This is a genomic window from Gluconobacter sp. Dm-62, assembly GCF_018256155.1.
In the GTDB taxonomy this organism is placed as follows: Bacteria; Pseudomonadota; Alphaproteobacteria; order Acetobacterales; family Acetobacteraceae; genus Gluconobacter.
This window is the reverse complement of sequence record NZ_JAERLY010000011.1, coordinates 1-55,362: the sequence shown is the minus strand read 5'-3', so window position 1 is coordinate 55,362 and position 55,362 is coordinate 1. Positions and strand designations below refer to the sequence as shown.

The 55,362-nt window shown below is 59.7% G+C and carries 54 protein-coding genes and 2 riboswitches (1 of these 56 only partly in view); of the genes, 31 read left to right on the top strand and 23 right to left on the bottom strand.

Annotation, left to right across the window (positions count from 1 at the left end; genetic code table 11):
- Positions 1-260 carry the 5' end (the start) of a multidrug transporter subunit MdtN gene (mdtN, locus tag JK202_RS11420; protein ID WP_408872154.1) on the bottom strand. The gene continues 715 nt to the left of window position 1, outside the view, so only the first 260 of its 975 coding nucleotides appear in the window; the start codon lies at positions 258-260; the stop codon falls past the left edge of the window.
- A 77-nt stretch (positions 261-337) separates the two neighbouring features.
- Positions 338-613 carry a YtcA family lipoprotein gene (locus JK202_RS11415; protein WP_211561155.1) on the bottom strand — a complete coding sequence of 92 codons (276 nt, stop codon included), beginning with the start codon at positions 611-613 and terminating at the stop codon, positions 338-340.
- A gap of 166 nt (positions 614-779) precedes the next feature.
- On the opposite strand from JK202_RS11415, the gene JK202_RS11410 reads away from it, so the two are divergent.
- The 3 genes from JK202_RS11410 to JK202_RS11400 all read left to right on the top strand — a co-directional run bounded on the left by JK202_RS11410 (position 780) and on the right by JK202_RS11400 (position 2,619).
- Entirely contained in the window at positions 780-1,334 is a 555-nt protein-coding gene (locus JK202_RS11410; protein ID WP_211561153.1) for a YceI family protein, read from the top strand.
- A gap of 85 nt (positions 1,335-1,419) precedes the next feature.
- Positions 1,420-2,364: a ribokinase gene (locus JK202_RS11405; protein ID WP_211561151.1), complete on the top strand. Its 945-nt coding sequence runs from the start codon at positions 1,420-1,422 to the stop codon at positions 2,362-2,364.
- Positions 2,365-2,436: 72 nt separating this feature from the next.
- Positions 2,437-2,619: a hypothetical protein gene (locus JK202_RS11400; RefSeq protein ID WP_211561150.1), complete on the top strand. Its 183-nt coding sequence runs from the start codon at positions 2,437-2,439 to the stop codon at positions 2,617-2,619.
- A 78-nt stretch (positions 2,620-2,697) separates the two neighbouring features.
- Here JK202_RS11400 and JK202_RS11395 read toward each other — a convergent pair whose 3' ends face one another.
- Positions 2,698-3,141, bottom strand: a complete 444-nt coding sequence (locus tag JK202_RS11395) for an RcnB family protein (RefSeq protein WP_211561149.1) — start codon at positions 3,139-3,141, stop codon at positions 2,698-2,700.
- A 245-nt stretch (positions 3,142-3,386) separates the two neighbouring features.
- On the opposite strand from JK202_RS11395, the gene JK202_RS11390 reads away from it, so the two are divergent.
- From JK202_RS11390 to glpK, 4 genes are all read left to right on the top strand, one after another.
- On the top strand, positions 3,387-4,172 hold the full coding sequence (locus JK202_RS11390) for a DeoR/GlpR family DNA-binding transcription regulator (protein ID WP_211561148.1): 786 nt from the start codon (positions 3,387-3,389) through the stop codon (positions 4,170-4,172).
- A 118-nt stretch (positions 4,173-4,290) separates the two neighbouring features.
- The gene (gene glpD, locus JK202_RS11385; protein ID WP_211561147.1) at positions 4,291-5,871 is read left to right on the top strand and encodes a glycerol-3-phosphate dehydrogenase; all 1,581 of its coding nucleotides are present in this window, start codon (positions 4,291-4,293) and stop codon (positions 5,869-5,871) included.
- 35 nt (positions 5,872-5,906) lie between these two features.
- Complete coding sequence (locus JK202_RS11380) at positions 5,907-6,803, top strand: MIP/aquaporin family protein (protein ID WP_211561146.1); 897 nt, start codon at positions 5,907-5,909, stop codon at positions 6,801-6,803.
- 52 nt (positions 6,804-6,855) lie between these two features.
- A complete protein-coding gene (gene glpK, locus JK202_RS11375) occupies positions 6,856-8,397 on the top strand; it encodes a glycerol kinase GlpK (RefSeq protein ID WP_211561145.1) in 1,542 nt (513 codons plus the stop codon).
- A 65-nt stretch (positions 8,398-8,462) separates the two neighbouring features.
- On the opposite strand, the gene JK202_RS11370 is transcribed toward glpK, so the two are convergent.
- Positions 8,463-9,500: an aromatic ring-hydroxylating dioxygenase subunit alpha gene (locus JK202_RS11370; RefSeq protein ID WP_211561143.1), complete on the bottom strand. Its 1,038-nt coding sequence runs from the start codon at positions 9,498-9,500 to the stop codon at positions 8,463-8,465.
- Between the two features lie 237 nt (positions 9,501-9,737).
- On the opposite strand from JK202_RS11370, the gene JK202_RS11365 reads away from it, so the two are divergent.
- The gene (locus JK202_RS11365; RefSeq protein ID WP_211561141.1) at positions 9,738-9,992 is read left to right on the top strand and encodes a hypothetical protein; all 255 of its coding nucleotides are present in this window, start codon (positions 9,738-9,740) and stop codon (positions 9,990-9,992) included.
- Between the two features lie 80 nt (positions 9,993-10,072).
- On the opposite strand, the gene JK202_RS11360 is transcribed toward JK202_RS11365, so the two are convergent.
- The 4 genes from JK202_RS11360 to JK202_RS11345 all read right to left on the bottom strand — a co-directional run bounded on the left by JK202_RS11360 (position 10,073) and on the right by JK202_RS11345 (position 15,727).
- Positions 10,073-11,389 (bottom strand): cytochrome c, encoded by a 1,317-nt coding sequence (locus tag JK202_RS11360; protein ID WP_211561139.1) that lies wholly within the window; start codon positions 11,387-11,389, stop codon positions 10,073-10,075.
- Positions 11,382-13,019, bottom strand: a complete 1,638-nt coding sequence (locus tag JK202_RS11355; RefSeq protein ID WP_211561137.1) for a GMC family oxidoreductase — start codon at positions 13,017-13,019, stop codon at positions 11,382-11,384. The genes JK202_RS11360 and JK202_RS11355 overlap by 8 nt, the downstream gene beginning before the upstream one ends.
- 20 nt (positions 13,020-13,039) lie before the next feature.
- Complete coding sequence (locus tag JK202_RS11350; RefSeq protein ID WP_211561135.1) at positions 13,040-13,657, bottom strand: sorbitol dehydrogenase family protein; 618 nt, start codon at positions 13,655-13,657, stop codon at positions 13,040-13,042.
- A gap of 423 nt (positions 13,658-14,080) precedes the next feature.
- Positions 14,081-15,727, bottom strand: coding sequence for a lactate permease LctP family transporter (locus JK202_RS11345; RefSeq protein WP_211561133.1), 1,647 nt, complete (start codon positions 15,725-15,727; stop codon positions 14,081-14,083).
- 540 nt (positions 15,728-16,267) lie between these two features.
- On the opposite strand from JK202_RS11345, the gene JK202_RS11340 reads away from it, so the two are divergent.
- Entirely contained in the window at positions 16,268-17,170 is a 903-nt protein-coding gene (locus JK202_RS11340) for a S1/P1 nuclease (RefSeq protein ID WP_211561129.1), read from the top strand.
- A 24-nt stretch (positions 17,171-17,194) separates the two neighbouring features.
- Here the strand turns inward: JK202_RS11340 and JK202_RS11335 are convergent, their stop codons facing one another.
- The 3 genes from JK202_RS11335 to JK202_RS11325 are packed head-to-tail and all read right to left on the bottom strand — an operon-like array spanning position 17,195 to position 21,472.
- Complete coding sequence (locus tag JK202_RS11335; RefSeq protein ID WP_249199985.1) at positions 17,195-18,694, bottom strand: efflux transporter outer membrane subunit; 1,500 nt, start codon at positions 18,692-18,694, stop codon at positions 17,195-17,197.
- 8 nt (positions 18,695-18,702) lie between these two features.
- The gene (locus tag JK202_RS11330) at positions 18,703-19,779 is read right to left on the bottom strand and encodes an HlyD family secretion protein (protein ID WP_211561127.1); all 1,077 of its coding nucleotides are present in this window, start codon (positions 19,777-19,779) and stop codon (positions 18,703-18,705) included.
- A 16-nt stretch (positions 19,780-19,795) separates the two neighbouring features.
- The gene (locus JK202_RS11325) at positions 19,796-21,472 is read right to left on the bottom strand and encodes an MFS transporter (protein WP_211561126.1); all 1,677 of its coding nucleotides are present in this window, start codon (positions 21,470-21,472) and stop codon (positions 19,796-19,798) included.
- 167 nt (positions 21,473-21,639) lie between these two features.
- Here JK202_RS11325 and JK202_RS11320 point away from each other — a divergent pair, with 167 nt between their 5' ends.
- A complete protein-coding gene (locus tag JK202_RS11320) occupies positions 21,640-22,602 on the top strand; it encodes a LysR family transcriptional regulator (protein WP_211561125.1) in 963 nt (320 codons plus the stop codon).
- A gap of 17 nt (positions 22,603-22,619) precedes the next feature.
- Here JK202_RS11320 and JK202_RS11315 read toward each other — a convergent pair whose 3' ends face one another.
- Positions 22,620-23,537: a LysR family transcriptional regulator gene (locus tag JK202_RS11315; protein WP_211561199.1), complete on the bottom strand. Its 918-nt coding sequence runs from the start codon at positions 23,535-23,537 to the stop codon at positions 22,620-22,622.
- Positions 23,538-23,670: 133 nt separating this feature from the next.
- On the opposite strand from JK202_RS11315, the gene JK202_RS11310 reads away from it, so the two are divergent.
- Positions 23,671-24,261, top strand: coding sequence for an NAD(P)H-dependent oxidoreductase (locus JK202_RS11310; protein ID WP_211561124.1), 591 nt, complete (start codon positions 23,671-23,673; stop codon positions 24,259-24,261).
- Between the two features lie 35 nt (positions 24,262-24,296).
- Here the strand turns inward: JK202_RS11310 and JK202_RS11305 are convergent, their stop codons facing one another.
- The gene (locus tag JK202_RS11305; RefSeq protein WP_211561122.1) at positions 24,297-25,454 is read right to left on the bottom strand and encodes an iron-containing alcohol dehydrogenase; all 1,158 of its coding nucleotides are present in this window, start codon (positions 25,452-25,454) and stop codon (positions 24,297-24,299) included.
- A gap of 284 nt (positions 25,455-25,738) precedes the next feature.
- On the opposite strand from JK202_RS11305, the gene JK202_RS11300 reads away from it, so the two are divergent.
- Together JK202_RS11300 and JK202_RS11295 are read left to right on the top strand one after the other, a co-directional pair.
- Positions 25,739-26,053: an antibiotic biosynthesis monooxygenase gene (locus JK202_RS11300; RefSeq protein ID WP_211561120.1), complete on the top strand. Its 315-nt coding sequence runs from the start codon at positions 25,739-25,741 to the stop codon at positions 26,051-26,053.
- A 73-nt stretch (positions 26,054-26,126) separates the two neighbouring features.
- Positions 26,127-26,753, top strand: a complete 627-nt coding sequence (locus JK202_RS11295; RefSeq protein ID WP_349291862.1) for a histidine phosphatase family protein — start codon at positions 26,127-26,129, stop codon at positions 26,751-26,753.
- Here the strand turns inward: JK202_RS11295 and bluB are convergent.
- The 5 genes from bluB to cobT form a co-directional block, all read right to left on the bottom strand.
- A complete protein-coding gene (gene bluB, locus JK202_RS11290) occupies positions 26,743-27,384 on the bottom strand; it encodes a 5,6-dimethylbenzimidazole synthase (protein WP_211561112.1) in 642 nt (213 codons plus the stop codon). The two genes, JK202_RS11295 and bluB, sit on opposite strands and share 11 nt — an antisense overlap.
- Positions 27,384-28,121, bottom strand: a complete 738-nt coding sequence (locus JK202_RS11285) for a CbtA family protein (RefSeq protein ID WP_211561111.1) — start codon at positions 28,119-28,121, stop codon at positions 27,384-27,386. Before JK202_RS11285 ends, bluB begins: the two co-directional genes overlap by 1 nt.
- A 15-nt stretch (positions 28,122-28,136) precedes the next feature.
- Positions 28,137-28,352, bottom strand: coding sequence for a CbtB domain-containing protein (locus JK202_RS11280; protein WP_211561110.1), 216 nt, complete (start codon positions 28,350-28,352; stop codon positions 28,137-28,139).
- A gap of 30 nt (positions 28,353-28,382) precedes the next feature.
- Positions 28,383-28,520, bottom strand: a riboswitch (cobalamin riboswitch).
- Positions 28,521-28,541: 21 nt separating this feature from the next.
- Positions 28,542-29,309, bottom strand: a complete 768-nt coding sequence (cobS, locus tag JK202_RS11275; RefSeq protein ID WP_211561109.1) for an adenosylcobinamide-GDP ribazoletransferase — start codon at positions 29,307-29,309, stop codon at positions 28,542-28,544.
- Positions 29,306-30,349 (bottom strand): nicotinate-nucleotide--dimethylbenzimidazole phosphoribosyltransferase, encoded by a 1,044-nt coding sequence (gene cobT / locus JK202_RS11270; RefSeq protein WP_349291861.1) that lies wholly within the window; start codon positions 30,347-30,349, stop codon positions 29,306-29,308. Before cobT ends, cobS begins: the two co-directional genes overlap by 4 nt.
- A gap of 125 nt (positions 30,350-30,474) precedes the next feature.
- Between cobT and cobU the strand changes: the two genes are divergently transcribed.
- From cobU to cobJ, 8 genes are all read left to right on the top strand, one after another.
- Positions 30,475-31,005, top strand: coding sequence for a bifunctional adenosylcobinamide kinase/adenosylcobinamide-phosphate guanylyltransferase (gene cobU / locus JK202_RS11265; RefSeq protein ID WP_249199989.1), 531 nt, complete (start codon positions 30,475-30,477; stop codon positions 31,003-31,005).
- A 16-nt stretch (positions 31,006-31,021) separates the two neighbouring features.
- A riboswitch (cobalamin riboswitch) is annotated at positions 31,022-31,244 on the top strand.
- Positions 31,245-31,356: 112 nt separating this feature from the next.
- Entirely contained in the window at positions 31,357-31,776 is a 420-nt protein-coding gene (locus JK202_RS11260) for a DUF1636 domain-containing protein (RefSeq protein WP_249199987.1), read from the top strand.
- Complete coding sequence (cobW, locus tag JK202_RS11255) at positions 31,773-32,825, top strand: cobalamin biosynthesis protein CobW (protein WP_249199983.1); 1,053 nt, start codon at positions 31,773-31,775, stop codon at positions 32,823-32,825. Before JK202_RS11260 ends, cobW begins: the two co-directional genes overlap by 4 nt.
- Positions 32,826-32,833: 8 nt before the next feature.
- Positions 32,834-36,190 (top strand): cobaltochelatase subunit CobN, encoded by a 3,357-nt coding sequence (gene cobN / locus JK202_RS11250; RefSeq protein ID WP_211561107.1) that lies wholly within the window; start codon positions 32,834-32,836, stop codon positions 36,188-36,190.
- Positions 36,187-37,398 carry a precorrin-3B synthase gene (cobG, locus tag JK202_RS11245; protein ID WP_211561106.1) on the top strand — a complete coding sequence of 404 codons (1,212 nt, stop codon included), beginning with the start codon at positions 36,187-36,189 and terminating at the stop codon, positions 37,396-37,398. Before cobN ends, cobG begins: the two co-directional genes overlap by 4 nt.
- Positions 37,395-38,036, top strand: a complete 642-nt coding sequence (locus tag JK202_RS11240; RefSeq protein WP_211561104.1) for a precorrin-8X methylmutase — start codon at positions 37,395-37,397, stop codon at positions 38,034-38,036. Before cobG ends, JK202_RS11240 begins: the two co-directional genes overlap by 4 nt.
- Positions 38,033-38,758 carry a precorrin-2 C(20)-methyltransferase gene (locus JK202_RS11235; protein WP_211561102.1) on the top strand — a complete coding sequence of 242 codons (726 nt, stop codon included), beginning with the start codon at positions 38,033-38,035 and terminating at the stop codon, positions 38,756-38,758. Before JK202_RS11240 ends, JK202_RS11235 begins: the two co-directional genes overlap by 4 nt.
- Positions 38,755-39,507, top strand: coding sequence for a precorrin-3B C(17)-methyltransferase (cobJ, locus tag JK202_RS11230; RefSeq protein WP_211561100.1), 753 nt, complete (start codon positions 38,755-38,757; stop codon positions 39,505-39,507). Before JK202_RS11235 ends, cobJ begins: the two co-directional genes overlap by 4 nt.
- Here the strand turns inward: cobJ and JK202_RS11225 are convergent.
- Positions 39,501-40,241: a cobalt-precorrin-6A reductase gene (locus JK202_RS11225; RefSeq protein ID WP_211561098.1), complete on the bottom strand. Its 741-nt coding sequence runs from the start codon at positions 40,239-40,241 to the stop codon at positions 39,501-39,503. The two genes, cobJ and JK202_RS11225, sit on opposite strands and share 7 nt — an antisense overlap.
- Positions 40,242-40,267: 26 nt before the next feature.
- Between JK202_RS11225 and cbiE the strand changes: the two genes are divergently transcribed.
- From cbiE to cobM, 3 genes are read left to right on the top strand one after another with little or no spacing between them, the layout of a single operon-like run.
- Positions 40,268-41,500, top strand: a complete 1,233-nt coding sequence (cbiE, locus tag JK202_RS11220) for a precorrin-6y C5,15-methyltransferase (decarboxylating) subunit CbiE (protein ID WP_249199981.1) — start codon at positions 40,268-40,270, stop codon at positions 41,498-41,500.
- A complete protein-coding gene (locus JK202_RS11215) occupies positions 41,497-41,880 on the top strand; it encodes a cobalamin biosynthesis protein (protein WP_211561096.1) in 384 nt (127 codons plus the stop codon). The genes cbiE and JK202_RS11215 overlap by 4 nt, the downstream gene beginning before the upstream one ends.
- The gene (cobM, locus tag JK202_RS11210) at positions 41,877-42,629 is read left to right on the top strand and encodes a precorrin-4 C(11)-methyltransferase (protein ID WP_211561094.1); all 753 of its coding nucleotides are present in this window, start codon (positions 41,877-41,879) and stop codon (positions 42,627-42,629) included. The genes JK202_RS11215 and cobM overlap by 4 nt, the downstream gene beginning before the upstream one ends.
- On the opposite strand, the gene JK202_RS11205 is transcribed toward cobM, so the two are convergent.
- The gene (locus JK202_RS11205) at positions 42,608-43,708 is read right to left on the bottom strand and encodes a cobalt-precorrin-5B (C(1))-methyltransferase (protein WP_211561092.1); all 1,101 of its coding nucleotides are present in this window, start codon (positions 43,706-43,708) and stop codon (positions 42,608-42,610) included. The genes cobM and JK202_RS11205 overlap by 22 nt on opposite strands.
- A gap of 65 nt (positions 43,709-43,773) precedes the next feature.
- On the opposite strand from JK202_RS11205, the gene JK202_RS11200 reads away from it, so the two are divergent.
- From JK202_RS11200 to JK202_RS11190, 3 genes are read left to right on the top strand one after another with little or no spacing between them, the layout of a single operon-like run.
- Positions 43,774-45,087, top strand: coding sequence for a cobyrinate a,c-diamide synthase (locus tag JK202_RS11200; RefSeq protein WP_249199979.1), 1,314 nt, complete (start codon positions 43,774-43,776; stop codon positions 45,085-45,087).
- 10 nt (positions 45,088-45,097) lie between these two features.
- On the top strand, positions 45,098-45,697 hold the full coding sequence (gene cobO / locus JK202_RS11195; RefSeq protein ID WP_211561091.1) for a cob(I)yrinic acid a,c-diamide adenosyltransferase: 600 nt from the start codon (positions 45,098-45,100) through the stop codon (positions 45,695-45,697).
- A gap of 29 nt (positions 45,698-45,726) precedes the next feature.
- Positions 45,727-47,193, top strand: coding sequence for a cobyric acid synthase (locus tag JK202_RS11190; protein WP_211561183.1), 1,467 nt, complete (start codon positions 45,727-45,729; stop codon positions 47,191-47,193).
- 5 nt (positions 47,194-47,198) lie between these two features.
- On the opposite strand, the gene cbiB is transcribed toward JK202_RS11190, so the two are convergent.
- Positions 47,199-48,197 (bottom strand): adenosylcobinamide-phosphate synthase CbiB, encoded by a 999-nt coding sequence (cbiB, locus tag JK202_RS11185; RefSeq protein WP_211561089.1) that lies wholly within the window; start codon positions 48,195-48,197, stop codon positions 47,199-47,201.
- Here cbiB and cobD point away from each other — a divergent pair.
- Positions 48,196-49,293, top strand: a complete 1,098-nt coding sequence (gene cobD, locus JK202_RS11180; protein ID WP_249199978.1) for a threonine-phosphate decarboxylase CobD — start codon at positions 48,196-48,198, stop codon at positions 49,291-49,293. The two genes, cbiB and cobD, sit on opposite strands and share 2 nt — an antisense overlap.
- Positions 49,293-49,823 (top strand): histidine phosphatase family protein, encoded by a 531-nt coding sequence (locus JK202_RS11175; protein WP_211561088.1) that lies wholly within the window; start codon positions 49,293-49,295, stop codon positions 49,821-49,823. The genes cobD and JK202_RS11175 overlap by 1 nt, the downstream gene beginning before the upstream one ends.
- A gap of 155 nt (positions 49,824-49,978) precedes the next feature.
- Here the strand turns inward: JK202_RS11175 and JK202_RS11170 are convergent, their stop codons facing one another.
- Positions 49,979-50,923, bottom strand: coding sequence for a LysR substrate-binding domain-containing protein (locus JK202_RS11170; RefSeq protein WP_211561087.1), 945 nt, complete (start codon positions 50,921-50,923; stop codon positions 49,979-49,981).
- Positions 50,924-51,089: 166 nt separating this feature from the next.
- Between JK202_RS11170 and JK202_RS11165 the strand changes: the two genes are divergently transcribed.
- Both JK202_RS11165 and JK202_RS11160 read left to right on the top strand, forming a co-directional pair.
- Positions 51,090-52,466, top strand: a complete 1,377-nt coding sequence (locus JK202_RS11165; protein ID WP_211561086.1) for a VOC family protein — start codon at positions 51,090-51,092, stop codon at positions 52,464-52,466.
- A gap of 105 nt (positions 52,467-52,571) precedes the next feature.
- Entirely contained in the window at positions 52,572-54,110 is a 1,539-nt protein-coding gene (locus JK202_RS11160; protein WP_211561085.1) for an aldehyde dehydrogenase family protein, read from the top strand.
- Here JK202_RS11160 and JK202_RS11155 read toward each other — a convergent pair whose 3' ends face one another.
- The gene (locus JK202_RS11155) at positions 54,111-55,181 is read right to left on the bottom strand and encodes a retroviral-like aspartic protease family protein (protein WP_211561084.1); all 1,071 of its coding nucleotides are present in this window, start codon (positions 55,179-55,181) and stop codon (positions 54,111-54,113) included.
- Between the last annotated feature and the right edge of the window lie 181 nt (positions 55,182-55,362).

Here is a 55,362-nt window from a genome sequence, read left to right as displayed (position 1 = left end):
CTCAGCAGGCGGGTCTGGTTTTCGACTTCCGCGCTGGCCAGATCCAGATTGGCCTGCGCCTGCCGGACGGTCAGTTCGTAGGGCTCGGGGTCCAGTCGGTACAGTACGTCGCCTTTGTGGACATGCTGGTTGACCGAAACATCCAGTTCCTTAAGGCGTCCGCCCACGGTCGAGGCGACATGCACGACTTCTGCATCGATGCTCCCGCTGTCGGAGGAGGGGTGGGCGCTGTCCTCATGGGAGACGTGAAGGCCGAACATGACGGCCACTCCCACACAGAGAACCGCGATAACAATGCCGACCGGCTTTTTGGCGGAGACGGGGATGCGCTGCACGATCAGGGTCCGAATACCAGTGTCCACACGCTCAGTGCGGCGATGACGCCCAGGGCGACATAGGTGAAAAGACGGAAGCTGAGCAGGGCATCAATCCCCGTCAGCAGGAAAAGGACCCGCAGCCCGACGGCCGTGGCTACACCCACAAGCCCGCAGACCATCCAGTCCGGGAAATAGGCGCCTGCAACAGGAAAGGAGGGCGCACCCCGCAAGGAGCAGCCGCCCGTCGCCAAAAAAGCCAGACCGGACAGGGGAAGACGGAGACGGGCAGGTCGCATGAGGGGAAGGGGAGCTTTCGCGCGGCCATCAGAAAGTGCGGAGCCTATCACATCCTTTTGCGAAAGCCACAGTTCCAGCCGGGGCAAAATGAAGTCAAAAAGGAGAACCCGGTCCTGTTCGGGTAGTTTCAGAAAGCAGGATTGTTTCCGAAGGTGGTGCTGGACAATGACGGACAGGCTTTTCCCCACGATATTTCTTCTGTGTCTGCTAACCGGCGGTCAGGCTTATGCTGCCAGACAGGATCTTGTCCTGTCACCAGTGAATACTCAGGCCCTTCTGCACGCACGCTCGTCTCTGACGGATATTGACGGAAGCTTCGGAAAAGTGTCCGGAACGCTGACTTACGATCTGGATCGGCAGACGTGCCATGTGGACATGACCATGAATGTCAGCTCCCTGAAGGTTGGAAGCGCTGTCATGAAACAGATCATGCTTTCGGGCATCATGCTCGACAGCGATGACCACCCGGTAATGAAATATGTGGGGGACTGTCGGCCCCGGATTGTCAAAGGTCAGCTTCAGACGGAACTGGCTGGACAACTGACAATGCGCGGGCAGACGCATCCGCTCGTTCTTACTACTGAGCTTCAGTTTCAGGGCAATACTCTGATGCGCATCGCAAGCCATGGCAGTTTTGACCAGCGACAATGGGGCATGAGTACGCTTCTGCATTCGGTGGACCCCATGGTTCGTGTCGAAACCCGGATCCTGATGAAGTAGCGGCCCGGCATGCTTGAAGGCCGCTGGGCCATCCGATAAGCAGGCTCGAAAAATCCCTGTTTCTCCAGCTTCCGGACTTGCGGACATGACCCTGCATACGCCCCTGATCCTTTCCTTCGGCAGCATCAATATCGATCTGACGGCCCGCAGCCAGCGGCTCCCCCGTCCTGGCGAGACCGTTCATGCCGAAAGTTATGCGATTGGTCTGGGCGGGAAGGGGAGCAATCAGGCCGCCGCTGCCGCAAGGCTGGCGCGGACGTTCGATGTGGATGTTGCACTTGCGGGACGCGTGGGCTGCGATGCTTTCGGCGCGCAGGCCCGGGCCAGCCTTGCCGGGTTTGGCGTGGATCTGTCGCCGCTGCGGGACGATACAGACAACCCCACCGGGATTGCCCTGATTGGAATTGATGCTGCGGCGGAGAACTGCATCACCGTCGCAGGGGGGGCGAACATGGCCGTTGATGAGACGGATATCACGGCGGCAGCGTCTTGGCTGAAGCGGGCAAAGGTCCTGCTGCTTCAGCTGGAAATCCCCCAGGCTGCCGTTCTTGCTGCGGCACGTCAGACGCGTAGCGCAGGTGGTCTCGTCGTGCTCGACCCGGCCCCCGCGCCCGAACATGGTTTGTCGGAATCTCTATGGTCCGAGATCGATATTCTCACACCTAACGAGAGTGAAACCTTCAGCCTCACCGGTATCCGTCCCGCAACGGTGGAACTGGCTCGAACTGCGGCAGAGGCCCTGCTGGCAAAGGGCGTTCGTGCTGTTCTGGTCAAGATGGGCGCGCAGGGCGTCTTCTGGCATGACGGCACTTCGTCAGGTCATCTGGCACCCTTTCGGGTGGTCCCGATTGATACGGTGGCGGCGGGAGACTGTTTCAATGCGGGGCTGGCGGTGGCGCTCGCCCTTGGAAAAACGCTCCCCGCAGCGGCACGGATCGCCTCTGCCTGCGGGGCTCTGGCTACGACCCGTCATGGCGCCGCGGATGCCGCCCCGGAATGGAACGAGGTTGCGGCCTTAATGCAGGACTAGAAACCCTGCTTGCACAGGCAGTTTTTTGGGTTCAGGTTCCGCGCATCGCAATCAGCAACGGATCCGCAGGACATGACCAGAAATCGCATTATTTGGATGGTTCTGTCCGGCGCTCTCATGACGGCGTTTTTTCTTGTGGCCTGCATGACGACCACCATGGATGCTGCGGGCCATATCCATGCCAGTTATTTCTGGATGGCTGGCTTCATCATTTTCGCCATCGTCCATGTCTACTGCACCTGCATGTCGAAATGAGAATGCGCTGCTGGGACGAACGGATCGGCATAAGAAAGGGCGCCCTGTTAAGGCGCCCTTTCTTACGATGAGACTGGCTCAGTAGGGTCCCGGACCATATCCCGGAGGAGGGACAGCACCCGGGGCGACCGGCACACCCGGCTGCATCATGCCAGGGGCGGGGGCAACGCCCATGCCGTTGGCGCTGACGACACCGGCGATGAGGCCGGTTGCCAGAGCTGTCAGCAGGAACTGATTGCCATAACGCGTCCAGTAATAGCCTCGCGGCGGAGCATACAGGCCACGATAGTTGCGCCAGTTGTTGACGGCCCAGCGGCTGCCACGGGGCCCGTCATAACGGTCGCCACGGCGCCAGACACGGTTCTGTCCGCCACCATGACCACCGCCTCCGCGATAGTCACCATGACCACCGCCGCCAGGACCGCCACCCGGACCACCGCCGCCGCGAGGATCGGCAGAAGCAAGTGGTGCTGCGGCGAGGAGGCAACCGGCCATCAGGCCTGCGAATAGTTTTGTCTTCATAACTCACCTTCAAACCCAGTCATGACATCCCGAAAGAACGACCGGGACCATGCTCTGAATTGTTATAGAGCCTCTCAAGCGTGGCCGGAATATGGCTTTTGGGACGCGGTCTGTAACGGCCCGTACGGGCTTCAGGTTTCTTTTGCTGTTATGAATCGGAAGATGCGGGGCGTTCGCTGGCTTTCCGTGTGATGAAATGTGCGCTTATGTTCGTTTTCTCACATCCTGCATCCGGACGACCGATCATGCCCTATGAACAGCTTCTGACCAGCCCGCGACAGGACCAGATCGTACGTCTGGTCCGCAGCCAGGGTTACATGGCCAATGAGGACATGGCGCAGCATTTCAGTGTCGCGGTGCAGACCATTCGCCGGGATGTGACATATCTTGCAGGGCTTGGACTGCTATGCCGCCATCATGGTGGGGCAACGCCGGTCTCCACGGTTGAAAATCTGGATTATGACGCGCGCCAGATCCTCAATTCCTCTGCCAAGGATACGATCGGACGCTATGCCGCCGCTTTGATTCCTGATCGATCTTCCCTGTTCATTAATATCGGTACCACGACGGAGGCCTTTGCACGTTCGCTCACCAGCCACCGGGACCTGAGGATCGTGACCAATAATCTGCATGTGGCGTCCCTTGTTTCGGGAAGAGCGGATTTTCATACAATCATTGCAGGAGGCCAGCTGCGCCCACGGGACGGGGCCATTCTGGGCGCGGCTGCTATCGAAACCCTATCGTCATTTCGCACGGAATTCGGGGTCATCGGGATCAGCGGGATCGAGGAAGACGGCACGTTGCTGGATTTCGATCTGAGCGAGATCCAGTGTGCACGAACAATTATCCGGAACTCCCGTCGCGTCCTGCTGTTGGCGGACCATACGAAGTTTACACGCCACCCCATGGGGCGAGTAGGCGACCTGCACGATATCGATGACCTGATTACCGACAAACCGGTCTCCGAATCCTTCCAGCGGGCGCTGGAAGCCGCAGGCGTCACCCTTCATGTGGCTGAAAATAACGTCTGATTACTCGCATACCAACACTATTGCGTTACGAATCACATAAATCGCTTTCTTTATCGCTAAACATGCTCCAAAACGAACATCGACCGCTCGTTTTGGAGCGTGATGACAGGAGGGTGTGATGTCATCGATTCATGAGGTTTCAACCGCGGCCAGAGCGCCTGCACCCTATGACCTTCTGGTCGTGGGCGGCGGGATCAATGGCTGTGGTATTGCAAGGGATGCCGCGGGCAGGGGAGCGAACGTGCTTCTCGTCGAGCAGGATGACCTTGCAAGCCATACATCTTCCGCAAGCACCAAGCTGATCCATGGCGGTTTGCGCTATCTCGAGTATTACGAGTTCCGGCTGGTCCGTGAGGCCCTGATGGAGCGCGAGCGTCTGCTGAAGATTGCACCGCACATCATCTGGCCCATGCGCTTTGTCCTGCCGCATTCGAAAATGCTGCGCCCGGCCTGGCTGCTGCGGACAGGGCTGTTCCTGTACGATCATCTCTGTCCGAACATGACGCTGCCGCGAACGAAGGCGCTGAACCTTCGGACAGCTCCGGCGGGGAAGCCTCTTCGTTCGGACTATGTGCGCGGCTTCGAATATTCGGATGGCTGGGTGCAGGACAGCCGACTGGTCGTTCTCAACGCCATGGATGCCGTGCGCGTTGGCGCGAATGTCCAGACACGCACCCGTCTCCTCAAAGCCGTTCGTGGCCCGCAGAGCTGGACCGCAACGCTCGAAAACACCGAGACCGGCGAGCAGAGCACGGTTCAGGCCAAGGCTCTCGTCAATGCGGCGGGTCCGTGGGTTGCCGAACTGCTGCATGATCGACTGAACGTGCCGAGCCGCAACCGTGTGCGTCTGGTCAAGGGCAGTCATATTGTGGTGCCGCGCGTCTTCGAGGGTTCGCAGGCCTACATCTTCCAGAACCCGGACAAGCGGATCGTCTTCGCCATTCCCTACGAACAGGATTTCACCCTGATCGGCACCACGGATGTTCCGTGGGAGCAGGACCCGGGCCATGTCGAGATCTCGTCCGACGAAATCACCTATCTGTGCGAGAGCGTGAACCGCTACTTCACAAAGACTGTGCGTCCCGAGGATGTTGTCTGGACCTATGCCGGCGTGCGCCCGCTTTATGACGACAACTCGGGCAATGCTTCGGCCGTCACGCGCGATTACGTTCTGGATGTAGAGGCGACTGCCGCGCCGATCCTGTCGGTTTTTGGTGGTAAGATCACGACCTTCCGCAAGCTGGCCGAACACGCCGTCGAGAAGCTCGCGCCGCATCTTCCTGTCCTGAAAAAGCCGGGCTGGACCGATGGTACCCCGCTTCCGGGCGGGGAGTTTGCGCCGAAGGATTTCGACGCCCAGCTCAGTCGTTTCCGGGCTCATGCGCCGCACCTGTCCGAGCGGACCTCCTGGCGTCTGATGCGCAATTACGGTCTGCGTGCCTACGTCATCGCCACGTCCAACCCCGAAGGTATGGGGCAGATGTTCGGTGACACGCTCAGTGCGCGCGAGGTGGACTATCTCATCGACAACGAATGGGCTCGCAGCGCCGAAGATATCCTGTGGCGTCGCTCGCGGCTTGGCCTGTTTGTCAGTGATGCCGATCGTGCAGCCCTTCAGACTTATGTCGAAGGCCGTCTGCAGGGTGGTGTCGCCTCTGTTTCCCATCCCGATCCGGTCGTGCGGCAGAACGTCGCCTGACTTCCTTTGCTTCATTTTCATGGCGGATATCAGTCATGTCAGAAAACAAGCGTTACCTTGGTGAGCTCCTCTCGGAGTTCTTCGCAGTCGCGATCATCATCCTCTTCGGAGACGGTGTCGCGGCCATGTACTCGCTCTACGATCCCAGTCCGTACAAATCGGCGTACTGGGGCGTGTGCATTGTCTGGGGTCTGGGTGTGACGGTGGCGATTTATGCGACCGGCGCGATCAGCGGCACGCACGCGAACCCGGCCGTCACCCTTTCACTGGCGATGTTTCGGGGCTTTTCCTGGAAAAAAGTGCTTCCTTACATGAGCGCTCAAGTTTTGGGTGGCCTTGCGGGCGCGGCGCTGGTGTACTCGCTCTATGTCCCGGTCATCGATCACTTCAACATGGCGCATAATCTGACGCGTGCTGTGGATGGTGGTTCGGCAGGCGTGTTCTTCACCCATCCCGGTGATTTCGTCACGGTGTCGCACGCATTCTGGGACGAGCTGGTCCTGACGGCAGTGCTGGTTTTTGGCATTTTCGCGATCACCTGCCAGTACAACACCCAGGCTCCGCAGGCGAATTCCAGCGCGCTGATCATCGGCCTTCTGGTGGCAATCATCGGCGCATCCTGCGGCTATCTGGATGCCTGGGCCATCAATCCGGCCCGTGATTTCGGCCCGCGCCTGTTCTGCTTCTTTGCAGGCTGGGGGCAGAGCGCACTGCCGGCACCGGGCAACTATTTCTGGGTTCCCGTCGTGGCCCCGCTGATTGGGGGTCCGATCGGGGCAGCCGTCTACCAGTTCGGCCTGCGCCCGTTCATGCCGCGCTACCTAGAGCAGACCGTCACCGTGGCGCCTGAAGGGATCAACCCCGCCGAGCCGGTTCTGGTCGTCTCCAATCCGGGTGATCCTACCTTTCCGGTCATCAACCGGGTCTCCTGAAATCAGTCTGAAACCTTTCAAACTTTCACGATTTTCCGCTGGAGAGCACATCATGAACAAGAAAGACTGCATCCTCGCCATCGATCAGGGCACGACCTCGACCCGGAGCATCATCTTCGGCAAGGACGCGCAGGCTCTGGCCATCTCCCGTCGCGAGTTCCCACAGCATTATCCGGAGCCCGGCTGGGTCGAGCATGACGTCGAAGACATCTGGCGCGATGTGCTTTCCACAGCCCGTGAGACGATCGACGAGGTCGGCGGGCCGGAGCGCATTGCGGCCCTTGGGATCACCAACCAGCGCGAAACCATTGTAATCTGGGACCGTGAGACAGGCCGTGCCATCCATCGTGCGCTCGTCTGGCAGGATCGCCGGACGGCTCATGAGTGCAGCCTGCTGCGCCAGCAGGGCAAGGAAGCGATGGTCCGTGACAAGACCGGTCTGCTACTGGATCCCTATTTCTCTGCCAGCAAGATCGCCTGGCTGCTCGACCACGTGCCTGATGCCCGTCGTCGTGCGGAAGCCGGGGAACTCGCAGCGGGCACGATCGACTGCTTCCTGCTGTGGCGCCTGACTGGCGGCAAGCGTCATGCAACGGATATCACCAATGCCTGCCGCACGTCGCTGTTCAACATCCATACGCAGCAGTGGGACGAGGAGCTTCTGCAGCTTTTCAATGTGCCACGCTCCCTTCTGCCGGAAGTCTGTGACAACAGCAGCAATTTCGGTGAGACAGAAGCCAAGCTGTTCGGTGAAAAGATTATCATTGGCGGCATGGCAGGCGACCAGCATGCGGCCGTGATCGGACAGGCCTGCTTCCAGGAGGGCATGGCCAAGGCGACTTACGGAACAGGCTGCTTCATGCTGCTTAACACCGGCGAGAAGCCCATCATTTCCAACAACCGTCTGCTGACCACGATTGCCTACCGTATCGGCGGAAAGACCATCTACGCTCTGGAAGGGTCCATCTTCGTTGCTGGCGCCGGTATCAAGTGGCTGCGTGACGGTCTGCACCTGATTACGCATGCCTCCCAGACAGACGATATGGCAACCCGCATCCCGGACAGCCATGGCGTCTATATGGTTCCGGCCTTCGTAGGCCTGGGTGCCCCGCACTGGGACCCGGATGCACGCGGTCTGATCTGCGGTCTGACGCTGGGCTCCACGCAGGCGCATATTGCCCGCGCGATGCTGGAATCCGTAGCATTCCAGACCTATGACCTCATCCGCGCAATGCGTGAGGACGGCGCTATGCGGACGAGCATCCTGCGCATCGATGGCGGTATGGCGGTCAATGACTGGTTCGCCCAGTTCCTGTCCTCAATGCTCAAGGCGGAGGTCGAGCGTCCGGTCAATATCGAGACTACGGCGCTTGGTGCAGCATTCCTTGCCGGATTGCAGGTCGGGCTATGGAAGAGCCTCGACGAAGTTGCAGCGACCTGGAAGCAGGAGCGCGTTTTTGCACCGAAAATGGACCCGGCACAGCGTCGTATCATGATCGATGGATGGCACGATGCGGTTCGCCGGACGCTGACGCCGCCTCCAGCACCCGTCGGACATGCCGCCGCCGTCGAGGTGACCAGTCAGGCTGCTTGAGCGTTAAATGCGATCATGAAAACCGGCGTCGTAACAGGCGCCGGTTTTTTTGACGTTTCAGTGCGTCATGCGCTGAAGAACTGACTAAATCCCATCTCCCGCAGGGCTCTGCGATAGGCGATCGAGCTGCGATCCGCCATGACATGCGCTTCCAGCGTCGGATCAAGCGGCAGATTTTCGGGCTTCTGCGCCTCGACGAGGGCGCGGTCTTCTTCAAAGACCTGCCGGTTGAAGTCATAAACGGCCTGAAGTGGGATATGCCTGTCGAAATTCCGGCAGATCGGCGAGAACATCCTTGTCTTCCGCGCGGAAACCGGCGAGGCGGCATTCATGATGACAAGCCGTCCTTCATCCGGGAAATGGATTTCCAGCGTGGCGACAAATGGCACATGGACACGGAAATGCCGCAGCCATTCAAATCCTGGCTTCTCCCAATCCTCATGTCCGACAGGGAAATTGCTGACCGAGCTGCGATATTTCGCTTCGAACCCGTCCTGCGTCATTCTGGGCATGTAGGAGGGAACGACGGGGTTGTCGGGATCGGCGAAGGTCTCGGTATGAACGAAGGCGAAATGGGCCACGTCGATGAAGCCTTCGACCTGACGTCCCGCAAAACCCGCGATATCGATCCAGGGGCAGTTGATCTGCTGATACTCAGGCTCGTCCCAGTGCGGCATCGGCGGGATCGTCACGGTCCCGTCGGAGTTCAGGCACGTCCAGATCAGCCCGTATCGTTCGACAGTTGGATAGGTGCGCAGGTTGAGTTTGGATGGAATGGCGCTATCAGGATGCGCAGGAACGCGCACGCATCTGCCACCGTTGCCGAAGCGAAATCCGTGATACGCACAGGCAATCGTCTCGCCGTTGCCTGTGCCCATGCTCAGTGGAACACCCCGATGCGGACACAGATCGTCCGCAATCACGATGTCCTCTCCTGCACGATAGATGACGAGGGGCGCATCCAGAAGGGTCACACCCAGCGGTTTGTCTTCCAACTCACGGACCAATGCCACCGGATGCCAGCAGCGTGATAAAAGATCCCAGTCCGCAGCCTCGAACGTGCAGTTACGGGGCAGGGGAGCAACGGCGGATTTTGCGACCATGAGAGGCTCCTGTGCATGTAAGAGCATCATCCACCATGCGACCGTTCGCGGATATATCAAATTACGTGATGATCTGTTCGCAAAAAGAGATCAGACTGATGCGTTCAGGTGCTTTTTGTGGAGTTGTGGCTTTGATCTTGCTGGTCCTGGCAGTATCCTTCCGCCAGTCCGGAAGATGGGAGGCGCGAATGGCGCGTTTTTTCTGTCATTTGTCGGCAAACAGGAAGTATGTCCGCAATGACCGTCCCGCAGCAGTCTAACGCCTTTTTCAATCAGCTGCGTCAGATCAACGGAGAGCGTGGATTTCTGGCCAATCTGGGTGGCTTCTTTTGCGTCAGTTGCATGATGGGACTGGGAAATCTTTTCAGCCAGTCGCTGTTCCATGAAAACATGGCATGGATTCTCGGTCCGCTCATGGTCATGATTGCACTGTATTTCTTCGTGCCATATGTGATTCTGCTGGTAACGAACCAGCGTTCCACCGAAAGCTGATCCTGGACGCTGACAGTAAAAAAGGGAAGATGGGCCTGAGCCGTCTCCCCCTTTTTATTATGGCCTGTGTCTGATGAAGATTAGTGCGGCGTATGATCCTTGCGAACCTGCGCGACCTGATCGGCGGTCACGGTATAGGTGCCGCTGCCGAATGTCTTGCTGACATAATTCACGAGGCTGGCGACTTCCGCATCGTCCAGACGCTGCACATCTGCGGTGCTGCCGAAAGCCGGCATGCTGGCATGGCCATCCGCCGTCTTGCGGTTCACGCCTGTCAGGATCGTCATGATCAGATTGTCCGGACGTCCTGCTCCGACAACGGAGTTTTTGTAAAGCGACGGTGCATACTGATCGACGGTTCCCGCGCCGTTCTGCCCATGACAGGCGGCACAATTGGCATCGAACAGGTTTTCCGGAGCCTTCTGCGACAGGTTGTCGATCCGGGTCAGCTCACCTGAACGCAGATCAGGAATGTCGTTCGCCTTGCCAAAACCATCACGCGGCTGATGGTCGGTGGCATCGTCCATCGGCTTGATCTGCCGGATGAAAGCCGCCAGCGCATGCAGATCCGCATCCGTCAGGTGGCTCGTGCTGTGCTCGACAGCCTCTCCCATCGGACCGGCCGCCTGGCTTCTGCCCTTGACCCGACCGGTGCGCAGATACTGGACGATATCGTCTTCGCTCCAGTCCCCGATACCGCCCGTCTTGCTCGGCGTGATGTTCGGCGCGTACCAGCCTGAAAGCGGGCTTCCGGCCAGGAACTCGTCGGACTTCTCCATCAGCATCACGTTGCGCGGCGTATGGCACGTTCCGCAATGCTCGAGGGCCGTCGCGAGATATTTGCCGCGTCGCAGCGGATCATAGGTCGCAGAATCGCCGGTCTCCTGCTTCTCGCTGCCCGCCAGCATGTTCCATCCCGACAGGGTCAGGCGGATATTGCTGGGAAAGCTGAGCTGGGTTGCGGGCGGTGTTTCCGCAACAGGTTTGACCCCGTTCATGAACCAGACATACAGCGCGTGAATGTCCTGATCCGTCATGCCCGCATAGGAGACATACGGCATCACGGGATACAAGTTTTCGCCATCACGGCGCTTGCCCTTGCGGAGCGCCTGCTCGAAATCATGCTCCGAGTATTTGCCGATCCCGTGATCGGCATCGGGCGTGATGTTTGTGGAAATGATGTCGCCCATGGGTGTGGCGATCTTCAGACCACCGGCGAACGGCGTGCCACCCAGCTTGGTGTGACAGGCGATGCAGTCCGCCGCCGTGGCGAGATAGGCGCCACGGTTCATGACATCCTGATCCACATCCGCCGCCCGCGCAGCAGGGGCAGACAGTCCGCTCAGAACCGTTCCACCAACGAGGAAAGACCAGAAAACGGTTTTGAAATCAGGCATGGAGCAGTTCTTTTTTCAGCGTATCGGCAACACGAAGCGCAAGGGCTGCGACGGTGAGGGTGATGTTCCCGGTTCCGACCGTGGAGAACACGGAGGAACTCGCGATGAACAGGTTCTCGTGGTCATGCGCCCGGCAATGGCCGTCCACCACGGAATCCTTGGGGTCCACACCCATGATGGTGCTGCCCGAGGGGTGATCCTGCGGGAAGTAACCCGGCGTCCACTGCTCGTCCGTACCGTTCATCAGGCCGATAAGGTTCTTGAACAGCCCACGCGTATGTTCACAGCTGCGGACGGTATATTCCGGCAGCTTGTAATAGACATCGGGATGAGGAATCCCGAGCGCATCCTTGTGCGTCGTGCTTAGCGTCAGGCGGTTGTCCGGATCGGGCAGGGCCTCGTTATGGCTGAACAGACGGACCGTGTGGGACGCCAGATAGCGGATCTGGTCTTCCAGATCCTTGCCGACATAACCCTTAGAAATCGCAAGCTGTGTTGCAAAATCGACCTGGTTGTCATCGACCATGTGCACGAGATACGCGCCACGATCGCCACGCCAGTCGCCATCGCGGAAATTGTCGATCACGTTCGTCTCAAGCGGACCGCGTCCGGGCCACAGGGCCTTGTCGCCGCTGATGAACGTCACCTGCACGCCGGTATGGTCCATCATGTTCCGGCCGACATGGCCCGAGCTGTTGGCGACACCGTCGGGGCTCTGTTCGTCTGCCGAAAGCAGCAGCAGTTTGGCCGTCTCGATGCAGTGGGCGGCAACCACAAAGTACTTGCCCGTCACACGATGCGATCCCTTGTCCGGATCGTAATAGTGAACGGCCGTCACCTTCTTATTCGCGCTGTCCCGCTCAATCTTGTAGACGACTGCGTTCGGGATAAACTTCGCGCCAGCCGCCTCGGCGTGATAGACGGAATAGCCACCGTTATACATCGCCCCGATCGGGCAGATCGGCATGCAGTTGTTGTGCCCTTCGCAGGTCGGACGGCCGTCGTAAGGCTTCGTGTTCCGGGCCTGCGGCTCATGCACGACGCGGTAGGGCGTCTTTTCATTGATGAGCTTGCGAAACTGCTGGGCCGCATAGGAAATCGGTAGAGCTTCCATCGGGTAGGGCTGTTTGCGCGGCGAACCCAGATCCTCGACCTTCGGGTCCGGACCGCATACGCCCATCATGACTTCGGCCTGATAGTAAAATGGCTCGAGGTCGTCGTATTTCAGCGCCCAGTCACGGCCCTGACCATAGCGGGTCTTGAGCTCGAAATCGGACGGAAGATAACGCCACGCACAGCCAGCCCAGTGCCAGGTCGTACCACCCATCATCCGCAGATAAACCTGCTGATAGGCTTCCGCGTTCGGGCCGCTCGTATGCAGGTATTTGTTCGGCGTGATCTGGTTGGGCGGATGCTCGGCCCAGGGTGTGGACGGGAAGGGGCCCTGATAGGAGGGCTTGTTTTCCAGATTGCGGAAATTATCGACGAAATGCTGCCGGTCCACACGCGGTCCGGCCTCCAGCACGATGACGGAAATGCCGGCGCGGGCCAGTTCGTTCGCAATGGAACTGCCAGCCACACCGGACCCGACGATCACGACATCGGCGGAAAGATTCTGATCAGAAGACATAGGAGATGCTGTTCCCGCTCTCAGGTAGGTTCCACGTCGAACTTGGACGGCGAAAGCGCAGGGGCGCCGGTCGGCTTGTCGACATCGGGCGGCTGCGTCGTCCAGTAGAACGGGCCGCCTGCGGCATAGGTCTTGGGATAAATCGCGTCCTTGGTGACGTCGAACATCAGGGCGGAGCGATAGACCACGACCTTGCCGTCCGCGACACCGCGATACCAGCCGGTCATGAGGTCATGAATAACGTCCTTGAGCGCGGGGTCGGCCTGTTCGGCAGCCTTGGCGAACGCGGAGGCGTTTTCGTAAGTCCCGCCTTCCAGAAGATCAGCAAGCTTTGAAAGCTGCGCCTTGCGCTCCGGGCCGGACTGGAGAATGCGCTCATACAGCGCCTTGCCGATCCGCGGGTCGAGGGAAGGGCGGTCCGTGAGGCGCGAGGAGAGCTTCATGAAGCGTTCAAGTTCAGGGGCGGCGCCGGTTGAAGGCTCCGCGGCCACGACACTTCCAGCCGCCATAATGCCCATGCCAGCCATGCCCGTCATCAGCGTATCGCGACGCGACATCCGCATCAGCCGGTTCAGACGCATGGCATTGGGGGAGGAAACATGGAGGTCAACAAGAGGGCAGTGACGATCTTTCGTCATGTAGGATCACTCTTCGCATACACTCGAGATTGATGACGGGACCGTGATCCTGACACCTTGAGAGGTCCGCAGCCTACAGAGACAGCCTGATCATGCAACCGTGAACGGCCAATTATCCGGAAATAATCCGGCAAAAAGACAAGCCAGATAAGTTGCGTGAGAAGGATAACTAACAGAAACGTCCGTTATCTTATTGTGGTTCCCAAAGACTGACAGACATTTCCCGGGCCCTTTACTGCCACTCTCCTTTGCAACGTGATCGGATTCGGAAGTTCGTCACTCCTGCGTCCTCTTCAGATATTGCGAATTCTTCGCAACTGGTTTTCTCGAGAGGGAAATAGGGTACTTTTAAGGTCCAGTAAGATGGAACAGGGGCGCGGATGTGTTTCCGCGCCCCTAGGTACTGCCATCAGACGACGACGTTTATGTGCCGACGCCCAGAAAAACCAGTGCGGTGGTGATCAGCCCGACGAGAACCGCCAGCACGATGCTGCATTTCAGTGTGAATTTGAGCAATACGCCTTCCTGTCCGACCAGTCCGACTGCAGCAGAGGCTACGGCAATGGACTGCGGAGAAATCATTTTCCCCACAGCGCCACCAACCGTATTTGCCGCGACCAGAAGTTCACCGCTAACGCCAATCTGACGTCCTGTTGCAGCCTGAAGTCCGCCGAACAAGGCATTTGATGAGGTGTCGGAGCCTGTCAGGAAAACACCGAGCCAGCCGAGCAAAGGCGCGAAGAATGTGAACGCGCCCTTGGTCATGGCCAGCACCAGAGCCAGCGTCGTCGACAGGCCCGAGTAGTTGGCGAGGAATGCAAAGGCCAGCACCATGCCAATGGCATAGATAGGCGTTTTCAGCTCTCGCAACGTATCACGGAAAGTCGCAAAAGCGTCCTTTGGGCGCATTTTCAGAAACAGAACGGACATCACGCCAGCAAGCAGAATGGCTGTGCCCACTGAGGAAATAAAATCCAGCTTGAAGATGGCGGCATAGGGGGTCGGGCTGGAAACAATCGGAGCACTTTTGAGGACGAGGTTATGCAGTCCCGGAAAACGGAGAACGAGCACCGTCCAGTCCAGTGGTCCACCGGCCGAAAAAAGCGCCTTAAAAGGCTTGATGCTCCAGATGGCGACAAACGCCGTGAGAATGATGAAAGGCGACCAGGCACGCAGGATCTGGGGGGCCGTATAAGATGTTTTCTCCACAACGGCATCAGCAGGTGTATCACCCGTATCGAAGCGGAAAATCCGGCTGGGCTTCCAGATGCGCAGAAAAACCGGAATTGCGACCATTGTGACCAGCGGTGCAATGATATCAGGCAGTTCCGGCCCGATCAGTAGCGCAGTCAGGGACTGCGTAAGGGCGAAAGTGGCCCCCGTAACGAGGATGACAGGCCATGTCTCGCGAATGCCTCTCATCCCGTCCACGACGGCGACCAGCCAGAACGGAATGAGGATTCCGATTATGAGCAGTTGCATCACGACCAGTCGGCCAACCGCATAGGGTTCGGCTCCTATCACCTGTGCACCAACGATTACGGGAATGCCCATGGCGCCAAAAGCGCCCGGTGCTGCATTGGCGATCAGGCACAGTCCTGCTGCATAAATCGGCGGAAAACCGAGCCCGACGAGCAACGCTGTTGTGATGGCGACAGGTGCACCAAATCCAGCGGCGCCTTCCAGAAAGGCCCCGAACGCAAATGCGACCAGAAGGAGCTGGATGCGCTGGTCTTCAGAGACCGTGGAAATGGAATGGCGGATGATATCAAACTGTCCCGTCCGGACGGAGACTTTATAGAGAAAGACCGCACCGATGATGATCCACGAGATGGGCCATAATCCGTAAGCAAAACCGTACAGACATGCCGCTAAGGCCATGAAGAACGGCATGCCATAAAACAGGACGGCAAGCGCAAAAGTAATTCCCACAGTAATTGTGCAGGCGATATGTCCCTTCATGTGCAGGTATAGAAGGGCAAAGAAGAAAAACAGGATTGGAATGAGAGCGACCGCGCCGGAAATCCAGATATTCCCTATGGGATCGTAAACCTGTACCCAGGACGACATCCAGAAGCCTCCAAAATAAAAATTAAGTGAAAATAAGAAAACGGTATATTTTTATTTTCTCTACCGCGGATGATATTTTTCGAAATCAATAACCGCAATAAGGGTTGGATGTAATTGACGGTAAAATTTATGACATACGGTTTTTATTAGTTGGATTGGTATCTGGGGCGCTTAATGTGGATATTAATGATATATGCTGTTAATCTGGGTTTCATTATTGTCTACAGGAAGTAGAATTTGATAAATATTAAATATATATAACGCATATATCTGGTATTTAGTATTTTTATATAAATAAAATTTATGTTTTATTTCTCTGTCGAGAAAAAAATTCCGATTTTTGGACTAAATTCCTGATCTGGCAATAAAAAGTTATAAAATGCAGTTTTAGACTTCTTTTATAAGGCTGGTGTACCTGCTTTGGATGGAAAGATATGCTGTGGGGCCGAGCAAATTGGTGCTGTGGAATGCCTTGTGATGCTCTCGAAAGGGTGAGAAACAGGGGTAGCATCATCAGTAGAAATGGACAGTCGAGTTCCTATGCATTTTCGCCTTCTCTGTGCGTCCCTGATCGGGGCCGGTACGATTGCCTTTTCTTCCAGCGCGCTCGCCTGGGGGCCTTATGGCCACGCGATCGTCGCGGATATTGCGCAGGAACGCCTGACGCCTCAGGCCCAGAAGGCTGCGACTGCTCTGCTTGCGCTTGAGAAGCATCAGACTCTTGATCAGGTCGCGTCCTGGCCCGATACGATCGGCCATGTGCCCAAGAAAAAGGGTGGCGCGCCCGAGACGCTGAAATGGCACTACGTCGATATCGATGTGTCACATCCGGCTTACGATCAGGCCCGCGACTGCCCTGACCATGCCTGCGTCGTCGAAAAGCTGCCCGAGGAAATCAAGATCCTTGCGGACACGCATGCCTCCTCGCAGGACCGTCTGGTGGCTCTGAAATGGGTGGTGCATCTGATGGGCGATATCCATCAGCCGCTGCACGCTGCCGAGCGGAATAAGGACATGGGCGGCAATGCGATCCGCTTGACCTATTTCGGCGATAATGCCAATGGCCACATGAATCTTCATTCCCTGTGGGATGAGGGCGTGATCGACCATGAGGCGGACCTGCATGTCGGTCCGTTCTACAGCATTGACGCGTCCCGCGCGAAGCAGGAAGCCGACCGTCTGGGCGCCCTGATTACGCCGGACGAGACGAAATACTGGGTGCAGGATCTGGACGGCGGCGATGTTTACAACGCGACCGTCGACTGGGCCGACGAAAGCCATTCACTGGCCCGCAGCGTGGCCTATGGCGCGCTTCCGGCCAACAAGGGCGCGGATGTCGGCAAGGCCTATACTGAACTGACATGGCCGATCATGGAACTGCGTCTGGAACAGGCCGGCGTGCGTCTGGCCGCCGTCCTCAACACCGCCCTGAATGGCGGCTGAGAACGGCTCCGAGGTGAATGGACGTCAGGATTTCTGCGGCCAGCCGCCTCCCAGCGCCCGGTACAGATGGGCAACGGAGATCGAGACGTTGGCGCTCGACTCAGCCAGTGCGCTCCGGCTCGCCAGAAGAGCGTTCTGGGTCGTCAGGACGTTGAGGAAGTCTCCCGAACCCTGACTGTACTGAAGCTGCGCGATATGGACGGCGGTTTCGTCTTCCGAAACTGTCTCTTCCAGCCGGTTCCGGCGCTCCTGCGCGGCGCTCAGATCCGCCATGGAGTCATCAACTTCTTCCCAGGCTTTCAGAAGCGTGCGCTGCAACGCAATCGCCGCTTCCTTCTGCTGCGCCCGCCGCAGATGAAGCTGCCCGGTCAGACGCCCGCCCTCGAACAACGGCAGTGTCATCGTTGGGCCGAACCCGTACTGCCGGGATGCCCATGATCCCAGCCCGCTGAACTGCAATGCCTGAATATCGAGGCTGCCCGAGAGCGTTACGCGCGGGAAAAAGTCCGCGACGGCCACGCCGATGCTGGCTGTTGCGGCATGAAGATGGTCTTCGGCCGCCCGCACATCCGGGCGACGCTCCGCCAGTTCGGAGGGCAGGCCAACTGGAATATCCGCAGGGACGGGCGGGATTGTCTGCGCCGAGCCAAGCCTGTCCTTCAACGCGCCCGGCTCCCGCGCGATGAGGAAGCTCAGCGCGTTCACGAGATGCACTTCCTGACTTTTCAGGACCGGAAGGCGCGCTTCGAAGCCATGCATCTGTCCGCGGGAATAGGCGACATCGAGCTTCGTTGCCGTGCCCTGTGCGAACCGAAGCTCCGTCAGCTTCACGCTATGCTGTGCAATGGCGATGCTCTGCTGGGTGATGCCAATCTGCGTCTGGATATTGCGCAGGTTCAGATAATCCTGCGCAGTTTCGGCCATGAGCGAAATCAGCACATCGCGGCGCAGTTCGTCCGTTTCGTGCATGGCCGCTGTTGCTGCCTCAACCTGACGGCGCACATGCCCCCAGAAATCGACTTCCCAGGACGCGCTCAGCCCGTATTGCGGCAGATTGAACGACGGGTTGCCCTTTGCGCCGTCTGCGGCAGCCGGTCCGAAACCCTGCTGACCGCTGGCGATTTCGCCGGGGCCAGCCTGCTGCATGGTTCCCAGAAGGCCAAGAATGCCGTTCGTGCTGGCACGTTCGCGGGCATAGGACGCCGCGCCTTCCATATGCGGCATCTGGGCTGCACTGGCGATCCGGCGTTCAGCCTGACTTTCCGTGAAATGCAGGGCAGCCTCGCGCAGATCGAGGTTGTTTTGCGCCACATCCTCCTCCAACGCCGTTAGCGTCGGGTCATGATAGATCCGCCACCACTGTGCATCCATCGCGGAGGTTTCCTGCGGATGGCTGGCCTCTGGTGCCAGACTCTGGTGCCAGTGCGCGGGCGCATGGGGATCGGGATGATGATAGTCCGGACCTACCGTGCAGGCGGAAAGTGCGGTCAGCGCCAGAAGAAGGCAGCGGGAATGCGGGAACATGGAAGGTCTCATTTCCAGAGATACCGCGCATCATGCGAATGGATGCCCTCAAGCGCGGAGGACGTGTCGATCCGCGCTTCCACGGACATGCCAACGCGGACTTTTTCCGCCAGAGGCTGGCCGGGATCGAAGGTCAGCTTGACCGGGACGCGCTGGACGACCTTCGTGAAGTTTCCGGTCGCGTTATCCGGCTGGATGGCCGCGAAAGCCACACCCGTCGCGGGCGCCAGACTGTCCACATGCGCCTTGAGCGGATGGCCCGGGAACGTATCAACCCAGACCGTCGCGCTTTGGCCGGTCTGAACCTTCGTTAGCTGCGTTTCCTGAAAATTCGCCAGCACATAGGCCTTGCGAACCGGCACGACCGCCAGCAGACCCGTGCCCGGATGCACATAGGCACCGACGCGCACGCCACGCTCGCCGACGACACCGTCCACGGGGGCGGGGATGGTGCAGTAGGACAGGTTCAGTTCGGCCTGATGCTCCGCGCTCTGGGCCTTCATAAGCGCACCCTGAGCCTTTTCAAGCTGTGCCTTCAGCACGGCGATCTGCTGTTCAGCCGTGCTGGTTCCCGCTTTGTCACGGGCGAGGGCAGCGAGGGCCTCAAGCTGCCGGGCTTCCGCGCCCTGCTGCTGCTCGATCGTGCTCGCACCACCTGCCGACAGGTTGCGATACCGGGCCGCGTTCTGCCGTGCGAAGACCAATGCGGCCTCGTCGGACTGTACGGTATATTTCGCCGCATCAACAATGGAGCCCTGACGTTCAAGCAAAGCCTGAAGGTTGTCTACGTCACCCCTGGCGGCCGAGACTTCGCCCTGTGCTTCATTCAGAGCCGCACGGTAATCATCGTCTTCGATATGGGCGAGTTCCTCCCCGGCATGAACGTATTCGTTGTCCTCGGCCAGCACGCGGTCGATACGCCCGGAGACTTTCGGCGCCACGGTCGTGAAATCGGCCGTGACGTAGGCGTCGTTGGTTTCCTGCCGGATGCCATCGCCCACGAAGAAACGGTCAGCCGTCCAGGCCAGACCTGTCAGCAGGACGACCGCACATCCGGCCAGAAGAAGGGGTTTTCCGTAAATCATGTTCAAGACAGGTCCGTCAGTGCGCGGTGGCGGGAATGGAGGAGGGAGCGGGTTCGGGATGTGGATCGCGGGCCGCGGCAGGCATGGCCGGAGCAGGCCCCTTGCCGGGCGGATAGACCCGTTTCGGCAGCACGGCGGTCAGCGCGATGTAGAAAATGCAGATGCACATCACGATGAAATAGATATCCACCAGCGCCAGCGTGATCGACTGCTCGTGCAGATAGGTGTGGAAGATCTGAAGCGTATTGCGCGCCACATGAGCGCTGTCGGGGGAGGTATTGCTGATGGCGGCATGGATCGGATCGCCCATGCCCGACAAGGACGTAGCGTTGTTGCTAGCCCGGTCCAGCAGCATGGTGGAATGATACTGCTCCCGGCGGCGCAGCAGGATTTCAAAAATGGCAGCGGCGAACGCATTGGCCATGCCCTTGAGCATGTTGACCATGCCCGAGATGAACGGCCCGTCCGCCGGGCCAAGGGACATGGTGGCCAGCATCAGCACCGGGATCACAACCATCGGCTGGCCAAGGATCTGAAGCCCCTGAAGAACGTAGAAATTATCCCGCACCCAGTCCGGCGTGAGCCAGGTTCCAAGGAATGCGGCCAGCGCCAGACACGACATGCCAAACGCCAGCACATACCGGCAGTCGACCCGTGCGGAGTTGCAGAGCGCGGCCGTCAGTGGAAGCATGACGAGCTGGGGCAGCGCGACCGTCAGCGCAACCGGAGTAGCCTGGATCGGCCGGTATCCGCGCACCGCTTCGAGATATGTCATCGGCACTTCCATCATCAGTCCGCAGATGATGAGCACCGCCACGAGCGTCAGCAGTGACATCGTGATGTTGCGGTTCTTCCAGTACTGAAGCCGGAAGAACGGGCTGTGATGGTGCCATTCATGGAACAGGAATCCCACGAACAGCGCGCCGCCCCAGAATGTCAGATGGGAGATGATCGGCGAGCGGAACCAGTCCAGCCGGTCGCCCTGGTACAGCACCGTCACCACGCACAGGATGGACGGCACGCCGATAAAGAAGCCGCGCCAGTTGAACTTTCTGAACCGTTCGAGATGCACCGGGTCGCGCGGCAGCCCGTAGGCCATCATGGCGATGGCGATGATGCTGAAGGGAATGACCTCCCAGTACAGCCAGCGCCAGCCCACATGCTCGAACCACATCGCTTCAAGCGGCCCCCCTAGATTGGGGCCGAAGGTGGCGCTCATCGCATAGCCGCCAATGCCAAACACCTTGATGGGGGGCGGCAGGTATTTGAGCATAACCGTCATCAGGACGGGCGGCAGACACCCCGCACTTAGTCCCTGAGCGGCCCGTAGGAAACACAGTGAAACCATGTCCGGCATGAAGGGCAGGGGGATCGACAGCATGGCGAGCACGGCCGTCATGAAAATCGAAAACCTGTAGATCGAGAACGTCATGTAGAACCAGGGCGTGAACGCCATGGCCGCGATGTTGAAGGCCTCATAGATCGAGGTGAACCAGGTTCCTTCGTCGTGTCCAATATGCATCGCACCCCGGATATCGGCGAGGCCGATTTCCGTGATGTGTTCGTTGAATCCGGCCACATGCACGGCCAGCAGCATCCCCAGACAGCCGACAATGGTCCGCATGCCGAAAGGCGGGATATAGGAGGGCTGCGCGGGCGGCGCACCTGCCGGGGGCGAAGCTGCTGGTTGCATGGGGTCTCTTTCGTTTCTCCACAGCCACTATCCGGAGTGTGCTGGTCCGAAAACCCACGTTTGTGGCAAGTGACGTTTCCACTTTCCGCAAGGATTGAAGAAATCCTTTCCATTTTCACACGAAGGCGTGAAAATACGCTCGAAAACCGCAGGAAACGGAGAGTGCCATGGCGAAGCGGACCGACAGCCAAAGACGCTACGATCTCGATCTTCTGCGGTACCTTCAGGTTCTCGTGGAGGAAGAGAGCGTCTCAAAAGCCGCCCTGCGCCTGAAGGTGAGTGACGCAGCCATGAGCCGCCATCTCGCAACGCTGCGGACCGTTTTCGGAGATCCGATCCTGGTGCTGTCGGGCCGACGCATGATGGCCACGACCTTCGCCAACCGGATCCGTGACAGAGTTCAGAATATCGTGCGCGACGCCGATGCGCTGGTGAATGATAGTGAAACGCTCAACCTGCGGCATCTCTCACCCCGTTTCACGATCCGCGCCAATGACCTGATCGTCGGTGCCTTCGGGAACGCCATCCTGATGGCTTTGAAACAGGACTGCCCCGGTTGCAGCATCGTATTCTCGCCTGAGACGGAGGAACCGGCCAGCGAGGCCCTGCGTAACAGCCGGATTGACCTCTATGTGGGCGCTACGGACGATCTGCGTCCCGAAATCATGCGCCAGACGCTATTCCTGACGTCATTTCGCGCCATGGTTCGCGAAGGGCATCCTATCTTCGCGCGCGGTATTACGCCGCAGACGCTTGTTGATTACGACCACATCAGCGTCTCCCGTAAAGGCCGCCCTTACGGCCCGATCGACGCCATTCTCAAGGAGCGCTACGGCCTGACCCGCCCGATTGCGATGGTGGTGCCGACCTACCATTCCATGATCGAGACCATGCGCGAGACGGACATGATCCTTCCACTGCCCGATATCGTGATCGATCGCCTTCCCCTGTCGCAGATCCAGCTTGAAGCCTTCGACTTTCCGTTCGAGTTGCCCCCCGTCACCTCATTTCAGGCCTGGCACCCTCGCGTGGACATGGACGGCGTTCATCGCTGGCTGCGCGATACGGTCTTTCAGGTCATCCGCCGCGAACTCGTCCGTTTTCGGGGCGAAGTCGGGATCCCTGAGTAACGATCTGGGAATTGCGTTCATAGGTTCTCCGGGCGAGGCCTGAGAGCACTCTGAAGGCGCGGGACAACGAAATCCAGAAAGACACGGATGCGCTGGGGCACCTGTTTTCCGCCCTGATAGAGCGCGTGGATTTCTTCCTCATCCCGCGTTCCGCTTTCCGCCAGAACTTCCACAAGACGCCCCGCCGCCAGATCTTCGCGCACATGATATTCTGCCAGTCGCGCCAGCCCGGCCCCGCGAATGGCGGCGCGTCGCACGCTCTCCCCGTTATTGGCGAGCAACGGCCCCCGCACGATCCGGTCCACGATCCGGCCCCGTTCCTGCAAGGGCCAGACCGGGGCTGCCCGCCGGAAATTAAACCCCAGACACCGATGATGTTCCAGATCATCAACACTTTCAGGCCGCCCGAACCGCTCCAGATAGCCCGGCGCGCCAACAATCAGCCGGGGCACGCTGCCCAGATGCCGGGCCGTGAGGCTGGAATCCTGAAGTTTCCCAACCCGAAAGGCGATATCCGTCCGGTCCAGATACAGATCTGCCATTTCATCAGACAGCGACAGATCCACCACGATATCCGGATATTCGTTCCAGAACGCCGGCAGCAGCGGCTCCAGCGCCAGCGTCCCAAACGCCACGGAGGCATTGATCCGTACCGTCCCCGTAAGCTGGACGGTTTTCTTGGATAGAAAGCCCTCCATGTCGTCCAGTTCCGCAATCAGGGCCTGCGCGCGGTCATAATAGGCCAGACCTTCAGGCGTGACGGACAGTCTGCGGGTCGAGCGTTCCACGAGCCGCACTCCCAGACGGCTCTCCACCCGTCCGATCAGCTTGCTGACTGTGGACGGGGTGGTCATGGACAGGCGCGCGGCTTCGGAAAAACTGCCGCTCTCCACGACGCGGAGAAAGATTTTCATTTCGCCGAAACGGTTATCCATCATTCTTCCGATCTATGAAACTGGTTCACAGGTTTTGTGGAGATTGCAGGAGTTATCAAGAGGCTTTCACACGTTCATGATGACCCTAAACCCGTCACACCTGCTGATGCGTGACAGAAATGGATAGGCACTAATGACAAAAATTCTTCTTCTGAATGGTGGCAAGGCTTTTGCCCATTCCCACGGACGACTGAACGACACGCTTCAGGCGCTTGCCGTGGACATGCTGTCCAAAAGCGGACACGAGATCCGCCAGACGAAAATTGATGACGGCTATGACGTGGAGCAGGAAGTCGAGAGCTTCATGTGGGCTGATCTGGTCATTTACCAGTGCCCGGGCTGGTGGATGGGTGTGCCCTGGACGGTCAAGAAATACATCGATGAGGTCATGACCGCCGGGCATGGCAAGCTGTATGCCAATGACGGCCGCAGCCGGGCGCATCCTGAGCGCAAGTATGGCTCGGGCGGTCTGGTGCAGGGCAAGCGCTATATGCTCTCGGTCACCTGGAATGCACCGGCAGATGCTTTTACGGACCCTGATCAGTTCTTTGAGGGACGCGGTGTGGACGGGGTCTATTTCCCATTCCACAAGGCCCATGAGTTCCTGGGCATGTCCGCACTTCCGACTTTTCTGGCAACGGACGTCATGAAAGCGCCGAATGTTGAGGCAACGCTCGCAGCTTACAGCCAGCATCTAAAAGACGTGATCGGCACTGCGTCCTGAGGAAGGTGGGGCAGCTTATATCGCTGCCCCGTTTCTTAGAGGCTCATTTCGAGCACGCGCCGGCTGACATCCGGAGTGATGTCAGCATGTTCGCCCAGTGCGGTCATGCCGTGGGCCTCAAGCTGCCCGATCAGGGGTTCGATTCCGTCTTCGCCGATTTTGTAGGCTGACAAACGCGTCGGGATGTCCAGACTTTCAAAAAATTCTTCTGTCCGCACGATGGCGGCTTCGATCCGCTCGTCTTCCGAACCGTCGTTCAGGTTCCAGACGCGGGCCGCATATTGCAGGAGCTTGCCACGCTTGGCGTCCTTTCGGGCCCGCAGCATGGATGGCAGGACGATGGCGAGTGTGCGGGCGTGATCGATATCGTAGCGCGCCGTTAGTTCGTGACCGATACTGTGGGTGGACCAGTCCTGCGGCATCCCGACGCCAATGATCCCGTTGAGTGCCAGTGTTGCGATCCACATGAAATTGGCGCGGAGCGTATAGTTCTCAGGCTCGGCGACAACTTTTGGTCCGATCTCGATCAGGCTGAGCAGAAGGCCTTCGGCAAAACGGTCCTGTGCAAGGCCGTCTGCGGGATAAGTCAGGTACTGCTCCATGATGTGGACGAAGGAATCCACGACACCATTCGCAACCTGCCTCACGGGCAGGGAATAGGTGCGGGTCGGGTCCAGTACTGAAAAGCGCGGGAAGACATGCGGGCTGCCAAACGCCAGCTTCTCGCGTGTGGACTGGCGGGTGATGACGCTGAAGCTGTTCATTTCCGAACCGGTTGCCGGCAGTGTCAGTACCGTTCCCAGCGGCATCGCGGCTTTGACGTTCGCACCATGCGTCGTGAGAATGCTCCACGGATCGCCCTCGAAATCCACGGCCGCCGCCACGAATTTGGTGCCGTCAATGACGGATCCGCCACCGACGGCTAGAAGGAAGTCCAGTTTCTCGTTCCGGATCAGTTCGACCGCCTTCATCAGCGTCTCGTAAGTTGGATTGGCTTCGATGCCTCCGAATTCCCGCGTGAAGCGTCCGTCAAGCGCCTTGCGGACGTCGGGCAGTGTTCCGTTGCGCTCTGCACTCGCCCCGCCGAAGAGGATCAGGACACGGGCGTTGGCGGGAATGTGTTCCGCCAGTTTCGGGATCGTGTTCTCACCGAAAATGATGCGTGTGGGATTGTAGAATTCAAAATTCTGCATGGTTCTGCTTTCAGATGAATCGTCTGTGGGCGTCATCATAGACGCCAGTTCTGCGGCGCGTCAGAAAAGCCCGCATGCTGAGCTCCTGATCAGACTAGCAATTTTCTACGATCTGGCCACAGGCGGCGGGAGAGTGTGATCTTCAGCGTCTTGTACGTGGGATGGAGAACATCCATTTCAATGCGGCGGGGGATCGCTTCCGGCGGGGAAACCGCTTGATGACCCACCCGTTACAAACCCGCGCAGGGGCGTGTCCTGCCAGGTGAAAAGATGGGGATATTGCGATGTATATTGCCATGAACCGCTTCAGGGTTCGCCCCGATAGCGAAGAGGCCTTCCGCAGGAAATGGCTCGAGCGAGATGTTCTTCTCAAGACTGTTCCCGGATTTGTCAGCTTCCAGTTCCTGCGCGGTCCGGCCATGGAAGACTATGTGCTGTATGCCTCCCATACTGTCTGGTCCTCCTATGATGCGTTCATTGGCTGGACCCGGTCAGAGGAATTTCGCGCCGCGCATGCGGGTGCGGGTCAGGGGCCGGTCCTCACGCTGGGGCCCCCCGTTTTTGAAGGTTTTCAGGTTCTGCAGGATGTTGAAGCCTGAGTTTTTCCATTATTCATGTTGCTCAGGCTGACTGTTCCCTGACGCGCAACAGGACGCAGGAGTTACCATCGGGATGCTGATGTCCGTCCAAAGCCCAACCCGGCCCGCATTATCGGGCGCTTCAGGTTCTTCCTATCGCCTGCCGGTTCTGCTGATCCGCCATCCGCCTGTCGAAGGCATGGCCGGTCAGTGCTATGGCCGGACGGATGTTCCTCTCCAAAGCGGGTGGACCGGTCTGGCTCGTGGGTTGTCCATCGTTGCCAGGGGGGCCGGATGTCGCGTGGTGGCCTCCTCGCCGTCAGGGCGCTGTCGTTTGCTGGCGGAACAGCTTGCGGTGCGGGGAGGGATGGAACTCCGGATTGATCCCCGTCTTGCAGAACTGGATTTCGGGGCATGGGAAGGGCTTGCGTGGAATGACCTCCCCCGCGCAGACCTCGACCACTGGGCAGCGGATCCGGAAGGATTTTCACCGCCGGGTGGGGAAAGCGGTGAGCAGCTTCTTTCAAGGGCTCGTTACTTCTGGAAAGATCTGACGCAGGCGCAGGAGCCGGTCTGTGTTGTGTCCCATGGGGGGCCACTACGGATCCTTAACGCACTGGCCGAGGGGCGGGAGCCGTCACTCCTTGCGGCGTCAATGCCTCAGGGAACGGCAAGGCTGCATCGGGTCCGCTATGATGCCAGTGAGCGGATCAGCGCCTGATCCAGTCCCGGCGTTCGGGGTTTCTATGTTCCCATCCCACGCGCTCCAGTTCAGGTGTGTCTGAGACCTGGGCCGGGTAGCCGATGCAGAGATAAGCCAGAAACTGCCAGTGTCCCGGAATATCCAGCGCCTGGCTGATGGCTGCGGGTTCCATGATCGAGACCCAGCCGACGCCAACACCTCTTGCTGTTGCTGCGAGCCAGAAGGTGTGAATTGCCATGACCGCGGACCAGATCGTGGTTTCCGGCATGGTGGAACGTCCCAGCCCACTTCCCTGATCAGGGTCCGTATCGCAGAATACCGCGACGTGATGAGGTGCATCGTTCAGGCCGGCGAGTTTGAGGCCTGCATATTTGGCAGCACGGTCGCCGTCATATCCTGCCAGTGCCTGAGCATTGCAGTTTTCAAAACTCGTGCGTACGGCGGAACGGCGCGCGGAGTCTTCAACCAGCACGAAGCGCCATGGTTCACTGAGTCCGACCGAGGGTGCCAGGCAGGTGAGTTGGAGGAGGTCGTCCAGCACCCCTGGAGGAAGTGGATGGGTGCGAAAATGCCGGACGTCCCGACGCCATGTGAACAGGCGTTCGAGATCCTGCTGGAAGGCTTCAGAGAACTGTGGGTCTTGAGACATCAGTGGGAACGTCTTGGGGTTCTGCCGAGAGACGATGAGAGCACGCGTTCGGCCATTGGACCAAAAACCAGCCCGAGAGTCGTCCAGAGGACCGCTTGCATGCCGATGGAAGATTCACGAAAGCGCCACAGAACAACGGCCGGGAAATCTGTAGGAACTTCGTTGATGTCGGGCAGGCGCCACTGGGCGACGGCGATGACGGCAATGAACAACGCGATGGAAGCAAGAATGCCGTTCCACTGCCCAAGTTTCCGGATCAGGAGCGCACAGAGCAGGACTGCAATCGCACCAGCTCCCACGGACAACGCAATCATTTCAAAATAGACAGTGGTTCGGAGGCCGATTGTGGCGCCATTGCCCACGGCAGGGGGATTGGGAGGGTATTTCAGATCTGGAATCAGTGCGAATACTATGAATCCCAAACCGGCGAGCAGAACCGACAAGGCGCGCGGACTGAGGCGGCCGATGCGTCCATAAGCCACGCTAAAAGCTGTAGCAAAAATGCCGCCATAAGCTGCCCCGCACATGATGCTGGCTGTGAGAAGACCAAAAGAAGCCTGCACCGTGCGGCTGACGAGTTCGGGCTCAGGGGCCTCGCCTGCGGCCGCATCGCGTGCGCTCTCAAAAGCGATCGCGAGATTGACCTGTGGCTCGCCAAAGATCCGTGCAAACAGGAATGCTAGGCATGCAGCAAGGATGCCCGCGACCATGCCGCGGACAAGAAGACGTCCAGCCATCAGAAAGTCACTCTGTCAGTGACAGGGGAAGCCGAGGAGGTGGCGCCCGTCATGAACGAATTCATGCACGGCATGACCGGCGATCAGAGAAGTCGCTCCCTGCTCAGCGCCCGTGAAATAGATGAGCAGCATGCTCAGTAGAAGGCCGAAGATCGCCCAGGGCGCGATGGCGCGAAGGGGAATGGCGACGGGGGCAGGAAGGGTCTGGACTTGGGAAAAGGTCTGGCTCATGACAGGCTCCGCTGGGAAATGCGCGTTCCGCGGTGGGACGATGGAAAGGGAGGTCTGGCTTGCTGCCGAAAGGCAGCCTTACAGTGGCGCGACCGCGTCGGATTTGCACCGACTTCTCCGGTTCCCGGCTTTGGAATGAGCTAAAGCGCCCTGACGTGTTCTGTCAATGAAAAGAGCGTTTGCATGTCATCAGCCCGGGACTGAGGCAATCAGGATGGTCAGTGCCGTGCAGTCGACCAGACAGGCTGTAGCGCCCAGAACATCGCCCGTATGTCCGCCAAGCTGTCGGAAACTCAGGGTCATGAGCAGGGCTGTCATGCCTGTGCTGCCAGCACAGGTTAAAACGGCCGTCAGGGGCGGAAACGCCAGGAAAACCGGAACAGCAGCGATCAGAAGCGTGAGTGTTACGCGGATGGCGCTAAGGTCTTCAAGCTGCCTTGCAAGGCCATCAGGTCTGGCGGGAGGCAGAAAGAATGCGACACCTGCCATGCTGGCACGCGACAGAGCGCCGGACGCGATGAGGCATTCCATGGCGCTTGCTCCCCCCAGAAAGGACAGGGCACTGACCCTAAGGGCAAGGGCCAGAATCAGCGCCATTGCACCATAGCTGCCAAGACGGCTGTCGCGCATGATATCGAGCTTGCGGCGCCGGTCACGGCCGCCACCAAGCCCGTCTGCCATATCAGCCAGCCCGTCTTCATGCAGACCGCCCGTAAGTAGCAGCAGGGCTGCGGCGGTCCAGATCGCCGAGAGCAGCGGCGGGAGGCCGAGATGGGTCAGGGCAAGATACAGTGCGCCTCCGACCGCCCCAACTCCCGCTCCCGTAAGCGGCCAGCACCAGAGTGACCGGCCAAGGCTCCAGTCCGAACCCTCAACGCGGAGCCAGCCGGTCGGTAGGCGCGTCAGAAGGCTGAGCCCGCAGGCCAGATCCTCCCGTATGTCGCGCCAGATCGTCATGCCTCGAAAGAGGCTTCGCTGGACTGCGAGACGGCGGCCTCTGCAAACGTTGCCATGCCTTGATGGCAGGCAAGTGCAGCGCGGACCAGTGGAACAGCAAGCGCAGCGCCGGAGGCTTCTCCAAGTCGCAGGCCGAGGTCCAGAAGCGGAGTGAGATAGAGTTCCTGTGCCAGACGGCGGTGTCCGGCCTCTGCCGAGCAGTGGGACAGGCGCGTATGGTCGAGGGCGGCGGGATCGAGCTTTAGGAGAGGGGCGGCCGAGGCTGTGCAGATGAAGCCGTCCAGCAGGGTGGGGACACCGTGATATCGGGCGGCCAGTACCGCGCCCATGATGGCGGCCAGTTCATGGCCGCCCAGTCTGCGCGCGCATTCGAGTGGGTCGGAGAATGAACCAGAATGAAGTGTGAGGGCGCGATCGATCACTGCGGCCTTGTTGGCAACGCCTGCCGTGTCGAGGCCTGTGCCACGTCCAGCCCAGTCAGTTCCTCCGCCGCCGAAAAGCGCTGCACTGAGGGCTGCTGCGGCCGTCGTGTTGCCGATGCCCATTTCCCCGAGGCAGAGAAGGTCCGTATCCGGGGGTACAGAATCATAACCGGTCTGGACGGCCGCAAGAAATTCCTCCTCCGTCATGGCTGCTGTCTGGGTAAAATCATTAGTGGGGCGCAGGTCTGCGACGGGAATGACCCGCAGTTCTGCGTCCGCGATCCGGGACAGCTGATTGATCGCTGCGCCACCGCTGCGGAAATTAGCGACCATCTGTGCCGTGACATCCGCGGGCCAGGGCGAGACGCCCTGCGCAACAACGCCGTGATTGCCGGCAAAGACCAGAATGCGGACCTGCTCCAGACGAGGCGTCTGGTCTTGTTGCCAGCTTCCGAGCCATGAGGTCAGCTCTTCCAGTCGTCCCAGACTGCCGGGGGGCTTGGTCAGTGTGGCTTCGCGTTCGGCAATGCGCCGGGCTGCGGTCTCATCAGGGGCGGGAAGGTGGAGGCACGCGGCGCGCAGATCGGTCAGGGTGCGGAAGGCAGGGGCTGCGGTCACGGACGGGTCTCGGAATGCGGGAAAGAAACAGGCGATGGCATGAGCATCGTTCTGTGCTGTTATCCGCGGTCATGCAAGGTTCAGGTTGCAGGAACGAAAGGGAGAAACTGGTGCAGCAGACGGGCATGAACGGCGTTACGCTTGTTCTGGGCGGCGCGCGCTCAGGCAAGAGTCGGCTGGCCGAAGCGCGGATTACAGCACTGGATGGCCCGTGGGTCTATGTCGCGACGGGGCAGGCTTATGACGATGAAATGCGTGAGCGGATTTCCCATCATCGGGAAAGACGCGATCCCCGCTGGGAGACGGTCGAGGAGCCGGTGCAGGTCAGTCGGGTTCTGAAAGAGGCAGGCGGGCGGCCTGTTCTGGTGGATTGTCTGACGCTGTGGCTGACCAATCTTCTGATGCAGGAACGGGACATCCAGCAGGACGTGAAGGAATTTCTGGAAGCCCTGCGTTTACGGGAGGGGCCGACGGTTCTGGTGGGGAATGAGGTCGGGTTGGGGATCGTGCCACAGAATGCCCTGGCGCGACGTTTTCGGGATGAGGCCGGGTTTTTGCACCAGCGGATTGCGGCGGAAGCCGGAGAGGTCGTGTTCGTGGCGGCGGGGCTGCCTTTGACGCTGAAATCACCTTCCATGAAATCCGCGTCGCTTTGACAGTGATTTGCGGCGAGGATAGGAAGGTCGTGATGGTTCCTTCGAAGGAAGGATGAAAAGGGAAGCCGGTGCGGCCGCAAGGTCAAATCCGTCACTGCCCCCGCAACTGTAAACGGTTCAGACAGTCTGCCATGATGCCACTGGGTGCGTGTTCGTATCCGGGAAGGCTGACAGACTGGAGATGTTTTCGGACATCTCGCCCGTAAGTCAGGAGACCTGCCATCAGAGCCAAGTGTCATGGTCTGGCGGGGTGCCCGGAGCGTGAGGGCGCATTCTTTTGCGTCCCCTTTCCTTCGGGAGGGGCCTTATCCAGCACCCTGTTGCGTTGCGAGGGTGCGGCATATGCAGCCCATGACAGGCTGTTCACCATCAAACGGGCAAGAACCTGAAGGCGATGATCGTCGGGGACTGGCGGTGCATGTCTGCGTCACGTGTGGCCGGTCAGGTCAGGCGGAGGGGCCGTCGCATGGACAGAAACTGCATGATGCGCTGCAGGCTCGGGCTATGGAGCGCGGCATTGCCGTCCACGGCGTTCAGTGCCTTGCCGCCTGCGACCATGGTTGCACGGCTGTTGTCTCCATGCCTGGAAAATGGGCGTGGCTGCTTGGTCATCTCGGGCCGGACAAGGCATCTGATCTGCTGGATTATCTGGAACTGTATGCAGCTTCAGCCAAAGGAACCGTGATGCCGTCCCGGCGTCCGGCCTCGCTGGCGGACATGGTTCTGGGTCGTATTCCCGCCTCCCTCATTGCGTCACAGGAGCCTTCATGAATACGAAAATTACGCCCGCATCTGGTGGAAAAATTCCTGTTACGGTCATTACCGGCTTTCTGGGAGCGGGGAAAACCACGCTTCTGCGCAACCTTCTGGCTCAGGCCAGGGGGCGGCGGATTGCGATTGTCGTCAACGAGTTCGGCTCGCTGGGGATTGATGGCGAAACGCTGCGCTCCTGCGGGATCGAAGGATGTGCCGATGATGATATCGTTGAGCTGACCAATGGCTGTCTGTGCTGCACGGTTGCGGATGATTTCATTCCCACCATGCTGGCGCTGATCGATCGTCCCGATCCGCCGGAGCATATCGTGATCGAGACTTCAGGTCTGGCGCTGCCGAAGCCGCTTCTCAAGGCTTTCAGCTGGCCTGATATCCGCACGCGCATGACAGTCGATGGTGTCATCACCCTGGTCGATGCGCCGGCCGTGGCGGAAGGGCGCTTTGCGGATGACCCGGTGGCCGTTGCGGCCCAGCGGGCAGCCGACGAGGCGCTGGATCATGATAACCCTCTGGCGGAAGTCTATGAGGATCAGCTCAATGCGGCCGATCTGATTGTTCTCAACAAGACGGATCTTCTGGATGAACCGGCACTTGAGGCGCTTGAGGCTTCGGTTACGGCAGCTCTGCCTCGGAAAGTCATGATGATCCGTGCCGTAGAAGGCAGGTTGGATCCTGCCGTCCTGCTGGGGATCGGTGCGGATGCGGGAGAGGATCTCCAGTCCCGCCCATCGCATCATGACGGCGCGGACGAGCATGAACACGATGATTTCGACAGCTTTGTCGTGACGATTCCGGAGCAGCGCAGCGTCGAGAGCTTTCTGGCACTGCTCAAGGACGTGGCCACCCGGTTTGATATCCTGCGCATGAAAGGTTTTGCGGCCGTACATGGCAAGACCATGCGTCTGGCTGTGCAGGGTGTGGGCACGCGCTTTCGCCATGAGTTTGATGTGCCGCTTGTTGCAGGACGTCAGGAAGGCCGTCTGGTAGTGATCGGGCAGTACGGGCTGGACAAGGTGGCTATCGAAAAAGCGCTGAAGGGCGCCTGAGATCCGTCATGCATCTGCTTGTCCGGGAAACGCAGTCGATTGATGCGCAGGAGGTGGCTGAGGATCTTGGTCATGCCCCGGCGGATGTGGTCGTGCTATCTTTTTCGGACAGCGATCTTCTGGGGCTGGAGCGGGCTTATGCTGCGCTTCCTGACCCCGGTTTCACGCTGCGGCTGACCAATCTGGGGCGTTTGCGGCATCCGATGTCGGTTGATCTGTATCTTGAACAGACAATTGCAGCGTCCCGCCTGGTGGTGGTCCGGCTTCTCGGCGGCGTGGAATACTGGCGCTATGGCGTCGAGGAACTGACGGACTGCTGTCGCGAGCATGATATTCCCCTGGTGCTTCTGCCCGGCGATGCGCGGGAAGATCCTCGGCTTTTGCAGTGGTCACGGGTTCCGGAGGCTGCATGCACGCGGCTGTCTGCATTCATGCGGGGGGCGGGCGCTCAGAACATGGCGGGTGCGCTCATGCTCATGCGTCATCTGGCAGGCAGAGGTGCGGACGATGGCCGTATCGCCGCGGACCTTCCTCCCGCCGGGCTGCATCGCAGAGGGCAGTCGGCAACATGGCGCGCGACGGTTGTATTTTACCGCGCCCATCTTCTGGCGGGCGACATTGCCCCGATCGAGGCTCTGGCCGATCAGCTTGAAGAGGCCGGGATCGCAGCAGATGTGGTTTACGTCGCATCTCTGAAAAACCCGGATGCTGCGGAATGGCTGGCAGGGTGGCTGATGGCCAGTCCACCAGACATCATCCTGAATGCGACATTCTTTACGGCACGGGGAAATGAAGGGGAGCCCTCTGTTCTGGAAACGGCAGGCGTTCCGGTTCTCCAGCTTCTGCAACCGGGTTCGACACGGGAAGCATGCTCGCAAAGTAGCCGGGGTCTGTCGCAGTCTGATCTGGCGATGCAGGTGGTACTGCCGGAGCTTGATGGACGGCTTTCAGGAGCGCCGATTTCGTTCAAAAGTGTCACAGCGCCTGGGTTTCCCGCACGCCACTGCCCGGATACGGACGGGATCATGGCGGTTGTCACGATGGCACTGGGCTGGATCAGGTTGGGGCATCTTCTTCCGCAGGAGCGGAGAATCGGGATTGTGCTGTCCGATTATCCGGGCGCACTGGGCCAGACCGCTCATGCGGTCGGGTTGGATACGTTTGCCAGTCTGGAATCGATCCTGACACTTCTGCGGGATGCGGGTTATGACAGTGGGACGTCGCAACTCCCCGTTGGGAAAGAGCTTGCGAAGCTGCTTGCAGGCGGGAGCGCGCCAAAGGCCATGTTGGGGCTGGAGGCCTACCGGCAGGCGTTCCAGACCTTGCCCGAAGATTTTCAGAATGCAGTCATAAAAGCCTGGGGAGCGCCGGAGGCGGATACCGCTCTCTCAGCGGACGGATTCTTTTGCCTGCGCTTTCTTGCAGTGGGAAATCTGGTGCTGGCGGTGCAGCCGGACCGGGGATCGCATACGGAACGCAAGGCGCTGTATCATGATCCGGATCGGCCGCCATGCCACGCCTATATCGCGTTCTATCTGTGGCTGCGGATGGTTCAGGGTATCGATGCCATGGTGCATCTCGGAACGCATGGCACTCTGGAATGGTTGCCGGGGAAGTCGGTGGCGCTGTCTGCTTCATGTGCGCCTTGGGTTCTGAATGACGGTCTGCCTGTCATTTATCCTTTCATCGTCAATAATCCCGGCGAAGCGGCTGCGGCAAAGCGGCGGCTGGGGGCCGTGACGATTGGCCACATGACACCACCTGTTCTCAAGGCTGCTCTGACTGGGGACATGGCTGAGCTTGAAACCCTGATTGACGAGTTTGCCGAAGCGGACGGGCTTGACCGCAGGCGCGCGACACTGTTGCGGCGCAGCATTCTGGAGCGGGCCACACAGATGGGCGTTCTGGCAGAAAGCGGCGTGCGTCCCGGTGAAGATAATGAAGACGAGGCTCTCGCGCGGCTGGATGCCTATCTCTGTGATGTCAAAGACCTTCAGATCCGCGACGGACTGCATGTGTTTGGTCGTCCCGCTCCTGAAGCCTCAGTTCTTGTGGACACGATCGCGCAGGCCAGTGGTGTCAAGCCGGCGATTGTCGCGGAACAGGTGAAAGCCTCGGGACAGGCTGAAGCAGACGGGCTGCTGCATGCGCTTGAAGCCCTGTTTATCGAGCCGGGACCGGCTGGTGCGCCTACACGCGGGCGGCTCGATGTGCTGCCGACGGGGCGCAACCTGTTCACCATGGATCCGCGTGCGATCCCGACCCCGACCGCATTGACGCTGGCCCGGAGACAGGTGCAGCAGATCCTGCTGCGCCACCTTCAGGAAGAAGGCGAGCCACTGCGCCATCTCGTTATTGATCTGTGGGGATCGGCCAGTCTGCGGACAGGCGGGGAAGACCTGGCGCTGGCGCTTTTGCTGATGGGGGTAGAGCCGGTCTGGGAAGGGAGTAGTGGCCGGGTAACGGGCGTGGAGATCATTCCGATGGCCGTGCTCGACAGGCCGCGGGTTGATGTGACGCTCCGGATTTCTGGGTTTTTCCGCGATGCGTTCCCGGCCCAGATCGCGCTTTTCGATCAGGCTGTGCAGGCCGTCGCAGAGCGTGAAGAGGCTCCGGCGCTTAATTCGCTGGCGGACAGTGTACGCGGGCTTGAGGGAGCGGCGCGCCGGGCGGCCACTGCACGGATCTTTGGTGCGGCACCCGCGACATATGGAACCGGCATCGAGGGCGATCTGGCGCAGGGACGCTGGGAAACGCGCTCCGAACTTGGGCAGTCCTATCTTGCCGGAAATGGCTGGACGTATGGTGGTGGCCGGGACGGTACGCGGGAAGAGACTGTGTTTGCCCGTCAGCTACAGCAGGCCCAGGGCATTCTTCACGTTCAGGATCATGCCGAGACGGACATTCTGGAAAGTCCGGAAAATGCGTCGCATGAAGGCGGTCTGGCGGCTGCGGCGGACATGCTGGGGGCGTCTCCGAAGCTTTGGCATGGCGACACGTCCAATTCTGATGCTCCGAAACTGCGTGACATGCATGCGGAGATCGTGCGCGTGGTTCGCGGGCGGCTGGCAAGCCCGCGCTGGATTGCCGGGATGCAGCGTCATGACTACCGCGGTGCTGCGGAAATGGCGCGCGGGCTTGAGGCCTTGTGCGGGTTTGCAGGGACGTTGCCCGCGCGGTTCGACAGGCAGTTCGATCTGGTCTTTGCCGCTACGCTCGGAGATGTGGAGTGTGACCGCTTTCTTCAGCAGGCCAATCCGCTGGCGCGTCAGGATATGCTGGCGCGTTATGCCGACATGATCCGGCGTGGCCTTTGGCACCCCCGGCAGAACAGCGTTCTTCAGATACTGGAGGACACGGCATGAGTACGGTGCAGTCGCTTGTCAAAGGCTGGTGTCCGGACCTGTTTGCGCCGATGCAGGCTGCGGACGGTCTGCTGGTTCGGATCAGGCCGTGGTTCGGCCGCCTGAGTGTTGTGCAGGCCGAGAGTGTCGCAGAGCTGGCCCAGCGTTTCGGTAATGGCGTGATCGAACTGACCAATCGCGCCAATCTGCAGCTGCGGGGCTTTTCGCCTGACGGAGCCCGTGCGGCTTTGCAGATTGCGATTTCAGAGGGATTGGTCTGCGCTGATCCCGCTCATGAACGGCGCAGGGCATTGCTCGTCTCGCCGCTGGCCGGGCTGGACCCGGACTGTCATGAACAGACGGCGACCTGTGCCGGGCTCTTGCAGGATCGTATTCTGGATGCAGACGATCTTGAGGCTCTTCCCGGAAAATTCGGTTTTTCCGTGGATGGGGGAGGCTGGTTTCCTGTCGGCGCATTAAGTGCCGACATCATGCTGCAAGCCTGTCCTGCGGGTTGGAAAGTTGTGTTGGGTGATGCGCAGAGTCAGCCTTTGGCGATGGAAGCGGCAGTTGCGGGCGCAGTCAGTGTGGCACTGGGCTGTATCACGCTCGGATCCGTCGGAGACGGGAAGGTTCTGCGACCCTCGCGCACTCCGGAAGCTGGCCCGCAACTGCTGCAGCAGGCCGGTTTTCAGGTTTGTCCACGCGAGCACACCCCTCTGTTTCGCCCGCCTGCAGTCGGCTCTCTCCCCGGACAGGTATTTGGGCTGGGAGCCGTCATGGGGCGTCTGACAGCCGAGGCGTTTCTGGAATGTGTCCATGCCGTGCAGGATGCGGGGCATGACGGCTTTCGCGTAACGCCATGGCGCAGTCTTATCGTGCCGGAGCCGATCCGCGATATGCAGGAATTCGTAACAGACGCGGGCGATCCGCGCCTGCGGGTTCAGGCGTGTATCGGCCCCATGGGCTGCGTGCGTGCAGGGGCTGATGTTGGACACGCGGCTCTGTTTCTGGCGCCTGAGGTGCCGCGCGGCGAGGTTCTCCACGTATCGGGCTGCATCAAGGGATGTGCTCATCCCGGGGCCGCCTCCATGACCCTGATCGCACAACAGGGCGATTATGATGTGGTCTGTCATGGACGCACAACTGACAGACCGAACTGGACGCACCAGACGCTTGTGCAGGTAAAAACCCTGCTTCGGACCGAACTGAAGGACTTTGCCTCGTGACTGCTACAGGAACGACTTACGATTATATTCACGATGGCGCGGCTATTTATGAGCGGTCCTTTGCGACCATTCGTGCCGAAGCGGATCTGTCGGCCTTCACGCCGGAGCAGGCCGGGATCGTGGTCCGGATTATTCATGCCTGCGGGATGGTTGGAGTGTCGTCCTCCGTCTCAATGACGAGGGATCTGGTGTCGCGTGCGCGCTCCGCGTTGCGGGCGGGAGCTCCTGTCCTGTGTGATTCGGAGATGGTCGCGCATGGCATTACCCGTGCGCGTCTGCCCGCCGAAAATAATGTGATCTGCACGCTTCGCGACAGCCGAACCCCGGAACTGGCGCGGTCCATCGGCAATACGCGTTCTGCTGCTGCGCTGGATCTGTGGGAGGACAGGCTTGAGGGAGCTGTGGTCGCCATTGGAAACGCCCCTACAGCGCTTTTCCATCTGCTGGAGCTGATCGATGCAGGCGCCCCGCGTCCTGCTGCGATCATCGGGATGCCGGTTGGCTTCGTTGGCGCTGCGGAATCCAAGGATGCCCTGCTGCTTCGTGAGGATCTGCCGCATGTGGTGGTCAGGGGGCGTTTGGGTGGAAGTGCGATGGCTGCTGCTGCGATCAATGCTCTTGCGAGTGAAATCGAATGAGTGCGGGGATTTTCCACATCGTCGGGGTAGGACCGGGAGATCCGGAACTGCTGACGCTCAAGGCAGCCCGTCTGGTCGAGAATGCGGATGTGGTGGCTTACTTCTGTCGGCATGACCGGATGGGCCATGCGCGCCGGATTGCGGATGCTCATATCGGAGAAAGCGCGAAGGAGCTCCGTTTTGCGTATCCGTTCACGACGGAACGCTCGGTGGGCGAGCCAAGCTATCATCAGGACATGAATGCTTTTTACGATAACTGTGCCTTGCAGGTTCTGAGAGAAGCTCCTGCCGGACGCAGCGTCGTGCTGCTGTGTGAAGGAGACCCGTTCCTTTACGGCTCTGCCATGTATCTGTTCGACCGCCTGAAGGATCGGCTGAAGGTTGAGATCGTCCCCGGGATTACGGGGATGGGTGGCTGCTGGGCGGAAGCCTCCGTTCCCATGACGCATGGCGATGATGTGTTGTGTGTCCTGCCTGCCACGATGCCGGAAAACGATCTGACGGACTGGCTGCACCGGGCCGATGCGGCTGTTGTCATGAAGCTCGGACGCAATCTGCCCAAGCTTCGGACTGCGCTGGAAAAAGCGGGGCGGGAGAGCGAAGCGGTCTATGTCGAGCGCGGCACCCAGGACGATGCAAAGGTTCTGAAGCTTGCTGAAAAAGAGGGGCCGGCACCGTATTTTTCGCTGGTGCTGCTGCCCGGTCGGCGGGGCGTAAGATGACGCGGCTGTCGATCATCGGGCTTGGACCCGGCAATCCGGACCAGCTGACGCCAGAGGCGCAGAACGCTTTGGCAGAAGCGACGGATCTGGTGGGCTATGGTCCCTATGTCAGCCGGGTACAGGCTCCAGCCCATGTTGTGCGGCATCAGTCCGATAACAGGGTGGAACTGGACCGGGCCCGTCACGCACTCGAAATGGCGATGCAGGGGCGGCGTGTGGCCGTTGTGTCCGGTGGTGATGCCGGTGTGTTCGGGATGGCCAGTGCGGTGTTCGAGGCCATTGAAAACGGCCCTCCGGAATGGCGTGGTCTTGATATTCACGTTGTTCCGGGAATCAGTGCCGTGCTCGCCGCAGCAGCGCGGATCGGGGCACCTCTGGGAGGTGATTTCTGTGTCATGTCGCTGTCGGACAACCTCAAACCCTGGGAGGTCGTGTGTCGGCGGCTGCGGCTTGCAGCGCAGGCCGGGTTCGTGATTGCGCTTTACAATCCGCGCTCGAAAGCCCGTCCCTGGCAGCTTGGAGAAGCATTGGCTGTTCTGCGGGACGTTCTGCCTCTGGATATTCCTGTGGCTTTTGCGCGCGCGATTGGACGCACCGATGAGAGGGTTCTGCTGGCCACGCTGGAGACTGCTGATCCGGAACAGGTCGATATGAGCACGCTGGTTCTGGTGGGCTGTCCGCTGACGCGGCGGATCATGCGCGATGATGGCAGCGCGTGGCTTTATACATTCCGCAAGGTTCCTCAATGAGCCAGTTTTTCCAGCCACTGGAGAGCGCTCTGGGGCGTATCCGCAGTTCTGACAGGGGGCAGGGTTGGTCGTTGCACCATGATGACGGGCAGCCCGAGCGCTCTTGCCGCGTCGAGCTTGGCTTTAGTGGACTCCGACCCGGCATTTTTGGTGACCAGAATGTCCGTTCCGTGCTCGCGCATCAGGCTGAGTTCAGACGCGAGCGTATAGGGCGGCCGGCTCAGCACGACAGTGGCGCTGGGCGGCAGCGACGCAGGTTCAGGCGCGTCGATGCTGCGGATCAGGTAGTGATGTTGTGGGCTGGCTTGAAAGGACGTCAGGTCCTTTCGTCCCGTTGTCAGGAAAACGCGCCGGGACGTCTCTCCGAGGGCCAGAGCGGCATGATGCAGGTCCGGGACGGTGATCCACTGATCCTTTGCGGTGGGCACCCAGGCCGGGCGTTTAAGCCTGAGAAGTGGCAGTCCGAGGCTTGCACAGGCTTCAGCGGCATTGCTGCTCATCGTTGCGGCAAAGGGATGGGTGGCATCGATGACAGCCTGAATGTCGTGGTTCAGAAGATAGTCTTTCAGACCATCGATGCCCCCAAAGCCGCCAATGCGGGTCTGGGCGTTGGGAAGAACCGGGACTTTCGTGGCTCCGGCGAGCGAGAAAATGGCTGTGATGTCGGGCCTGTTTTCAAGCAGAGCCATCAGAAGGCGTGCTTCCGTAGTGCCGCCAAGGATCAGAACCCGCATTTTCTCTCCATACTCGGTGGGAAAGCATGATGCCTGATCCCGTGAATGGTCCATGGCTGCAAATTATCGGCATTGGCGAAGATGGTGTCGAGGGACTTTCTCCAGCGGCGCGGCTGATGCTGGAGCAGGCTCCTTACGTGATTGGAGGAGTCCGGCATCTGGCTCTGGCCAGAGCGTTGATCCATGGTGACGAGATTGTCTGGCCATCACCTTTTTCCGAAGGTGTGGCGCAGGTGCTGGCGCGCCGGGGCCAGCCAACCTTGGTTCTGGCGTCAGGCGATCCGTTCTTTTTCGGCGTGGGTTCGGTGCTGGCGCGACATGTTTCTGCTTGCGAGATGATCTGTGTGCCGTCCGTATCCTGTGTCTCGCTGGCCTGTGCCCGTCTTGGCTGGGCGCAGCAGGATGTGCGGGTTCTGTCGCTGTGCGGGCGGCCGATCGAGACCGTTGCGCCATTCCTGCAGAATGGTGCGCGGCTTCTTGTCCTGTCCGCTGATGGCACAACACCGGGCACTCTGGCGCGATTTCTGACGGCGCAGGGGTTCGGGCGTTCGACGCTGCATGTTCTGGAGGCTCTTGGCGGGCCGGATGAGCGGGTTCACTCGGTGACGGCAGATGTTGGGATTCCGGAGACAGCGGCCCTGAACCTTGTTGCGATAGACGCTGTCGCAACATCCAAGGCCCGAGCCGTACCACTTTCGTGTGGGTTGGATGATGATGTGTTCGAGCATGACGGGCAGATCACCAAGCGCGAAATCCGCGCCGTGACGCTGTCGTCACTCGCACCACGGGCCGGAGAGCTGTTGTGGGACGTGGGGGCGGGGGCAGGATCGGTCGGCATTGAATGGATGTTGCGGGGCGCCAGCTGTCGGACAATTGCCATTGAGCAGCATGATGGGCGGCTGGCGCGGATCGGACGTAATGCTCTGGCGCTTGGGGTGCCGGGACTCCGATGTATTGCCGGGCGTGCGCCGGATATTCTGGCGGGGTTGGAACAGCCGGACGCGGCATTTATTGGCGGCGGCCTCACGGTGCCCGGCTGCCTTGAGACGGTATGGCAGGCCTTGCGCCCAGGTGGGCGACTGGTTGCCAATGCCGTGACGCTTGAGGGAGAGCAGGTTCTGGCCCGTGCCTGTTCAGAACTGGGAGGCACACTGCTGCGGCTGGGCGTGGAACGGCTGGATGGCGTGGGACGCCTGCACGCGTTTCGACCGGCCATGCGGGTGACGCAGTTCGTGGTCGTGAAGGGGACTGTCGCATGATTGTTGCCGGGATCGGGTGTCGTCCGGGTGTCAGGACTGATGAGATCATAGCCTGCCTTCGACTGGCGGAAAGTCAGTTGGGGAAGGTGGCTGAACTTCTGGCTGTTCCGTTTTTCAGAGCGGAGGAGCCTGCTGTGTCGGATGTTGCACGACAATTGGCTCTACAGCTCCAGATTGTTGACGATCCTGCACTCTCAGGAGTGCAGAGCGTCTGCCCGACCCGATCGGAGCGGGCTTTACAGAGCACCGGTTATGCCTCGGTTGCGGAGGGCTGTGCTCTGGCTGCTGCGGGTGGGATGGCGGCGCTGCTTTGTGTGCCGCGCCAGACACTGGGCAACGTGACCTGTGCTCTGGCGATTGCTGAGGAAGGCCTTTCATGACGGTTCATTTTATCGGGGCAGGGCCAGGAGCGGCGGATCTGTTGACGTTGCGGGGACGTGATATTCTCGCGTCCTGTCCGGTCTGTCTGTATGCGGGTTCCATCGTTCCAAAAGAGATGCTGGTGCACTGCCCCGTAGACGCGCGGCTGGTGGATACGGCGCCTTTGTCGCTGGACGCGATTGAAGCTGAATATGTGCGGGCGCATGAGAGCGGACAGGACGTTGCGCGGCTGCATTCAGGGGACCTGTCGCTTTATAGCGCGGTTGCGGAACAGACGCGTCGGCTTGATCGGCTGGGCATCCCCTGGAGCATGACACCCGGCGTTCCGGCTTTTGCGGCTGCGGCATCCGTTCTCGGGCGGGAACTGACTGTTCCGGAAGTGGCGCAGACAGTTGTTCTGACCCGGGTCAGCGGGCGTGCCTCTTCAATGCCGGCATCGGAGACGCTGTCGGCCTATGCCGCGACCGGGGCAACGCTGGCCATCCATCTTGCAATCCACTCTCTGGAGCGGATCGTGACGGAACTGATCCCTTTTTATGGCTCGGACTGCACCGCTGCCATTGTCGCACGGGCAAGCTGGCCGGATCAGGTCGTGGTGCGGGCGACGCTGGGCACGCTGCTGGCCCGGGCGGCCGAGACTCCCGTGGAGCGGACTGCGCTTGTAATGGTCGGCCCGGCGCTCGGCGTGTCCGAGTTCCGGGAAAGCGCGTTATACAGCCCGGATTATCACCGGCGTTTCAGATCATGATCCCAATCCGGATGGCTTCGCCCCCGACACACCCCGGAGCGATCGAACAGCAGGACCTCGATTTCGGTTGGACTGCTTCCGAGCACGTCCTTCGCAGTCGCATAGGCCGTCCGGGCGATGTGGTCGCCAAGGGGAATATTGTGTTCGGCGCAGAGCAGGAAAGCTTCGGCGACGGTCTGCATCCTGTCGATGCTCGCGGCTATGGCAGGTGTAGCACCGGCGTGGCTGGCCAGCCCGGCAAGGGCATTCATATCCGTCAGGCCGCGTCTGGAATGCAGGTCGAGACGACCCTGAGCGAGCTTGGTCATTTTCGCCAGTCCGCCAGCGATCGTCAGGCGAGGGACGGGATGGTCACGGACGTATTTCAGCACGCCCCCTGCGAAATCTCCCATTTCGATGAGTGCGGTATCGGGCAGGCCGTAAAGCTGCTGTACCGCGCGTTCGGAGACATCTCCTGTCGCCGCGGCAAGGTGGGGAATGTTCATGGCGCGGGCCACGTCAATGCCGCGTCGGATGCTGTCGATCCATGCCGAACAGGAAAATGGTACGACGATGCCTGTCGTGCCCAGAATGGACAGGCCGCCAACAATTCCGAGACGTCCATTAAGTGTTCTGGACGCGAGGGCTTCTCCACCGGGAACGGAAATCCGGACTTCAGCGTCTGTCAGCGGACCCGTGATGTCGGTCAGGGCCTGCTGGATCATGCTGCGGGGGACGGGGTTGATGGCCGGTTCACCGGGCGGCAGGGGCAGGCCGGGGCGCGTGATCGTGCCCACACCCTCACCGGCCCGGAAGTGAATGCCGGAATTTTTCGGAAGGTGCCGCAGATCGGCGCGGATCAGGGCGCCATGCGTGACATCCGGGTCGTCTCCGGCGTCCTTGACCACGGCAGCCCAGGCACCACCCGCGTTCCAGCCATGCTGTGCCAGGGCGAATGCGACCTGCGTACCGCTTGGCAGGGTGATTGTCACCGGATCGGGGAACTGGCCTGTGTGCAACGCTGTCCAGGCAGCTTTGGCCGCTGCGGTAGCGCAGCTTCCGGTCGTCCATCCGCGTCGCAGGGTAGGGGCAGGCGTCATCGGGCGCAGGATAAGCGCTTTTTGCGCAAATGCGAGATGGATATCGTCTGGCAGGGGCAGGCCGCATGACAACCCGCGCGATCATGATTGCCGCTCCGCGGTCAGGTGGCGGCAAGACCACGACGACGCTTGGTCTGCTCGGCGCGTTCAGGCAGCGTGGGATTTCCGTGCAGGCGGCCAAGACCGGGCCGGATTATATCGACCCGGCCTTTCATGAAGTCGTTACCGGGCGTCCGAGTTTCAATCTGGATAGCTGGGCCATGGGGCCCGCATTGCTGGAAACATTGTTGGCGGGCGCGGCGCAGGATGCAGAGCTGCTGGTTGTGGAATCCTCCATGGGGCTGTTCGACGGGCTGAATGCGCCGCAAGACGGACGCGGTGCTCCGTCTGATATTGCGGCACGTTTCGGGATACCGGTTGTTCTCGTGCTCGATATTTCCGGGCAGGGGCAGTCGGCAGCGGCCATTGCGCATGGATTTGCTACGTTTGATCCGCGTGTCAGGGTCGCGGGTGTTATTCTGAACCATGTCGCTTCGGATCGGCATCTGAGCATGGCGGCAACGGCAGTTGCAGCGGCAGGATTGCCGGTTCTCGGCGCGTTCAGGCGGGATCCAACACTTCAGCTGCCGGAGCGGCATCTCGGGCTTGTGCAGGCGCGGGAGCACGGCAATCTTTCGGATCTGCTCGATCGGCTGACCGTTCGAGCAGAAGAGGCGCTGGATCTTGATGCCATTCTGACGGCAGCTTCGCCATTATCGGTTAGGGATCAGGGCATCATTGCGCTCCAACCACCCGGCCAACGCATCGCCGTAGCGGATGATGCAGCATTTTCCTTCCTATATGGTCATCTGGCGCGCGGCTGGCGGCAGGCTGGTGCTGAACTGGTGCCGTTTTCTCCACTTGCTGACGAAGGGCCGGATGATGCGTGTGATGCGTGCTGGCTGCCGGGTGGATATCCGGAACTTCATGCCGCAAAGCTCGCATCTGCGGCCCTGTTCAGACAGCACCTTGTGGACTTTGCGCAGACCCGTCCTGTCCATGGTGAATGTGGTGGCTTCATGGTTCTTGGCCGCGCGCTGGAAGATGCCGAAGGCAAGACGCATGCCATGACCGGCCTTCTGGATCATGTGACGACATTTGCCCGAAGACGGATGAACCTGGGGTATCGGCAGGCTGTGCTGCGCGAAGACTGTGCTCTTGGCACGGCAGGGGCCGTGCTGAGAGGGCATGAGTTTCATTATTCGCAGGTTGCCGAAGCGGGAACAGATGCGCCACTGGCAGATCTTCAGGACGGAACCGGGCGTGATCTGGGAGCGGCCGGTGGACGTCGCGGACCGGTTTCAGGATCTTTTTTTCACGTCATGGCCCATAGGGCGTAAGGATTTTGCAATGAGCGACGAACATCGGCATCGCGAGAAGATGCAGAAACGCAAGGCCGTGCAGGACGAGGAAGTCGCTGGGAAAACAGTCGAAAAGGGCGTTCTGGCGGTTCATACCGGGCCGGGAAAGGGAAAATCCACGGCGGCGTTCGGGCTTGCGCTGCGGATCCTGGGGCATGGGCGGCGCGTGGTGATCGTGCAGTTCATCAAGGGGGCCTGGTCCACGGGAGAGCGGACTGCACTGGAACGGTTTGACGATCTGGTCGAATGGCATTCCATGGGAGAGGGTTTTACCTGGGAAACTCAGGACCGCGCCCGCGATATTGCGGCCTGTGAGCGGGCCTGGGCCGTGGCAGAAGAGGCGCTTCGGCGTGAGGATGTGGCGCTGGTCGTGCTTGATGAGCTGAATATCGCACTCCGCTACGACTACATGCACCTGAAAACCGTGCTGGAGGCATTGCAGGCACGCCCTGCCATGCAGCATGTCGTCATTACGGGGCGCAATGCGAAACCTGCACTGATCGAGGCGGCAGATCTGGTGACGGAAATGACGCAGGTGAAGCATCATTTCGCCGCGGGTGTGAAGGCACAGCAGGGATTCGAGTTCTGATGCCCGCTTCCGGCTCGTCATCCGGTCCGATGCCGCGTGCCCTGATGTTTCAGGGAACGGGATCGAGCGTTGGCAAGTCCGTGCTGGTGGCCGGGATCGCAAGGGCGCTGACGCGGCGTGGATATCGGGTTCGGCCTTTCAAGCCGCAGAACATGTCCAATAATGCGGCCGTAACAGCAGATGGTGGCGAGATCGGCCGGGCTCAGGCGCTTCAGGCGCGGGCATGCGGTGTGCGCCCGAGTGTGGACATGAACCCGGTGCTTCTCAAGCCCCAGAGCGAAACAGGTGCACAGCTTGTCGTCCGGGGACAGGTGCGTGGCGCATTCCGGGCGCGGGATTATCAGGCGCTCAAGCCGGGTCTGATGCCGGAGGTTTTGGGAGCGTTTCGGATGCTTGCCTCCGAGGCTGAGATCGTTCTTGTCGAGGGGGCGGGGTCGGCTTCGGAAGTTAATCTCAGGGCTAGTGATATCGCCAATATGGGGTTCGCGCAGGCGGCGGATATTGATGTCGTTCTGGTCGGTGATATCGACCGGGGCGGCGTGATCGCGAGCCTTGTCGGTACGAAGACGGTTCTGCCCGGTGAGGATGCGACACGCATCAAGGGCTTTATCGTCAATCGGATGCGGGGGGATCCGGGCCTGTTTTCGGCTGGGATGGAAGCGATTGCGATGCATACGGGGTGGGATGCGATTGGTCTTGTGCCGTATCTTGCCCAACTGCGCGATCTGCCGGCGGAAGATGCTGCAGATCTGCCAGCGGGAGGCCGGGGAGACGGGGCGCTGCGGATCGTGGTGCCGCATCTGCCGATGATTGCCAATTTCGACGATCTGGACCCGCTTGCAGCGAGGCCGGATGTCTCGCTTGTCATCGTCTCACCCGGGAAACCGCTTCCTGCGTGTGATTTGGTCATCCTGCCGGGATCTAAATCCACGATCTCCGATCTGGCGTTCATGCGCGCTCAGGGGTGGGATATCGACCTGCACGCCCATGTCCGTCACGGTGGCCGGGTTCTCGGAATTTGTGGCGGCTACCAGATGCTCGGGACGATAATTTCGGATGAGCTGGGCACGGAGGGGAATGCCGGAACCGCTCCGGGGCTCGGGCTGCTGGCGGTGCAGACGTCTCTCACATCCGAAAAGCGCCTCATCGAGGTCATGGGGCAGCTTGTGCCGGAGGGAATTCCCGTTTCAGGGTATGAAATCCATACCGGTCAGACTGTCGGGGCAGACTGTAGACGTCCGTTTGCGACCATTGCCGGGCGTCCGGAAGGCGCGGTCTCGCAGAATGGGCGGGTCTGGGGAACGTATCTGCATGGCATGCTGGGGACGGGGGCGGCGTGTGCAGCGCTTCTGTCACGCTTGGCAGGTCCGGTGACAGTCATGGCGGATCATGATGAGGTCGTAGAGGCCGCGCTCGATGCCTGGGCAGATCATCTGGAGAAGCATCTGGATATCGACGCCCTGCTGGCTCTGGCCCGACCGGTCAGCCTGTCCTGATCATGTCAGACCAGCTTCAACAGCAGTCCTGCCAGAAGAATGACGGTACCAGCCTGAAGAATGCAGGCTCGGCGATAGAGGGTAAGGGCATTCGCGAGATCGACTATGGTTGCCGTACTGCGGCCGTCCCCCATCCAGTGATCTTCAACGCGTTTTCCATCATAGGTGCGCGGTCCGGCCAGCCTCAGGCCGAGTGCACCCGCCACGGCGGCTTCGGGCCATCCGGCATTGGGGGAACGATGATGGCGCGCGTCACGCAATACCGTTTGCAGGGCACGTTTTGCGGATGCTGGTTGATGCGTGACGGCAGCGAGAATGATCCAGAGGGCGGACAGGCGGGATGCGGGGAGATTGATGACGTCATCGCATCGCGCTGCCGCCCAGCCGAAGGCCGCATAGCGCGGGGTCAGATGGCCGATCATGCTGTCGGCAGTATTGATCGCCTTGTACGCCGTGATACCCGGCAGGCCACCGAGCATGGACCAGAAGACAGGGGCAACGATCCCGTCAGAAAAATTTTCGGCCAGACTTTCGATGGCGGCCCGTATGATTGCGGCTTCGTCCAGTGAGGCCGGGTCGCGCCCCACGATCATGGAGACGGCTCTGCGCCCCGCCTCAAGGCCTTCGGTTCGTAATGCCACCTCGACGGCACGGACATGCACCCATAAGGAGCGTTGAGCGATCAGACTGCTGGCCAATATGGCTTCCACGCAGAGGGCCATTGGATGCGGCGTAAGGACTTGCAGGGCCCAGTTCAAAAACCAGACGCTCAGGGCCGGCAGGCCTGCGATGATGGCGAGCGCCACGATCCCCGCGACTTTCCGACGGGCTGCACTCTCTTCAGGGCGATTGAGAGCCCGCTCAAGGCTGGAAATCAGACGGCCAATCCAGATAACGGGATGACCGATCAGCCGGACCAGTCTTTCCGGATAACCTGCTACCCCTTCAATAATCAGGGCGCAGGCCGTTACGGAGAATGTGGATGACAGGAAGGAAGCAATCATGGAACCGCGGATTTCCGCCGGACCCTGTTCCGGCATGCAAGGCTGTAGCATGAGCGCCGGGCGCGAGGGAGCCTCTGTGGTGCGTGAGATGCCTGTGCATGGTGGACAGGTGCGTCAGGTCATGCAGCGGTTTCCCGATGCACCGACGCCGTTCATCGATCTCTCCACCGGTATCAGCCCATATGCCTATCCCGTTGTTTTTCCATCGCAGGACGCTCTGACGCGTCTGCCTGAAACCTGTGAGGAGGACGCGCTTTTGCAGGCCGCCGCGCGCGCCTACGGTGTTCCTTCGACTGACATGATCGCGGCTGTTCCGGGTACGCAGATGCTGATCAGCCTGTTGCCGTATTTGCTGACGTCGCGGGATGTCACCATTTTCGGACCTACATATTCCGGGCACGAAACCTCGTGGCAGTATGCCGGAGCGCAGGTCGAGATTGTAACCGACGCGGCCGCGTTTCAGGATGCGACCATGAAAAGCGGGCGCGTTTGTATTCTGTGCAATCCCAACAACCCTGATGGGCGCCTGCTCGCAGCCAGTGAGGTGAGCCGGTTAGCCAGACAATGTGAAGTCTCCGGATCATGGCTAATCGTGGACGAGGCGTTTGCCGATTTTCATGATGCCAGTGTCAGTAGAACCCTGCCGCAATCTGGACTTCTGGTTCTCAGGTCCTTTGGAAAAAGTTACGGTCTGCCGGGCGTACGTCTTGGTTTTCTGGTGGCTGATCCGGTTCTGGCTGGAGCGGCGCGAGCTCTCGTCGGGTCGTGGCCGGTCGGCACGCTCGCCTTGGAGGCTGGGATACAGGCGTTTTCTGACGGGGGATGGCTTGAGCGCAGTCGCCGTCAGATTCAGCAGGACAGGAAGCGGCTGGAGCAGCTTTTTCGGAGGGCTGGGCTGGAGCCGTTGGGGAGTTGTCTGCTCTTCATGTTGATCCGCATGGCGCAGGCGCAGGATCTGTGGTGCTTCCTGTGTGAACGCGGCATTGTGACCCGCATATTTGCGGAGCGGCTTACGGATCTGCGAGTGGGGTTGCCCCGTGACGAGGACGAATGGTCGAGGCTGAATGCGGCCCTGTTACAGTGGTGTGAGCACTGATGGGGCGGCTGGTCTGTCTGGCGCTTGGGCTGCCGGTCGGTGTAAAGCGCGGATATTTTCCAGGGCATGCAGATTGCTCTGACAGTTGTGATCCTGCCGTGGAGGCTCTGAAAGGAAAGTTGGTCCTGACAGGCAATGAGGCAGATGCGGGTGCGTTGCGGAACAGCGGAATTGAGAACGTCCGCGTTGTCCCATCCCTGCGTGATAATGACTACGGGGAATGGGCCGGTCAGAACATGCGCTCTCTGCCCGAGGGTGATGTCACGCGATGGATTTCCGATCCGGATTTCTGCCCACCGGGTGGAGAAAGCCGCGCAATGCTGTTTTCCCGTGTTGGAGACTGGCTTATGCAGGCTGCCCCCTCGCCGGAAATGAGACTGGCTCTGCGGCCGGCTGTGGTCCGGGCTCTGGTTCTGAATGCTCTTGGCGGTCGGCCCGGTATGGAACGTCAGCTGGATATTGTTCCGTTCACGGTCAGCATCCTGTCCTGCCACGAAAAACATTGGCGTGTGCAGGCATTCGGGCGCTGAGTTTCAGCATTTTAGGCGACAGTTGGCGGTTGTATGTGTCTCATCAAAACTGATTAAGGATAAAGTATTGCCATCTCCGCGTTACTCGAACCTCGACTGCTGATCGTGCGGGAATGGCATGGCGTACAGATCAGGATCATTCCGGAACAGAATGATCAAATGGCAAGGGCAATGCTTCGCAATCCTGATGGAACAGGAAAAACTTCGAGTTCCCGTGCGGCTTCCTGAAGCAGCCAGTGGCGAAAGAGCCTGAAGCTGTCTGTCGTGGCATGTGCGAGAGGGCGTACAAAATAGTAGCTTTCCTCGCTGCGGATGGGAGGCGCTGCCAGTTCGGTAAGGGTTCCGTTCGCCAGTTCATCCCGGATCAGGAAACGCGGGATCAATGCGCAGCCTGCGCTGTGCAGTGCTGCGGAGATGATGAAACTGAACTGATCGAAGAGTGGGCCATGCAGGCTGATGGCTTCCAGGCGCTGGGTAATGAACCACTGCTCCCAGGCATTGGGGCGTGTCACAAGATGAAGAAGCGGTGCGGTCAGCAGGTCCTGGCAGGACGAAAGACCGAGTTTTTCCGCAAGGTCCGGACTGCAAACAGCAGCAACATCCTCGGGCATCAGGAAGGAAAGCTCGGCACCGGACCACTCCGGGAGCCCGAAATGGATTGCCGCATCCAGAGGGTTGGCAGAGAAATCGAAGGGTTGCAGATGGGTATGCAGGTTGACCGTTATGTCAGGATAATCCGCCATGAAGCGGACCAGTCTGGGGGCCAGCCAACGCGCTCCAAAGGTTGGCAGAACACCCAGATTGATGGTGCCCCCTTTAGGGTTCGCGCGGAAGGCGAGGGTGGCTGCGGATATATGTTTCAGTGCTTCACGGATGTCGCGCGCATAAGTCTCTCCAGCCTGTGTCAGGCGGACAGTCTGTCGGTCCCGCAGGAAAAGCTCTGATCCCAGATGACTTTCCAGTGCCCGGATATGGCGGCTGACCGCGCTTTGCGTGAGGTTTAGCTCAGTCGCGGCTGCAGTAAAACTCTGATGGCGTGCCGATGCCTCAAATGAGTAGAGGAGGGAAGTCGGGGGCAGAAAGCGACGGGCGAGAGCCATGGAAATCCCATTTCTTGCGCATGATCGTAAATTGGTAAGGTCATTCCATTTTCGCATGACCTTGCTCAGCTTTATCGTTTGGCAGGCCAAAAGTCATGGCGATAGATTCATAACACTTTTGCACTGGCCTTTTCCGGTGCTGATGGTGTGCATGGGGTGTTTTGCAATGACGTCTGGGGGCTGGGCTTCCGCTGATGAAATCCGCACACGCTTTGCGTGTGCCATGTCAGATATGTATCGTCAGGAAGTGCCCCAGTACGACACGCTGCTGGAACTGGTGGCGCAGGTGAATGCCGATGTTCTGCGCGAAAATCCACAGCTGCGTGACGGTCTTGAAGCCGAAGATGCTTTAGGGCGGCTGAATGTCGAACGTCATGGTGCTGTGCGGGTGGGGCGTGCGGATGAACTGGCAGTCTGTGCCCGTCTGTTCGCGGTGATGGGCATGGTGCCGGTCGGGTATTACGATCTGTCTGTTGCTGGCGTACCCGTTCATTCCACGGCTTTCCGCCCTGTTGATGAGGCTGCGCTGCACTGCAATCCGTTTCGCATCTTTACATCGCTCCTGCGTCTTGAACTGATCGCAGATGCGGAACTGCGGGCAGAAGCGGAAGAGGTTCTGTCGCGTCGGAATATCTTCACGCCGGGCGTCATGGAGTTGATTGTCCGTCATGAAGCTCAGGGTGGCCTCAGTTCAGCGGACGCGGATCTGTTCGTGACGGAAGCCCTCGAAACGTTCCGCTGGCATAGCGATGCAACAGTCAGCGCCGACATCTATCAGCGTCTGTCACACGCGCATCGCCTGATCGCGGATGTCGTGTGCTTTCGTGGACCGCATATCAATCATCTCACACCGCGCACTCTTGATATTGATGCGGTCCAGCGCCGGATGCCTGAGGTCGGGATCAAGGCCAAGGCCGTAGTAGAAGGTCCTCCGACGCGGGATTGCCCCATCCTCCTGCGCCAGACGAGTTTTACCGCGCTTGAAGAGAAGATCCTGTTTCAGTCTCCGGACGGACAGGCCGTTACGGGAACTCACACTGCCCGCTTCGGCGAAATCGAGCAACGCGGAGTCGCACTGACCGCAAAGGGACGTGCGTTGTACGATCGGTTGCTGGGAGAGGCCCGTTCAGGGAGCGAGGGCTCGTATGAAGAGCGTCTCCAGACTGCTTTTGCCTCTTTTCCTGATGACGAAGGAACCCTGCGAACGCAGGGGCTGGCGTTCTTCCGGTATGTTCTGGTCGATCCAGATGCTGCATTTCAGCCGGAATGCGACCTGGAGGTTCATATTGCGTCGGGTGCGATCAAGGCATTTCCGATCACCTATGAAGACTTTCTTCCGGTCAGCGCGGCAGGAATATTTCAGTCCAATCTGGGAGGGCAGATCCTTCCTTCCTATGCAGAAAATGCGAGCCGCGATGCTTTCGAAACTGCACTTGGCCGTCCAGTTCTGGATGAAATGGCACTTTATGCAGGACTTGAAACAGCTTCGATCATAGCACTTCGCAAAGCCCTGATGCGTCCGGAAAGCTCAGTCAAAGGTTGAAATCACGTATTTCATCTCATCATCGATTTTTTATGTGGCGCGCTGAATATTTTTGAAAAATCGGACGTATGCTGCGTCCGGTATGAACCCCAGACAGGAAAAACAATGACGGCATCTCTCCGTTCCGAAGTCACTACCCTCCTCGACAGCCTCGGTGTGTCACCCGTCCTTCATAAGGGAGGCAGTCTGGTGGTGAAGTCTCCGCTGACGGGAGATGTCATCGCCGAAGTTGTAGAAATCACCGCGGAAGAGGCTACAGCAACGATTGCAAGTTCGGTCGATGCGTTCAAAGCCTGGCGCAAGGTCCCGGCTCCACGTCGTGGGGAGCTTGTTCGCCTGCTGGGAGAGGAGCTTCGGGCCAACAAGGAAGCACTTGGACGTCTCGTGACGCTTGAAGTGGGCAAGGTGCCGTCCGAAGGGCTGGGCGAAGTGCAGGAAATGATCGACATCTGCGACTTCGCAGTTGGTCTGTCCCGCCAGCTTTACGGTCTGACGATCCCGTCCGAACGTCCGGATCATCGCCTTACGGAACAATGGCATCCAGTAGGGCCGGTGGGCATTATTTCAGCATTCAATTTCCCGGTTGCTGTCTGGTCGTGGAATGCGGCGCTGGCGCTGGTCTGTGGCGACAGCGTGATCTGGAAGCCTTCGGAAAAAACCCCGTTGACGGCACTGGCCACGCAGGCCCTTTTCCTGAAGGCTGCAGCCCGTTTTGGGAGTGACGCACCGGCAGCGCTCAGCACCCTTCTGGTTGGTGGCCGTGAGATCGGCGAGCTGATGGTGGAAAACCGTCGCGTTCCCGTCATTTCCGCGACGGGTTCGACCCGGATGGGCCGTGACGTTGGCGAGCGTGTGGCACGGCGTTTCGGGCGCTCCATTCTGGAGCTTGGGGGCAACAACGCGTCCATCGTTACACCGTCCGCCGATCTGGATCTGACCCTGCGTGCCGTAGCGTTCGGGGCGATGGGAACGGCTGGTCAGCGTTGTACGACGCTGCGTCGCCTGTTCGTCCATTCCAGCGTCTATGACACCCTCGTGCCGAAGCTGGTGAAGGTCTACCAGGCGATTTCGGTCGGCAATCCGGTCGCGGGTGACGCGCTGGTTGGGCCACTGATCGACGCGGCCTCTTTCGGAATGATGCAGGACAGCCTCAAAGCGGCGGCCGCTGCGGGAGGTACTGTTCATGGTGGCACACGTGTCAATGTGAACGGTGAGAACTCGTTTTATGCGCGCCCGGCCATGATCGAAATGCCGTCCCAGACCGGTCCCGTGCTGGAAGAGACGTTTGCGCCGATCCTGTATGTCATGAAGTATGACACGCTCGATGAAGCCATCGCGCTGCAGAATGACGTGGTGCAGGGCCTGTCATCGTCCATCTTTGCAACCGATATCCGTGAAGTGGAGCAGTTCCTGTCTGCGCGGGGCTCTGACTGTGGCATTGCCAACGTCAATATGGGGCCGTCCGGTGCCGAGATCGGAGGTGCATTCGGGGGCGAGAAGGAAACCGGCGGCGGACGTGAGTCCGGATCTGATGCCTGGAAGGCCTATATGCGTCGACAGACCAACGCCATCAATTACGGGCGTACCCTGCCGCTCGCACAGGGTGTGAAGTTTGACGTGGATGATGGATCTGCGAACGCCTGATCAGGGATCGTCTGTGGGACGGGGCGAAGGTTTCGTCCCCCCATTTTTGGACTCTGTTGAACCGGCTGGTTTTTCCTCGCTTGCGTGCGTATGGCCGAGCCGATCGTGCGTAGGGGACCATGGGAGGGCTTTCTCCTCCACCTGACCGGGTGGGGGGGTGTAGTCTTCCAGCCAGAGTTTTCCCACTTCGGAATTTATCAGAATATTAAAGTGCTTGAGGATATCCATCCCCAGGATATTGAACTCCGCATCAGGGACAACATCCAGCGTGACGTCATGGAGCACGTGCGTACCGAGCTGGAGTGTTTTGAAATGATGCCGGTGTCCTAGCAGGACTTCTCCGGCGCCAACGCGGATCTCGTCATCACGGGACAGAATGCGCCGGGAGATACCCATTTCCCGTGCGATCCGTTGCTGGATGATCGAGCGGTTGGCACTGGTATTGACCTGCATATCGACCTTCTGGCCGTCCAGAAGAACAGTCACCTGATTTTTCTGGGATGATTCGTCGTCTATTGAACTGAGCGGCAGAAAAGGCCCGGGGTTTTGCAGCAGTGTCCCGATATCCGGACAATCCTGTGCACCATCATAAGTGAAAAACGCCATCTTCTGGGAATGTCTGTCTATGAGGACATAGAATTGACCCAAGATATCCCAGCCGAGATCCAGCATCAGCGGAAGGCCATCGGGGGCTTCCGGGGGCTGGTCGTTCACGAGCAACGCAGACATGTTTTTTACGACAGAGTTGCCGATCTGCAGTGTGTGGATCGTGGTCGTATAGTTGGTGCCCGAACCTGTTACAGACGTCGTGTTAATAAAGTCATCGCGATAGAAGTTGAAGCCCTTGGCGTCCCAGACGCTGGTAAGCGTTGTCAGGGTCGAGAAAAAAGCACCGGCATCTTTACCGTTGATTTGGACATGAATGACGGGAGCCCCGGCCGGGTTGAGAAAAGGAAGAACCTCGCTCGTTAAGACACAGTCATGAATGGTTCTGGCCTCAGCGGGGGCGATGAGACCAAGCAGAGCAATAAAAACAGGCGATATGGTCCGCCTGAAAAGAAGCCTGCCCATGACTGGTCCTCACCAAACAGCCGGAAGCTCCCGAAAAGAAGCTTGTCCCGTTTCGTAATAAAAACCAAATGGCTGCATGTGTCCACTCTGGTCGGATTTACCGAGTAAAGGCTCGGACGATGGCGTTTTGCTGTTTGACTTCGACGGGGAGCCTTGTGTCGGTGAGGGCTTTGCCCTGCCA

What these genes read in the sequence shown, in the direction of transcription:
- JK202_RS11160 (WP_211561085.1), top strand. Translation starts at nt 52,572, where the DNA reads ATGACGGCATCTCTCCGTTCCGAAGTCACTACCCTCCTCGACAGCCTC.
- JK202_RS11155 (WP_211561084.1), bottom strand. Translation starts at nt 55,181, where the DNA reads ATGGGCAGGCTTCTTTTCAGGCGGACCATATCGCCTGTTTTTATTGCT.
- cobD (WP_249199978.1), top strand. Translation starts at nt 48,196, where the DNA reads ATGGAACCGCGGATTTCCGCCGGACCCTGTTCCGGCATGCAAGGCTGT.
- JK202_RS11260 (WP_249199987.1), top strand. Translation starts at nt 31,357, where the DNA reads ATGACAGGCTGTTCACCATCAAACGGGCAAGAACCTGAAGGCGATGAT.
- JK202_RS11285 (WP_211561111.1), bottom strand. Translation starts at nt 28,121, where the DNA reads ATGGCTGGACGTCTTCTTGTCCGCGGCATGGTCGCGGGCATCCTTGCT.
- cobM (WP_211561094.1), top strand. Translation starts at nt 41,877, where the DNA reads ATGACGGTTCATTTTATCGGGGCAGGGCCAGGAGCGGCGGATCTGTTG.
- JK202_RS11360 (WP_211561139.1), bottom strand. Translation starts at nt 11,389, where the DNA reads ATGCCTGATTTCAAAACCGTTTTCTGGTCTTTCCTCGTTGGTGGAACG.
- cobG (WP_211561106.1), top strand. Translation starts at nt 36,187, where the DNA reads ATGAGTACGGTGCAGTCGCTTGTCAAAGGCTGGTGTCCGGACCTGTTT.
- cbiB (WP_211561089.1), bottom strand. Translation starts at nt 48,197, where the DNA reads ATGATTGCTTCCTTCCTGTCATCCACATTCTCCGTAACGGCCTGCGCC.
- JK202_RS11235 (WP_211561102.1), top strand. Translation starts at nt 38,033, where the DNA reads ATGAGTGCGGGGATTTTCCACATCGTCGGGGTAGGACCGGGAGATCCG.
- JK202_RS11340 (WP_211561129.1), top strand. Translation starts at nt 16,268, where the DNA reads ATGCATTTTCGCCTTCTCTGTGCGTCCCTGATCGGGGCCGGTACGATT.
- cobW (WP_249199983.1), top strand. Translation starts at nt 31,773, where the DNA reads ATGAATACGAAAATTACGCCCGCATCTGGTGGAAAAATTCCTGTTACG.
- JK202_RS11315 (WP_211561199.1), bottom strand. Translation starts at nt 23,537, where the DNA reads ATGGATAACCGTTTCGGCGAAATGAAAATCTTTCTCCGCGTCGTGGAG.
- JK202_RS11170 (WP_211561087.1), bottom strand. Translation starts at nt 50,923, where the DNA reads ATGGCTCTCGCCCGTCGCTTTCTGCCCCCGACTTCCCTCCTCTACTCA.
- glpD (WP_211561147.1), top strand. Translation starts at nt 4,291, where the DNA reads ATGTCATCGATTCATGAGGTTTCAACCGCGGCCAGAGCGCCTGCACCC.
- JK202_RS11405 (WP_211561151.1), top strand. Translation starts at nt 1,420, where the DNA reads ATGACCCTGCATACGCCCCTGATCCTTTCCTTCGGCAGCATCAATATC.
- JK202_RS11280 (WP_211561110.1), bottom strand. Translation starts at nt 28,352, where the DNA reads ATGAGCCAGACCTTTTCCCAAGTCCAGACCCTTCCTGCCCCCGTCGCC.
- cobJ (WP_211561100.1), top strand. Translation starts at nt 38,755, where the DNA reads ATGACGCGGCTGTCGATCATCGGGCTTGGACCCGGCAATCCGGACCAG.
- JK202_RS11190 (WP_211561183.1), top strand. Translation starts at nt 45,727, where the DNA reads ATGCCGCGTGCCCTGATGTTTCAGGGAACGGGATCGAGCGTTGGCAAG.
- JK202_RS11320 (WP_211561125.1), top strand. Translation starts at nt 21,640, where the DNA reads ATGGCGAAGCGGACCGACAGCCAAAGACGCTACGATCTCGATCTTCTG.
- cobU (WP_249199989.1), top strand. Translation starts at nt 30,475, where the DNA reads ATGAACGGCGTTACGCTTGTTCTGGGCGGCGCGCGCTCAGGCAAGAGT.
- JK202_RS11415 (WP_211561155.1), bottom strand. Translation starts at nt 613, where the DNA reads ATGCGACCTGCCCGTCTCCGTCTTCCCCTGTCCGGTCTGGCTTTTTTG.
- JK202_RS11310 (WP_211561124.1), top strand. Translation starts at nt 23,671, where the DNA reads ATGACAAAAATTCTTCTTCTGAATGGTGGCAAGGCTTTTGCCCATTCC.
- JK202_RS11175 (WP_211561088.1), top strand. Translation starts at nt 49,293, where the DNA reads ATGGGGCGGCTGGTCTGTCTGGCGCTTGGGCTGCCGGTCGGTGTAAAG.
- JK202_RS11365 (WP_211561141.1), top strand. Translation starts at nt 9,738, where the DNA reads ATGACCGTCCCGCAGCAGTCTAACGCCTTTTTCAATCAGCTGCGTCAG.
- JK202_RS11225 (WP_211561098.1), bottom strand. Translation starts at nt 40,241, where the DNA reads ATGCGGGTTCTGATCCTTGGCGGCACTACGGAAGCACGCCTTCTGATG.
- JK202_RS11335 (WP_249199985.1), bottom strand. Translation starts at nt 18,694, where the DNA reads ATGTTCCCGCATTCCCGCTGCCTTCTTCTGGCGCTGACCGCACTTTCC.
- JK202_RS11390 (WP_211561148.1), top strand. Translation starts at nt 3,387, where the DNA reads ATGCCCTATGAACAGCTTCTGACCAGCCCGCGACAGGACCAGATCGTA.
- JK202_RS11400 (WP_211561150.1), top strand. Translation starts at nt 2,437, where the DNA reads ATGACCAGAAATCGCATTATTTGGATGGTTCTGTCCGGCGCTCTCATG.
- JK202_RS11330 (WP_211561127.1), bottom strand. Translation starts at nt 19,779, where the DNA reads ATGATTTACGGAAAACCCCTTCTTCTGGCCGGATGTGCGGTCGTCCTG.
- JK202_RS11215 (WP_211561096.1), top strand. Translation starts at nt 41,497, where the DNA reads ATGATTGTTGCCGGGATCGGGTGTCGTCCGGGTGTCAGGACTGATGAG.
- JK202_RS11380 (WP_211561146.1), top strand. Translation starts at nt 5,907, where the DNA reads ATGTCAGAAAACAAGCGTTACCTTGGTGAGCTCCTCTCGGAGTTCTTC.
- cbiE (WP_249199981.1), top strand. Translation starts at nt 40,268, where the DNA reads ATGATGCCTGATCCCGTGAATGGTCCATGGCTGCAAATTATCGGCATT.
- JK202_RS11200 (WP_249199979.1), top strand. Translation starts at nt 43,774, where the DNA reads ATGACAACCCGCGCGATCATGATTGCCGCTCCGCGGTCAGGTGGCGGC.
- glpK (WP_211561145.1), top strand. Translation starts at nt 6,856, where the DNA reads ATGAACAAGAAAGACTGCATCCTCGCCATCGATCAGGGCACGACCTCG.
- JK202_RS11205 (WP_211561092.1), bottom strand. Translation starts at nt 43,708, where the DNA reads ATGACGCCTGCCCCTACCCTGCGACGCGGATGGACGACCGGAAGCTGC.
- JK202_RS11395 (WP_211561149.1), bottom strand. Translation starts at nt 3,141, where the DNA reads ATGAAGACAAAACTATTCGCAGGCCTGATGGCCGGTTGCCTCCTCGCC.
- JK202_RS11165 (WP_211561086.1), top strand. Translation starts at nt 51,090, where the DNA reads ATGACGTCTGGGGGCTGGGCTTCCGCTGATGAAATCCGCACACGCTTT.
- JK202_RS11295 (WP_349291862.1), top strand. Translation starts at nt 26,127, where the DNA reads ATGCTGATGTCCGTCCAAAGCCCAACCCGGCCCGCATTATCGGGCGCT.
- JK202_RS11305 (WP_211561122.1), bottom strand. Translation starts at nt 25,454, where the DNA reads ATGCAGAATTTTGAATTCTACAATCCCACACGCATCATTTTCGGTGAG.
- JK202_RS11325 (WP_211561126.1), bottom strand. Translation starts at nt 21,472, where the DNA reads ATGCAACCAGCAGCTTCGCCCCCGGCAGGTGCGCCGCCCGCGCAGCCC.
- cobN (WP_211561107.1), top strand. Translation starts at nt 32,834, where the DNA reads ATGCATCTGCTTGTCCGGGAAACGCAGTCGATTGATGCGCAGGAGGTG.
- JK202_RS11355 (WP_211561137.1), bottom strand. Translation starts at nt 13,019, where the DNA reads ATGTCTTCTGATCAGAATCTTTCCGCCGATGTCGTGATCGTCGGGTCC.
- JK202_RS11300 (WP_211561120.1), top strand. Translation starts at nt 25,739, where the DNA reads ATGTATATTGCCATGAACCGCTTCAGGGTTCGCCCCGATAGCGAAGAG.
- bluB (WP_211561112.1), bottom strand. Translation starts at nt 27,384, where the DNA reads ATGTCTCAAGACCCACAGTTCTCTGAAGCCTTCCAGCAGGATCTCGAA.
- cobO (WP_211561091.1), top strand. Translation starts at nt 45,098, where the DNA reads ATGAGCGACGAACATCGGCATCGCGAGAAGATGCAGAAACGCAAGGCC.
- JK202_RS11410 (WP_211561153.1), top strand. Translation starts at nt 780, where the DNA reads ATGACGGACAGGCTTTTCCCCACGATATTTCTTCTGTGTCTGCTAACC.
- JK202_RS11345 (WP_211561133.1), bottom strand. Translation starts at nt 15,727, where the DNA reads ATGTCGTCCTGGGTACAGGTTTACGATCCCATAGGGAATATCTGGATT.
- JK202_RS11370 (WP_211561143.1), bottom strand. Translation starts at nt 9,500, where the DNA reads ATGGTCGCAAAATCCGCCGTTGCTCCCCTGCCCCGTAACTGCACGTTC.
- JK202_RS11350 (WP_211561135.1), bottom strand. Translation starts at nt 13,657, where the DNA reads ATGACGAAAGATCGTCACTGCCCTCTTGTTGACCTCCATGTTTCCTCC.
- cobS (WP_211561109.1), bottom strand. Translation starts at nt 29,309, where the DNA reads ATGACGATCTGGCGCGACATACGGGAGGATCTGGCCTGCGGGCTCAGC.